Genomic DNA, 56,738 nt, shown 5'->3' with positions numbered 1-56,738 from the left:
GCGCGCGCCGGCGTGGGACTCCCCCTCGACCCAGACGAGATCGCAGTCGATGGTGCGCGGGCCGGTGCCCGGCTTCTTGGGGTCGCGCGTCGCGGCGTCCGCGCGGATGCGGCCCATCCGGTCCTCCACCTCGAGCAGCCGGTCCATCAGCACGAGCGGGTGCAGCTCGGTGCGGATCTCCGCCACGGCGTTGGCCACCGGCGTGGCGATGCCGTAGGCGGGCTCGGTCTCGTAGGCGTGGCTCACGCTGACCACGCAGGTGAGCGGGATCTCGTCGATGAGCTGGGCGGCGCGCGCGAGGTTGGCCACGCGGTTGCCCACGTTGGAGCCCAGGCTCACAAAGCCCTGGCGCGCGTCCTTGTGCGAGACGGCCCAGTAGGCGTTCACGGCGCGCGAGATCTCCGCGACGTCGTGGACGCGCAGGATGCGGGCGCCGTTCTCGATAGCGGAGATGCAGACGCCGGCCGTCGCCGCGTCGCGGGCGGCGGGCTCGTCCGTGCCGGAGAGCGCGCCCACGAAGCGCTTGCGCGAGACGGCGCACATGAGCGGATAGCCCATCGAGGACATGGAGCGCGTGGCGCGCTGGATGACCACGTCCTCGTCCGCGTACTTGTCGAAGCCGGCGCCCGGATCCATGCAGAGGCGGTCGCGCGAGACGCCGGCGCGCATCAGGGTGCGGGCCTGGTCGCCCAGAAAGCCCATGACCTGCCGCATGATCGGCGCCTGGTCGGGCAGGGTGAAGCGGTGCTGGGAGGTCACGGGGCGCGGCAGCGCGCTGCCTGCGGGGCGCGACTCGTCGAGCAGCACCTGGCGGCGCGCGACGCGGGTGCCGAGGCCGCCCTGGTTCCAGTGCACGACGACGCAGCCGCAGTCCGTGTCGGCGGCGACGGCCACCATCTCGGGGTCCGTGAAGCCGGAGACGTCGTTCACGATCGCGGCGCCCAGGCGCACGCACATGCGCGCCACGTCCGCGTGGCGGGTGTCGATGGAGACGACGGCGCCGGCCTCCACAAGCGCGCGCACCACCGGCACCACGCGCTCGGCCTCCTCCTTGGAGCTCACGGGCGTGTGGCCGGGGCGCGTGGACTCGCCGCCGACGTCGATGATGTCGGCGCCCTCGTCGAGCATGGCCAGGCCGCGCGCTATGGCAGTCTTGTGGTCGAGGTTCTCCCCGCCGTCGGAGAAGGAGTCGGGCGTCACGTTGAGGATGCCCATGATGCGCGGGCGCGCGAGCGAGATCTCGTGCGCGCCGCAGCGCCAGGTTGCGTAGTTCTCTCTGAGCATGCGGGTCCTCCTCGAGGGCGGGTTCTTCTCGCCCCATTGTACCCACGCGACGGCCGCCGGGCGAGAAGGACGTGCGCCCCCAGCCTAGCCGAGCGTGATGTAGCCCGTGCCCTCGTCCGGGTCCTCGGGGCGGGGGCCCGCGTCGGGGGCGCCGAACAGGAACTCGCGCACGCGCGGCATCTCGCGCAGGTACTGGGCGTGGCCGGCGTCGTAGGCGGCCGCGAGGCGGCGCGGGCTGACGGTGGCGTTCTCGACGGGCATCTCGTCCGGGTAGATGACGAGCGCGCGGCCCTTCTCGGCCAGCTCCTCCACGTGGTCGAGCGCGGCGTTGTAGCGCTCCCAGCGGGTGAGCAGGGCCTTGCGCAGGTAGGGGTAGTCGCGCGCGACGGCCTTGAACATCTGCGTGTCGCGCGCGCCGGGCTCCTTCTTGCGGTAGCCGCGCGGGCGCGTGGCGACGAAGACGAAGCGCTCGAAGCCGTCGTCCTCGGCCATGCACAGGGGGATGCCAGCGCCCGTGCCCAGGCCGCCGTCCATGAGGACGCGGCCGTCCACCTCGAGCGGCTTCATCATGCCGGGCAGCGTGGAGCTGGCGCGGACGAGGTCGATCATGCGCAGGGGGTCGGTCATGTCCTCGCGGCCAAAGCGCACCGTGCGGCCGGTGTCGCGCTCGAAGGCCTGGATGCGCAGGCGGGCGGGGTTGGCGGCGAACGTGTCCCAGTCAAAGCGGAGCGTGCCGTCGCGCAGCGCGCCCTCATAGAGCGCGTCCGCGTCAAAGTAGCCGCGCCCACGCAAAAACGAGCGCAGGCCCACGAGGCGGCGGGCCGGGCCGTCGGTCATGAAGGCCTCGCGCACGCGCTTGCGGTCGCGCGAGAGGTAGTTGACGGAGTTGCTGGCGCCGGCGGAGAGGCCGCAGACGTAGTCGAAGTAGATGCCCTGCTCGAGCAGGACGTTGGCGAACGCGCAGGTGTACGCCGCGCGGTAGCCGCCGCCCTCGAAGACGAGGGCGCAGTCAAGGACGTTGTTGCGCAGGGGCTCCATCGCGCCTCCTTTTTGGTCGATAGGTTTTCTTATTCCCCATACGAAGCTAGGATATTCCTTGTAAAGTTGCCTAAAAGGGGTCTGACCCCTTTTAGGCATGTTTGGGGGCGAGGACATGGGACGCACGGTCACGGATCCGGCGGAGGCGGCACGCGAGCTCAGAGGTCTCTTCTCGCGGGCGAGAAGGGCGGTCTTCTTTGGCGGCGCCGGGGTCTCGACGGCGAGCGGCATCCCCGACTTCCGCAGCGCCGACGGCCTCTACCACCAGCACTTTGCCTACCCGCCGGAGGAGATGCTCGGGCACGACTTCTTTGTGACGCACACGGCGGAGTTCTACGACTTCTACCGCGAGCGCATGATCTGCCTCACGGCGCGGCCCAACCGCGCGCACGTCAAGCTCGCCGAGCTCGAGGCCGAGGGGCACCTCGCCGCCGTGGTCACGCAGAACATCGACGGTCTGCACCAGGCGGCCGGCTCGCGCGTGGTCCACGAGCTGCACGGCTCCGTCCACCGCAACGTCTGCACGCGCTGCGGCGAGACCTACTCGGCCGAGTGGGTGCTCGCGACCGAGGGCGTGCCGCACTGCGAGAAGTGCGGCGGCCTCGTGAAGCCGGACGTGGTGCTCTACGGGGAGCAGCTCGACGAGCGCGTCCTTCTCGCCAGCGTGAACGCGATCGAGAGGGCCGACCTGCTCGTCATAGGCGGGACGTCGCTCGTGGTGTACCCGGCGGCCGGGCTCGTCAACTACTTCGGCGGCAACGACCTCGTGATCGTCAACCGCGAGCGCACGCCGCAGGACGGCGCCGCGGACCTCGTGTGCGCCTGCGACATCGCGGCGGCGTTCGACTTCTGAGCGGGCGCCGGGCCGTCGCCCTTCTCGCCGCCGCTAGAGCTCGATCGTGAGCTCGACGGGGCAGTGGTCGGAGCCGTAGACCTCGGAGAGGATCGAGGCGCCGGTCACGCGGTCCGCGATGTCGTTGCTCACGAGGAAGTAGTCGATGCGCCAGCCGGCGTTGTTCTTGCGTGCGTTGAAGCGGTAGCTCCACCAGCTGTAGGCGCCGGCCAGGTCCGGGTGGCGCGCGCGGAAGGTGTCGGTGAAGCCGGCGTCGAGCAGGCGGGTGAAGCTCTCGCGCTCCTCGTCGGAGAAGCCCGCGTTGCCGCGGTTGGGGCCGGGGTTCTTAAGGTCGATCTCGTTGTGGGCCACGTTGAAGTCGCCGCAGGTCACGACCGGCTTCTGGGCCGCCAAGCCGCAGAGGAACTCGCGGTAGGCCGCGTCCCAGGCCAGGCGCGTGTCGATGCGCGCCAGCTCGTTCTGGGCGTTGGGCGTGTAGACGTCCACGAACCAGTAGCTCGGGAACTCGAGCGCGCAGACGCGGCCCTCGTCGTCGGCGGCCGGCGCGCCGATGTGGTTGATCACCTGCAGCGGCTCCTCACGGGAGAAGACGGCCGTGCCGGAGTAGCCCTTGCGCTCGGCGTAGCTCCAGGTCTGGTGATAGCCGGGCAGGTCCAAGCTAATCTGGCCCTCCTGCAGCTTGGTCTCCTGGACGGCAAAGACGTCGGCGCCCGTTGCCTCCACCACGTCGGTGAAGCTGGGGTCCTTTTTCATGACGGCGCGCAGGCCGTTGACGTTCCAGGAGACGAGGCGCAGCTCGCGGGTGTCGGGCATGGGGCTCCTTTCGGCAGGGCCTTCGGGGTTCAGGGCGTCGGCGGTCTAGGCTCTTGGCACGTCGAGCCCGGCGGCGGCCATCGCGGCGAGAAACGCCTCGGCCGAGCGCGTGGCCACGAGCTCCTGCGGGAAGTGGATCTCCTCGAGCATCTCCAGCGCGGGCGCGACCGAGCCGACGTCGCAGCAGACGTGCGCGTCGCTGCTGACGGCGACCTGGCAGCCCAGCTCCGCGCAGGCCTCGGCGATGGCCCGGCAGGTCCGCCACGTGCGGCCCTCGCGGCGGCGCAGCTCGAGGCTGTGCGCGTTGATCTCCACGAGCTTGTGCTGGCGGGCCGCCTCCCCCACGAGCTCGGGCACGTCGAACGGCACGCCGGCGCGCCCGGTGTGCCCGAGCACGAGCACCTTGGGCTGCTCGAGCGCGCCGAGGTACATCTCGGTCCCCTGGGCGACGGTGGCGTCGCGGGCGAACTCGCGGTAGTGGACGCTCGCGATCACGTAGTCGCAGCTCGCGACCACGCGGTCGTAGAGCGTCTCCGTCCCGTCGAGCGGGATGCCGATGAGGTCGCGGTGGAGCGCGACGTCCTGCCCGAAGAGCCGTCCGTCCAGCGTGCGGACGTCCGCCTCGGCGCCGCGCAGCAGCCGGATGCCCTCCCAGGTCCGGGGCCACGCGACGGCGTTGACGAAGTGCTGGTAGTCACGGACGTCGGCGTGCGTGAGGTCCGCGCTCGGGTAGAGCATGTCGCTGAAGTGGTCCGCCACGCCCAGGAGCTCGAGCCCGGCGTCGCGGGCGGCGAGGACGTTCTCGCGCACCGTGGAGTAGGAGTGGCGCGAGAAGAGCGTGTGGGTGTGGACGTCGCAGCGGTTCTGCAGCATGGCTCCCCCTCGTGCGAGACGTGGAAAAGGGACTGTCCCTTTTCCACCTACCGGTAGCTGGCGGCGAGCTGCTCCCAGGCGGGCAGGGAGTTGACGATCGTCTCGTGGGAGACGCAGTAGCCCACGCGCACCCAGCCCGGGCAGCCGAAGGAGTCGGACGGGACGGGCAGCAGCTCGAGGGCCTTCGCGCGCTCGAAGAACTTCTCGGCGTCCGGCTCGAGCGCCTTGACCCACAGGTAGAACGCGCCCTCGGGCTCGATGAACTCGTAGCCCAGGCGGCCGAGGCCCTCGGTGAGGGCGCGGCGGTTCTCCGCGTAGGCCGCGACGTCGCTCGGGCAGTCCACGCAGTCGATGAGCACGCGCTGGAAGAGCGCCGGCGCGCAGACGAAGCCCAGCTTGCGGCCCGCACCGGCAACGGCGAGCAGCAGCTCGTCGTGCTCGGGGTTGGTCGGCGGCACTAGCACCCAGCCGATGCGCTCGCCCGGCAGCGAGAGGCTCTTGGAGTAGGAGTAGCACACGATCGTGCGGTCGTAGACGGCCGGCACCCACGGCACCTCCGCGCCGTAGGTGATCTCGCGGTAGGGCTCGTCGGCCACGAGGTAGATGGTGGTGCCCAGGCGCTCGCCGGCGTCGCGCAGCGCGGCGGCCAGCGCGCCGAGGTTCTCGCGCGAGTACACCGAGCCCACGGGGTTGTTGGGCGAGTTGATGACCACGGCCTTGGTGCGCGGCGTGATCGCGGCAGCCACGGCGGCCACGTCAACCTGGAACGTGGCGGGGTCCGCGAGCACCTCAACGCAGGCGGCGCCGGCAGTCTCGATCCAGACGCGGTACTCCGGGAAGTACGGCGCGATGACGATGACCTCGTCGCCGGGGTTCACGATCGCGTGGAACGTGATGGAGAGCGAGGCGGCCGCGCCGCAGGTGAGGTAGAGGTCGTCGGTACGCGCGGCGCCGTCGCCGAAGCGGCGCGTCAGGCTCGCGGCCACGGCCTCGCGCGCAGCGGGCAGGCCGTTTGCGGGCGTGTAGCCGTGGAGCTGCGTGGCCGGCAGCGCAAGCGCGCGCTCGATGGAGGCGCGCACGGCGTCCGGCGCGGGGATCGAGGGGTTGCCCAGCGAGAAGTCAAAGACGTTCTCGGCCCCAATCTCGGCCTTGCGGGCGCCGGCGTACGCGGAGATCTCGCGGATGGAGGACTTCTGCGCGCCGTACGCGCGGCTCTTCTCGTTGATGGACATGGCTACTCCTCTCCGGCGGCGTCCGCCGCCCCGTCGTTCTTCTCGCCCGCAGCGTAGGCGTCCCAGCGGTCGTCGAGCAGCGCGTCGACCGCCGCACCCTCCACGGTCTCGCGCTCCAGGAGCACGCGCGCCATGGTGTCCATCTGGCCACGTCGGGCGTCCAGGACCGCTCGGGCGCGCCCGTGGCCCTCGCGCATGATGCGCTCCACCTCGTCGTCGATGCGCTTGGCGGTCTCGGCGGAGTAGTCCTGGTGGTCGGCGTAGTCGCGGCCGAGAAAGACCTCGTGCTGCGCCTCACCGAAGACCTGCGCGCCCAGCTCCTCGCTCATGCCGTAGCGCGTGACCATCGTGCGCGCGAGCTTGGTGGCCCGCTCGAGGTCGTTGCTCGCGCCGGTGGTGACGTCGTCGCAGAAGAGCTCCTCGGCCGTGCGGCCGGCCAGCAGCACCGCGATCTGGTCGAGCATGCCGTCGCGCGTCTCCAGGAAGTGGTCCTCCTCGGGAATCTGCATGGTGTAGCCGAGGGCCTGGCCGCGGCTCACGATGCTGATCTTGTGGATGGGGTCGGAGTTCTCCAGCACGTGGCCCACCAGGGCGTGGCCGGACTCGTGGTAGGCGATCACGCGACGCTCGCCCTCGGTGATGACGCGGCTCTTGCGCTCGGGGCCGGCCATCACGCGCTCCATGGCCTCCTCGACCTCGGGGGGATCGATCGTCGACTTGTGGCGGCGCGCGGCGAGAAGGGCCGCCTCGTTCATGAGGTTGGCCAAATCGGCGCCCGTGAAGCCCGGCGTCACCTTGGCCAGCCGTGCGAAGTCCACGTCATCCGAGACGGGCTTGCCCTTGGCATGCACGCGCAGGATCTTCTCGCGGCCCGCCACGTCCGGACGGTCCACGGTCACGCGCCGGTCGAAGCGGCCGGGGCGCAACAGCGCCGGGTCGAGGATGTCGGGCCGGTTGGTGGCGGCGATGAGTATCACCGACGAGTTGTCCTCGAAGCCGTCCATCTCCACGAGCAGCTGGTTCAGGGTCTGCTCGCGCTCGTCGTGGCCGCCGCCGAGGCCGGCGCCGCGCTGACGGCCCACTGCGTCGATCTCGTCGATGAAGACGATGCAGGGGGCGGCCTCCTTGGCCTGCTTGAAGAGGTCGCGCACGCGCGAGGCGCCCACGCCCACGAACATCTCCACGAAGTCAGAGCCGCTGATCGAGAAGAACGGCACGCCCGCCTCGCCGGCCACCGCCTTCGCGAGCAGCGTCTTGCCGGTGCCCGGCGGGCCCACCAGCAGGAGGCCGCGCGGAATGCGTGCGCCCATCTGGTGGTAGCGCTCGGGGTCGGAGAGGAAGTCGCGGACCTCCTGCAGCTCCTCGACGGCCTCGTCGATGCCCGCGACGTCCGCGAAGGTCACCTTGGGGCGCTCGCTCTCCACCGTCCGGGCCTTGGTCTTGGCGAAGGACATCGTCTTGTCCTGCTGGTTGGACATGCGGCTCATGTAGTAGACGAAGACGCCCACGAGCAGCAGCGTGGGGACCACGGAGACGATGATGGTCTCGAGCAGGTCGCCGGAGCTCGTGTCGATCTCGTAGGTGACCGTGGGGTAGCGGGCCATGAGCTCGGCCAGGGAGTCCGAGCCCACGTAGACACTCTGGTAGGGGACGAGCTTCTCCTCGTCGCCCTTGTCGGCCGCGCTCGTCCAGAGCGAGCCGGTGACGCTGCCGTCGGAGGTCTTGTAGTTGACGTCGTGGACGCGGCCCTGCTCGACGGCGGACACGAACTCGTTGGTGGGCAGGACCTCGGTTGACTGGGTCTGCCCCCTGAACGAGGAGCCCATCGAGTAGACGAGGTAGACCACGATCGCCACGACGAGCATCGTCGTGATGGCGCTGGTGCGGGACGGGCCGCCGGGGAGGCCGGGCCCGCCCGGGCGCTGTGGTTCGGGCGTGTTGTCTGGGCTGGGCACGGGCCCTCCTTGTCAGCTTACTGGTAGACCTCGGGCTTGAGGACTCCGATGTAGGGCAGGTTGCGGTAGCGCTCCGCGAAGTCGAGGCCGTAGCCCACGATGAACTCGTCGGGCACGTGCGTGCCCACGTAGCGCGGCTCGATGGCGGGCGTCTTGCCGGCGACGTCCTTCACGAGGAACGCGGCCACCTCGACGGAGGCGGGGCCGCGGCCCTTGAGCAGGTCGATGAGGTAGGAGAGCGTCAGGCCGGAGTCGAGGATGTCCTCCACGATCAGCACGTTGCGCCCCTCGATCTTGGTGTCGAGGTCCTTGACGATGCGCACCACGCCCGAGCTCTTGGCCGCGTCGCCGTAGCTGGAGACCGCCATGAAGTCCACCGACATCGGGCAGTCGATGGCGCGCATGAGGTCGGCGGTGAAGACCACGGCGCCGCGCAGGACGGCCACGACCAGCGGGTTCTTCTCTGCGTAGTCGCGCGAGATCTGCTCGCCCATGCGGCTGACGATCTGGCGGATGTCCTCCTCGCTGAGCAGGATCTCCTTGACGTCGGGGTGCAGTGCCTCCATCGCTCGCTCCTTCCGTCGGCGGAAGCTCTTTGGCCTGATACCCAAGGATAGCGCACTAGGTGGTCATGGGGCCCGGACTCGGCGCGTCGGAATCGGGTTTGGGTTTGGCCGTGGCGGCGAGAAGGACCCGTTCCGGGGGTGAAACCATGAACCCAGCCTCGCGGTGAGGGGTCAGACGGCGTCCAGGAGCGTCAGCTCAAGCAGCCATCTCGTGGTCGCGGTGCAGCGGGCGCGCTCGTCGGGGCGAACGGGGGCGACCCAGACGGGCGCGCCGGTGGGCGAAGTGCGCACCACCGGCACGGCGGCGCGGTCGTCGAGCGGAACGCCCGCCTCGCCGAGCAGGTCGGACACCTTCTTGGACTGGCCGTGCATGCCGAGCGGACAGAGCACGTCGCCGGGGCGGGGCGCGTCCACCCAGAGGCGGCCGCCGCGCACGGGGTCGACTCCTGCGGCCTCGGCGTCGAGCAGGACGGACGCGCCGTCCCACTCGAGCGCGTGCGCCCGGGCGCGGGCGGCGAGGTCGGCGCCCGCAGGGGCCTCGATGACGCGGGCCGTGAGCGTGCGGCCGTCGGCGAGCTCGAGCCGGCCGGGGACCTCGAGCCAGGCGGCCGAGGGGGCCGGCACGCCGGAGCGGGCGCGCAGCACAAGCAGCCCGTGCTCCACGCGCGCCGAGACGCCCATCGGGATGGTGAGCGAGCCCTCCCCCGCCGCGACCGCACGCAGGACGCCGGCCACGTGCCGGGCCTCGAGGCGGGCGCCGGGGCAGGCGACGAGCAGGGCCGTGCGCACGACGCGCCGCGCGATCGCGACCTCGAGCGCGGCGAGGCGGGCGGCGTCCAGCACCATGAGCCCCTCGGCGGTGCGCCGCGTGAGGTCGCGCAGCGCGCGGCCGGCGACCGAGGTGAGGTAGGCGTCCTCGTCGGAGAGGATGTCGCAGGTCGTGGCCAGGCTCGCGGTCACGCGCGGGTTTCTCGCCCGCACCACGGGCATGACCTCGTGGCGGACGTAGGCCCGCAGGTAGCGCGTGTCGGCGTTGGTGTCGTCCTCACGCCAGACGATGCCGCGCATGCGCAGCAGGTCGCAGAGCTCCTCGTGGGTGCGGTCCAGCAGCGGACGCACGATGCGGTTGCGCCGGCGCGGGATCGAGGAGAGGCCTGCGGCGCCGGTGCCGCGGATCGCGTTCATAAAGAAGGTCTCCGCGCGGTCGTCGGCGGTGTGGGCGGTGAGGATGCGCGCGGCGGAGCGCGGCGTGCCGAGCCGCTCGGAGAGCTCGTTGGCCAGGCGGGCCGCCTCGGCGTAGCGCAGCTCGCGGCCGGCGTTCTCCACGTTGTCGCCCGCGCTCGCGGCGAGCGCCGCCACGTCGGCGCGGCGGATCGTGCAGGGGATGCCGTAGCGCGCGGCGAGGTCGCGGACGAACTCCTCGTCCTCCTCGGCGTCCAGGCCGCGCAGGCCGTGGTTGACGTGCAGCACGTGCAGCCGCTCGCGGGCGATGCGCGCCTGGCCGCGGCCGTCGTCGATGTCGAGCGCGGAGGTGGCGGCCAGCACGAGCAGCGCCGTGGAGTCCGCGCCGCCGGAGACCATGAGGACCACGGGACCGGCGAGCTCGGCGTCCGGCCGCCCGCTCGGCCGCTCGAAGCGCCCTCCCGCGCCGGCGAACCTGCGAGAAACGCTCGGCATGCGCCACCTCCAACGAGTACCCTGTACCTTGGCGCGTCGCGCCCCGCCACCAAGTGTACGCCAGCGAAAGGACCCCCATGACGCCCGAGATTCACCTGCACGTGCTCGCCAGCGGCTCCAAGGGCAACGCCGCCCTCGTCGAGGGGCCCGAGGGGTCCGTCCTGGTGGACTGCGGCATCTCGCGCCGCACGCTGCTCGGGCGCGCCGAGGAGCTGGGCGCGGACATGGGCCGCGTGCGCGCCGTGATCCTCACGCACGAGCACTCCGACCACGTGGGCGGCCTCAGCGTGTTCTGCAACCGCTTCGACGGGCCGCTCTTTGCGACGGCGGGCACCGTGGCCGCGCGCCGCTACCTCACCGAGCTGCCGTTCACGCTCGTGGGTCACGCCGACGAGCTGGAGCTCGCGGGGATGCGGGTACGAACCTTCCCGACCTCGCATGACGTGGCCGACCCCGTGGGCCTGCGCTTCTCGACGGACGACGACGCGCTCGGGTTCTGCACGGACACCGGCGAGCTGGGCGCGGCGGCGCTCGGGGCGCTGGCGGGCGTCCGCATCCTGGCGCTGGAGTCCAACCACGACGAGCGCATGCTCGCCACCGGCGACTACCCCGCCCACCTCAAGGCGCGCGTGGCGGGGCCGTGCGGCCACCTCTCCAACGCGCAGGCCGCCGCTGCGCTCGCGCAGCTCGTGGGCCCGGACACCGAGACGGTGGTGGCGATGCACCTCTCGCAGGAGAACAACCGCCCGAGCGTCTGCGTCCGCACGCTCGCGGAGGCCGTGGGCGCCGAGGTCACGACCGGCGAGGACGGCCGCCCCGAGGCCCGCACGCCCGACGGTCGCCTCACGATCTGCTGCGCCGCCCAGGACTGGCCGCTCACCGTCTGGTAAAACTTGCCTAAAAGGGGTCTGACCCCTTTTAGGCAAGAAAACGGGCCGGAACCCGTGGGTCCCGACCCGTCGGCTCGCCCTTGCGGCAAGCGCTAGTCGATGGCAATCTTCGTGACGTTGGCCTTCTCGTCCTGCTTGGGGACGTTCACCGTGAGGATGCCGCCCTCGAGCTTGGCGGTGAGGCCGGTCGTGGCCGCGTCCTTGAGGAAGACGCCGCGCGTGGCGCTCCACTCGCCGGACTCCTTGTAGAGGTAGTTCTTGCCCTTCTCCTCGTCGGACTCCTTCTTCTCAACGGAGACGGAGAGACGGCCCTCGTTGAGCTCGACGTCAATGTCCTCGCGCTTGACGCCCGGCAGCTCCGCGGTGACCACATAGGCGGTGCCCGCGTCCTCGACGTTCATCTTGAAGCCCGCGTTGCCCGTGGAGAGCGCGGCGAACGGCGCGTCGAAGAAGCGGTCGAACTCGTCGAACGGCCAGCTGCGGAGAGCCCTCGAGTAACGATCGTACGGAATCATGCCTGCCATGATGCTCACTCCTTCTGTCTGTGGTGGGCGCCTCCCGGGGCGCCCTGTCGCTCGTTGGTAGTTATTCCCCGCCCCGCTCGATTTATGCGCGCGGAGCGAAGTTTTCTTAGCGTCACATACTCATCATATCTAAGCATAGTTGACTTAGATTTTGCGAACGCACGGGGCTGTAGCATAATGGCGGCGACTGTCGAGAGAGCTGGAGACCCCATGAGCAGCAGCGAGCCCACGAAGGCTACGAAAGACGAGGTCACCGGACGGCATGCGGCCCCGTACGTGCGCCAGCGCCCGGCCCACCGCAGCGTGGAGCCGATCGACGACCTCGCCCAGGACCCGGACGAGGACGGGCTCGTGACCCACGACTCAGACTTCACCGTGCGCGGCGGGGCGCTCTCCGGCCGCGCCTACCGACGCTCCCGCGCCGAGGGGGAGCAGCTCCGACGCGACCTCCACTACGGCCAGTACCTGGAGATCCCCAAGGGCCGGCGCGACATCTTCGCGTCGCGCGAGCGGCGCACGCGCATCAAGACGGCCGTCGCGCTGTTCGTGGTGCTCGCCGTGCTCGCCGTCGTGGTCTACTTCGTCTGGGGGTACATGCAGACCAACTGGGGCTCCACCGCCCGCTAGACCTGCCAAAGGGGTCTGACCCCTTTGGCAGGTTAGGACCAGGGGTCGGGCTCGAAGAGGGGCTCGGGGTCCGGGCGACGGTCCGAGTAGGGGTCGTAGCCGTCGTCGTCCTCGTTCTCCGCGCGGCGGAACTCGTCCTTCTCGTCCCTGTCGTCCATCGTGCCCCCCGTCTCGCCCGGCGTTGACGCCATGATAGCGCGTTACTCCAGCGCGTCCGGCTCGAGGGGCTCGTCCTCGGAGCCGCCGGCCGCACCGGCGCCGGCGCGCCGCCGCTCGGAGGCGGCGTCGTCGCGCGCGGCGAAGAGCCGGTCGTCGTCACCCACGTCCACGCGGACCACGTCCCCCTCGCCGACACTGCCGTCGATGATGAGGTTGGCCACGCTGTCCACGACCTGGCGCTGGATGAGACGCTTGAGCGGGCGCGCGCCGTAGACCGGGTCGAGCCCGTCAAAGGCGAGCGACTGCTTGGCCGCCGGCGTGAGCTCGAGCTGGATGCGGTCGCGGTCCAGGCGCTCGCGCACGTCGCGCAGCTGGATGTCCACGATCTTCTCGATGTCCTCGAGGCCGAGGGCGTGGAAGACCACCACGTCGTCGATGCGGTTCAGGAACTCAGGCTTGAAGGTCTGACGCAGGGCGTCGTTGACCTCGCGCTGGACCTCGTCCGGGTCGCTCGAGGCGTTAGCCCCGGCGATGAACTGGCTGCCCACGTTGGACGTCATGATGATGATCGTGTTCTTGAAGCTCACGACGCGGCCTTGGCCGTCCGTGAGGCGGCCGTCGTCCAGGACCTGCAGCAGGATGTTGAAGACGTCGGGATGCGCCTTCTCCATCTCGTCCAGCAGGATCACGGAGTACGGGCGCCGCCGCACGGCCTCGGTGAGCTGGCCGCCCTCGTCGTAGCCCACGTATCCCGGGGGCGCGCCGATGAGGCGCTGGACGCTGAACTTCTCCATGTACTCGGACATGTCGATGCGCACGAGCGCGCGCTCGTCGTCGAAGAGGCAGTCCGCGAGCGCCTTGGCGAGCTCGGTCTTGCCCACGCCGGTGGGGCCGAGAAAGAAGAAGCTGCCGATCGGGCGGTTGGGGTCGGAGAGGCCCGCGCGGCTGCGGCGCACGGCGGCGGCCACGGCGGACACGGCCTCGTCCTGGCCGATCACCCGCTTGTGGAGCTCCTTCTCGAGGTTCTTGAGCTTGTCCAGCTCGCCCTGCATCATCTTGGACACCGGCACGCCGGTCCACGCGGAGACCACCTCGGCGATCTCCTCGGACGTGACCTCCTCCTTGAGCAGCCCGCCCGCCTCCTGCTTGGCGGTGAGCGCGGCCTCGGCCTCCTCGTACTCGCGCTGGAGCCCGGGGATCGTGGAGTAGCGCAGCTCGGAGGCACGCGCGAGGTCGCCCTCGCGGGTCACGCGCTCCATCTCGGTCTTGGCGTCCTCGATCCTGGACTTGAGGTCCTGCACGCGGTCGATCGCGCCCTTCTCGTTCTCCCAGTCGGCCTTCATGCCGTCGAGCTTCTCGCGCGTCGTGGCGATCTCGCCGCGCAGGGTCTCCAGGCGCTCCTTGCTGGCCGCGTCCTCCTCCTTCATGAGGGCCTGCTCCTCGATCTGCATCTGCGTGAGCTGGCGGTCCACGGCGTCGATGTCGGCCGGCATGGAGTCGAGCTCCATGCGCAGGCGGCTCGCGGCCTCGTCCACCAGGTCGATGGCCTTGTCCGGCAGGAACCGGTCGGAGATGTAGCGGTTGGAGAGGTCGGCGGCGCTGACCAGCGCGGAGTCCGTGATGCGGACGCGGTGGTGCTGCTCGTAGCGCTCCTTGAGGCCACGCAGGATGGAGATCGTGTCCTCCACGGTGGGCTCGGAGACCATGACGGTCTGGAAGCGGCGGGCGAGCGCCGCGTCCTTCTCGATGTACTTGCGATACTCGTCCAGCGTGGTGGCGCCGATGGCGTGCAGGTCGCCGCGCGCGAGGGCCGGCTTCAGGATGTTGCCGGCGTCCATGGAGCCCTCCGTGGCGCCCGCGCCCACGATGGTGTGCAGCTCGTCGATGAACAGGATGATCCGGCCGTCCGAGTTCTGGACCTCCTTGAGCACGGACTTGAGGCGGTCCTCGAACTCGCCGCGGTACTTGGCGCCGGCCACGAGCGCGGACATGTCAAGCTCGACGATGTCCTTGTCGCGAATGGTGGACGGGACGTCTCCGTTGACGATGCGCTGGGCCAGGCCCTCCACGATGGCGGTCTTGCCCACGCCCGGCTCGCCGATGAGCACGGGGTTGTTCTTGGTGCGGCGGGAGAGGACCTGGATCGTGCGGCGGATCTCCTCCACGCGGCCGATCACCGGGTCGAGCTTGCCCTGGCGCGCGAGGTCCGTGACGTTGCGGCCGTACTGCTCGAGCGCCTTGAGCTGGGGCTTGGCGTCCTGGCTGGTGACGTGCTCGTCGCCGCGCAGGTCCGTGTAGGCCTGGCTCACGCGCTTGCCGGTGACGCCGGCGGCCTTGAGGATGGAGCCGGCCTCGTCCTTGCTGTCCGCGAGCGCGCAGAGCAGGTGCTCGGAGGTGACGTAGGAGTCGCCCATCTTGGACGCGAGCTTCTCCGCCGCATCCCCAACGCGCACGAGGTCCTGGCCGACGCCCATCTGGGACGCATCGCCGGTCACGCGCGGCTGGCGGGCGATGGCCTGGTCGACCTGCGCCTCGATGGACGCCGGGTCCGCGCCTACGCGCTCGATGATCGCGCGCAGGTTGCGCTCCCCGGAGCCGAGAAGTGCCTTGAGCAGGTGCACGGGCTGCACCTGGCCGGCGCTGGCGTCCGTGGCAACGCCCACGGCGGCCTGCAGCGCCTCCTGGGCCGTGACGGCCCACTTGTCGAGTCTCATGGTTTGCCCCCTTCTGGGTTGTGGTTAGTCAAGGACTATTGTTCCCGCCTGAGCTGGGGCGTATACGCAAATCTAAGTGTCTATGTGATAGATTTTGAGCAGACGGGCGCCGGCCACGCGAATATAAAAACTCAGATGGAGCGGACGGGCGTTCTGCGGTCGCCATGGCGACAAAAACGTCCGTCCGCTCCACCTGAGCCCGGCGAGAAGAACATGCGGCCGCTACCCCTCGTTCTTATCGTCCGCAGCGGTGGTGCCGTTCAGCAGCAGCCGGCGCATGACCTGCTCGGGGCTCGCCTGCGCGTCGTAGCGGGCGAGCGCGGTGATCTTCTCCTGCATCCTGTACTCGTGGACCTCGTCCTCGAGCTCGCGGACGCGGGCGCGCAGGTCGTCGAGCTCGGCCTCGCGCTCGAGCATCCGCTCGCGCATGTCGAGGATGCGCACCACGCCGGCGAGGTTGATGCCCTCGTCGGTAAGCTTGGAGATGAGGTTCAGCCGCTCGATGTCCGCCTGGCTGTAGAGGCGCGTGTTGCCGCGCGAGCGCCCGGGCGTGACCAGGCCCTTCTGCTCGTAGACGCGCAGGGTCTGCGGGTGCATGCCCGTGAGCTCGGCGGCGACGCTGATCATGTAGAGCGGCTTGTCGCGGTCGCGACCGCGCTCCCGGGCGTCCTTATCGCTTGGCGCCATAGCGCATGACCTCCTCGCGGTAGTCTCGCGTGTCCGCGTCGCGCAGGGCGGCGAGGGCCTCGCGCTCCTTCTTGGAGAGCATCGTGGGGACCTTCACGCGCACGGTCACGAAGAGCGCGCCGCGCGAGCCCTTGCGCTTGACGTTGGGCGCGCCCAGGTCGCGGAAGCGGAACGTCTTGCCGTCCTGCGTGCCGGCGGGCACCTTGAGGCGGACCTCGGTGCCATCCGGCGTGGGCACGTCCACCGTGGCGCCGAGAGCGGCCTCGTAGACGGAGAGCGGCAGCTCCATACGCACGTCCGCGCCGTCGCGCTTGAAGACGGGGTGCTCGGCCACGTGCGTGGTGATCACGAGGTCACCGCGGTCGCCGCCGTTGGTGCCGTACTCGCCGCGCCCGCGGTAGCGGAGCTTGCCGCCGTCCACGGCGCCGGCCGGGATCTTGATCGTGAGGGTCTGCTCCTCGCCCGTGGAGGGCACGCGGTAGGTGGCCTTACGCGTGGCGCCGCGGAAGGCCTCCTCGGCGGTGACGTCCACGGACATCGTGAGGTCGGAGCCCTTGGTCGGGCGGTTGGCCGCGCGGGCGCCGCCGGCCCCGCCGAAGATCGACGAGAAGTCGAAGCCGCCAAAACCCCCGTCCCCGCCGCGCATGTTGTTGAAGATGTCGGACCAGTCGCCCCCCACGTTGGTGGTGTAGGTGTAGCGGCCGCGCCCGCCGGAGCCGCCGAAGTCGGCCCCCGGGATGCCGCCGAACATCAGCATCTGGTCGTACTCGCGGCGCTTCTTGGGGTCGGAGAGCGTGGTGTACGCCTCGCTGACCTCCTTGAACTTCTGCTCGTCGCCGCCCGCGTCGGGGTGGTACTTGGCCGCGAGCTTGCGGAACGCGCGCTTGATCTCGTCGTCGGAAGCGTCGCGCTTCACGCCCAGGATGTCGTAGTAGCTCTTGTTGGTTGCCATGTCACACGCGCCTCCCTTCGCGCCTCAGGTTCTGGCGAGAAGAACGTCGGGCCGCTAGGCCTCGTCCTTCTCGGCGTCGTTGCTCTTCTCGGCCTCCGCAGCGTCTACGGCCCCGGCGTCGTCCGCCTGCTCGGCGGGGCGCTTGGGCCCGCCGTAGGTCACCGTCACCATGGCGGCGCGGATGACCTTCTCGCCCATGCGGTAGCCCTTCTGGTAGACCTGGGCGACCGTCTCGTCGTAGGCCTCCGCGTCCTCCACGCGCCCGACGGCCTGGTGGGCCAGCGGGTCGAAGGGCTCCCCCGCCGGGTCGACGGGCTCGACGCCCTCCTTCGCGAGGACCGCGAGCATCTTGTCGTGCACGGCGGACACGCCGTCGACGAACTGCTTGAGCTGGGAGTCGTCCTCGGTCGAGCCGGCGTGCTCGATGGCGCGCTCGATGTCGTCGATCACGGGCAGCAGGCTCGTGACCAGGCCCTCGGCCGCGCGCTCCTTCTCGGCGAGGCGCTCGGCGGCGGTGCGGCGGCGATAGTTCTCCCAGTCCGCCTGGAGGCGCAGCATGCGCTCCGTGGCGTCGGCGGCCTCCTTCTTGGCGGCCTCGATCTGGTCCTCCACGTCGGAGAGCTTCTTCTGCAGCTCGTCGCGCTCGGAGCGAATCTTGTCGGCGTCCGCCGCGAGCTCGCGCTCGGCGGCCTCCTCCCCGGCGCGGATGGCGGCCTCCACACGGGCGCGCTCCTCGGCGTCCTCGTCCGCAGCGACGGGCTCGGTGGCCTCGGTGGCCTCGGGCTCGGCGGCCTCGTTCTTCTCGTCCTCTACCTCGATGGGCACCTTCACGTCACCCTCCTCAACGTGGAAAAGGGACAGTCCCTTTTCCACACTCTTCCGCAAATCCGACGGGGGCGGCCGCGAAGCCGTGGCCGCCCCCAGTCAATCCGTTATACGGCCAGCTCGGAACTAGTTGTTCTTGTCGTCGTCCACGACCTCGTAGTCGGCGTCAACGACGTCGTCGGAGCCGCCCTGGGTGCCCGTCGCGCCCGCAGCCGCGTTGCCGGCGTCGCCCGCGTCCGTGGTGGAGTAGACGATCTGCGCGAGCTTCTGCGAGGCCTCGGTCAGCTTGTCGCCGGCGGCGCGGATGGCATCCACGTCGGTGCCCTCGAGCGCCTTCTTGGCGTCGGCGATGGCGGCCTCGACCTCAGACTTCTGGTCGGCCGGGACCTTGTCGCCGAGGTCCTTCAGCGTCTGCTCGGCACCGTAGCACAGCGAGTCGACCTGGTTGCGGACCTCGATCTCGTCCTTGTGCTTCTTGTCCTCCTCGGCGTGGGCCTCGGCGTCCTTGACCATGCGGTCGACCTCGTCGTCGGAGAGGGCGGTGGAACCGGAGATGGTGATCTCCTGGCTCTTGCCGGTGGCCTTGTCCTTGGCCGAGACCTTCACGATGCCGTTGGTGTCGATGTCGAAGGTGACCTCGATCTGCGGCACGCCGCGGCGCGCGGCCGGGATGCCGGTGAGCTGGAACTTGCCGAGGGACTTGTTGTCCGCGGCCATCTCGCGCTCGCCCTGCAGGACGTTGATCTCGACGGACGTCTGGTTGTCGGCGGCCGTGGAGTAGATCTCGGTCTTGGACGTGGGGATCGTGGTGTTGCGCTCGATCATCTTGGTCATGACGCCGCCCATGGTCTCCACGCCGAGGGACAGCGGCGTGACGTCGAGCAGCAGGATGCCCGAGACGTCGCCGGAGAGGACGCCGGCCTGGACGGCCGCGCCGTCGGCCACGACCTCGTCCGGGTTCACGGACATGTTGGGCTGCTTGCCGGTCATCTGCTTGACGAGCTCCTGGACGGCGGGCATGCGGCTGGAGCCGCCGACGAGGATGACCTCGTTGACCTGGGAGATCTGGAGGTTGGCGTCATGCAGCGCCTTGGTGACGGGGCCCTTGCAGCGGTCGAGCAGGTCGCGCGTGATGCGCTCGAACTCGGCGCGGGTCAGCGTGTAGTTGAGGTGCAGCGGGCCGTTCGCGTTCATCGTGATGAACGGGAGGTTGATGGTGGACTGCTGCGCGGAGGAGAGCTCCTTCTTGGCGTTCTCCGCCGCCTCCTTGAGGCGCTGCAGGGCCATCGGGTCCTGACGCAGGTCGATGCCGTTGTCCGCCTGGAACTTGTCGGCCATCCAGTCGATGACCTTCTGGTCCCAATCGTCGCCGCCGAGGTGGTTGTCGCCGTTGGTGGCGAGGACCTCCACGACGCCGTCCGCGAGGTCCAGCAGCGACACGTCGAAGGTGCCGCCGCCGAGGTCGAAGACCAGGACCTTCTGGTCGATGCCCTTCTTGTCGAGGCCGTACGCGAGCGCGGCGGCCGTGGGCTCGTTGACGATGCGCTGGACGTTGAGGCCGGCAATCTTGCCCGCGTCCTTGGTGGCCTGGCGCTGGGCGTCGTTGAAGTAGGCCGGGACGGTGATGACGGCGTCGGTGACGGGCTCGCCGAGGTACTTCTCGGCGTCGGCCTTCATCTTGGAGAGGATCATGGCGCTGACCTGCTCCGGGGTGAAGTCCTCGCCCTCGATCTCCACGACGGCGCGGTTGCCGGTGCCGGCCTTGACCTTGTACGGGACGGTCTTGAGCTCGGAGGTGACCTCGTCGTAGCGACGGCCCATGAAGCGCTTGATCGAGAAGACCGTGTTGGTGGGGTTGGTGACGGCCTGGTTCTTGGCCGCCTTGCCGACGATGCGATCGCCGTCGGAGCGGAAGCCCACGACGGACGGGGTGGTGCGGTCGCCCTCGGCGTTGACGATGATCGTGGGCTCGCCGCCCTCGAGGACCGCCATCGCGGAGTTGGTGGTACCCAGGTCGATACCGAGAATCTTGCCCATGGTTGCTCTCCCTTTCCTGCGTGGGGCCCGTCGCGCGGGCCCGCTCGCCTGTATCCGTGTGTACGGTTGAGTTTATCCCCTGTGCGTGACGATTCTATACATAATCTAAGTCTCTACACATGAGATTTTTTGACGCACACATTTTAGGGAGAGCACACGGCTACAGCAGGCGATGCTCGAAGCGTCCGTCCTCGTAGACGCCGTAGCTGGCCGAGCCATCCTTGGGGATGCCCACCGAGCCGGGGTTGAATACCCACGCGTCGTGCGCCTCGTCCTTCTCGCTCACCTTGATGTGGGTGTGGCCGTAGACGAGCGCGGAGCGCGGCGGCAGCGCGGGCCAGGCGTCCACACTGTTGTGGCGGCCGGGGCCCCAGACGTGACCGTGCGTGAGGAAGAGCGTCGTGTCTGTGGCGGGGTCGAGCAGGACGTTGTGGTCCGCCATGCAGGGGAAGCCGAGGACCATCTGGTCGACCTCGGCCTCGCAGTTGCCGCGCACGGCGATCACGCGGTCGGCCACCGAGTTGAGCATCTCGATGACGCGCTTGGGTGCGTAGTCGGCGGGGAGGTCGTTGCGCGGGCCGTGGTAGAGCAGGTCGCCGAGCAGGACGATGCGGTCCGGGGACTCGGCGGCGACGGCGGCCATGAGGCGCGCGCAGGCGTCGGCGGCGCCATGGATGTCGGAGGCGATGACGAGCTTCATGGGAGTTCCTTTCTGTTAATTGGGGACAGTCCCCAATTAACAGACCCAATGTAGCGCATGGTCGACCACGAGGGCACGGACGGCAGGCAGCTCGGCGAGGGAGTGCGGCCAGGTCCGGGCAGAAAGGGTCCGAGCGAGGTCGCCCAGTACGTCGTGGCGGGCATGGTGGCCGAGCGACATGAGGAGCGGGCCGAGAAGCACGTCGCGCTCGCCGCTCCCCGCCAGCCGCGCGCGAAGGCGCTCCGGAGTGCCAACGAGCACGTCGTCCCGGCCGCGCTCGGCCAGCGCGCGCTCGAGGGCGGCCTGCGCTGCTTCGCACTCCGCGCCGCGATGACCGGCGAGCGCCACCACGCATCCGTCACGCCAGGGCAGCGCCTCGTCGAGCGCGGCGGCCACGGCACGCACGTCCTTCTCGCTGGCAAGCAGGGGCGGAGCGAGCCGCAGCTCGTCAAAGTCGGGGGCGGCAGCCCGGACCGCCGCCTCAGCCCCGCGCTGGAGCCTGCCGTCGACGACGTGCGTAGTCGCCACGAGCGCCCGCCGGACGCCGCGTTCCCGCAGGTCGTCCAGCGTCTCCGGCAGCGTCGGCCCCACGGGCCGGCCGCCCGTGCGCGCCCGCGCCACCACGTCCGCGCCCACGGCATCCGCGAGCTCGCGCACGAGCGCGGCGATGCCCGCGTCGCCCTTCTCGCCGGACAGGCAGCCGGCTATGACCAGCGCGCGTGACAAAGGGGCTGTCCCTTTTCCACGTTAGTGGTGACAGGCGTGCTCCTCGCCCATGACGGGGAGCGTGCCGGCGGCGGCCATCTGCGCGACGTCGCCCACGCCGGGCGTCTGGTTTTCAAAGTAGACAGTGATGCCCGCCTGCGCGAAGCCCATCATCGGGCGCATGCCCATACCGGCGGCCACGATCGCGTCGATGCCGTTCTGGGCGAGCAGCGCCACCGGACGCATGCAGCCACCCTCCTCGTGGGGCGGGTTGTCGATGACGGTCACGGCGCCGACCTTGCCGTCCTCGATGTCGACCACGGTGAAGCAGTCGCAGTGGCCAAAGTGACCGGAGCGCTCGCAGTCCAGACCACCCTTGCCGAGGGTTGGAATGGCAACCTTCATGGGACTCTCCTCTCGTTGGGCGCCGGCGCGCCCGCGTTGCTTGACGCGGCCATTCTCGCACAAGAGCGGCGGTGGGCGGGACTTGGAGCCTCTGTCGAGGGCGCCGCGCCTGCAAAACGGACGCACGTGTGATGATCCTTGCCGGCCAACTGCAAAACGGGCGCTCGTGTGATGCGTTTTGGGCCCTGAGGGCGACTCCGGATAAGGTGCAACTGGGCGTTTGTCCTTGCGAGCGCACCGCAAGCCCGCGCGACGCCCGAATCTCTATCACACAAGCGGCCGTTTTGCAGGCGCGCGGGGCCAATCATCACACGAGCGGCCGTTTTGCAGGTGCCACCGCGCCTCCAGTAAGGAAACACCGTCCGAACTGATTTATATTCTGATTCAAGAGCACCCAGTCAGCAGCTGGTCCTCGATTATGCGCGCCACACCGTCGTCATCGTTGCTCGGGGCGACGAGCGACGCGCGCTCAAGCAGCTCAGCCGGGGCGTTGCCCATGAGGTAGCCACGGCCCACCGCCTCGAGCATGGGCAGGTCGTTGTAGTTGTCCCCAAAGGCAAAGGCGTCGGCGGGGTTGATGCCCCAGAGGTCGCAGAGGGTGCGGACCGCCCCGGCCTTGCTCGATCCGGCGGGCATGACCTCGATGAGCGTCTCCGAGGAGATCGCGATCGCAAGCCCAGGAAAGCGCTGCTTAAGGCGCCGTTCCACCTCGATGGTGCGGCCCGGCGTGCAGAGGCAGAGGATCTTCTGCACCTCGTCGCGCTCGATGGAGGAGATGGTGCCCTCGCGCGCCCGCGCCATGACGATGCGCTCCTCCTGGAGCAGACGTGGGTCGCTCGCGTCCGGCGCCACCCAGTCCTCGAAGGAGTACGCGCTCCAGGTCATGGGCAGCCCCTCGGCCTCAGCAAAGTCGACGACCTCCTGCGCCTGCGCCCGCGTGAGCCCGTGGTGGTGAATGACGTTGCGCGCCTCGTCCAAGATCACGCCGCCGCTGTAGGTGACCACCGTGCAGGAGATCTCCTGCTGCTCGAGCAGCGGATACGTCCCGGAGATCCCGCGCGCCGTCACGATGACGAACGGTATCCCGGCGGCCTGGACCGCCGCGATCGCCCGTCGCGTGCGCGGGGTGACCTGGCTCGCCGAGTTGAGCAGCGTGCCGTCGATGTCGCTGAAAACCGCCGTTGCGGGCATGAGGCCTCCGTTCGTCTTACCTGCGCACCATGATAGGGCACGGTAAGGAATACCATAGGCACAACGGGCGTCGCAGGGGCGGCGCGGAAGGAGGGCCCATGAGGTATCTGATCGTCGGCGGCGTGGCCGCTGGAACCAAGGTCGCGGCCAAGCTCAAGCGCTGCGACCGCTCGGCCGAGGTCGTGGTTGTCACTAAGAGCGAGGACATCAGCTACGCCGGCTGCGGCCTGCCGTACTACATCGGCGGGGATATCCAGACGCGCGGCGAGCTCATCGTGAACACGCCGGCCGCCTATGCGGGGCTCACTGGCGTGGAGGTGCGCACGGGCGTGGAGGCCACCGCGCTCGACGCGGCGGCGCACGAGGTCACGGTACGCGAGAAGGACGGCACGAGCCACGCCGAGAAGTACGACAAGCTGGTCATCGCCACCGGTGCCTCGCCGTTTGTGCCTGCGGGCCTTCCCGGCGCGGACCTGCCGGGCGTCTTCACCGTGCGCACGCCAGACGACGCCGAGGCCATCCGCGCCTACGCCGACGCGGGGGCGCGCCGCGCCGTGGTGGTGGGCGCCGGCTTCATCGGCCTGGAGGTCGCCGAGAACCTGCTCGCGCGCGGCCTCTCCGTCACCGTGATCGACGCGATGCCGCAGATTCTGCCCAACGTCTTTGACCCCGAGATGGCCGGCTTCGCGCAGCGCCAGCTCAAGGTCGCCGGCGTGCGCGTGATGACGTCGTGCGCGCTCGTGGGCATCACGGGCGAGGGCAAGGCCGAGGCCGTGGAGACCGCGTCCGGCACGCTGCCGGCGGACCTCGTGATCCTCTCCATCGGCATCCGGCCCAACACCGCGTGGCTGGAGGGCTCGGGCGTGGAGACCCTCAAGGGCTGCGTGCTCGTGGACGAGTTCGGCGCCACCAACCTGCCGGACGTCTACGCCGCCGGCGACTGCGCCGAGGTCACGAACTTCATCACCGGCGAGCCGTTCTGGAGCGCCATGGGCTCCACGGCCAACATCGCCGGTCGCGCGATCGCCCGCACGCTCACCGGCACGCCGACCCCCTACCCCGGCGCGCTCGGCACCAGCGTCGTGCGGATCCTGCCCACGCTGAACGGCGGCCGCACCGGCCTCACCGAGGCCGCGGCGCGCGAGGCGGGCTTTGACCCCGTGAGCGTGGTCTCCGTGGTGGACGACAAGGCCCACTACTACCCCGGCTCCTCGAGCTTCTTCATCAAGCTCATCGCCGACCGCGGCACGCACCGACTGCTCGGCGTGCAGGTACTGGGCGCGGGCGCGGTGGACAAGGTCGTGGACGTGATGGTGACGGCGCTCTACCAGAAGCTCACCGTTGAGGACCTGGGCCTCATGGACCTGGCCTATGCGCCGCCCTTCTCGACCGCCATCCACCCGCTGGTCACGACCGGCTACATCCTGGAGAACAAGCTCGCGGGCGCGCTGGAGAGCTTCACGCCGGCCGAGTACGCCGCCGGCGCCGCCAAGGACTACCACGTCATCGACGTGCTGCCCGCGCCCACGATCCCCGGCGCGGAGTGGGTGGACCTCACCAAGATCGGCCCGGACGGCCTGTCCGGGCACGAGAAGGACGAGAAGCTCCTGCTGGTGTGCGCCAAGGGCAAGCGCGGCTACTTCACGCAGAACCGCCTCAAGGCTGCCGGCTACACCAACACGCGCGTGCTCGAGGGCGGCGCCACGTTCAACGAGGTGCGCGTGCCGCGCCCAGCCGGCGCCAAGCTTCCCGCCGCAGAGATCAAGCGTCTCAAGGGCCTGGGATGCCTCCAGGACAAGCGCTTTGACGATGTCTTCAACATCCGCGTGATCACGCGCAACGGCAAGATCACGGTGGACGAGCAGCGCGCCGTGGCCGAGGCCGCCGAGCGCTTTGGCTCCGGCGAGGTCACCATGACCACGCGCCTCACGCTGGAGATCCAGGGCGTGAGGTACGAGAAGATCGACGCGTGCATCGCGTTCCTGCAGGACGCGGGGCTGGACGCCGGCGGCACCGGCTCCAAGGTGCGCCCGGTGGTGAGCTGCAAGGGCACCACCTGCCAGTACGGTCTGATCGACACCTTCGACCTCTCCGAGAAGCTGCACGAGCGCTTCTACGTGGGCTACCACGGCGTGGAGCTGCCGCACAAGTTCAAGATCGCCGTGGGCGGCTGCCCCAACATGTGCGTCAAGCCCGACCTCAACGACCTGGGCATCGTTGGCCAGCGCGTGCCGCAGATCGATCTCACGAAGTGCCGCGCGTGCAAGGTCTGCCAGGTCGTGAAGGCATGCCCGATGGGCGACGCTCAGATTGGCCCGGACGGCAAGATCACGATCGACGGCTCCGCGTGCAACCACTGCGGCCGCTGCGTGGGCGCGTGCCCGTTTGGCGCCGTGACCGAGGGGCTGGCCGGCTACAAGGTCTACATCGGCGGGCGCTGGGGCAAGAAGACGGCGCACGGCCGCGCGCTGGACAAGATCTTCACCAGCGAGGACGAGGTCATGGACGTGGTGGAGCGCGCGATCCTCTTCTTCCGCGACGAGGGCCAGAGCGGCGAGCGCTTCGCGGACACCGTGGCGCGCCTTGGCTTTGACTACGTGCAGGAGAAGCTGCTGAGCGCGCCCATCGACAAGGACGCGATTCTCAACAAGACCGTCGTGGGCGGGGCGACCTGCTAGAACGGCGGACGAGAAGAACGCACGGCAATCGGGCGGGCTCGGACGCGAATGTCCGGGCCCGCCCGTTCTTCTCGACATGCTCTGTCGATAGCATACACTGGATCAGCGAACCTGAAAGTTCTTCTCGGCTTTTGGCGATAATTACCGCGCCAGTGTATGTTGTTTCCACCGGCGATGCGGTGTTTCCGCCAGCGTGCCCCGCGCTACACCTCGCCGCTGCCCGCGTTAGGATTGGGCGTGAGCGACGCCACCGGCGAGAGCAGCACGCGGCCGTAGCCGCGATACACGTTGACGAGGCCCTCGCCCGAGACGGCGGACCCGATGAGCGACTTGCCGCTGCGCTCCACGGTGAAGTCGAGCGACTCGGTCCAGGCGATCGCAAAGTTGCCGTCCACCTTGAGCTCCTCGCCCTCGAGGTCGACGACCGCAAGCTCGCTCGCCGGGACGGGCGACTCGAGCGCCACCGTCCCCGCGCCGGAAAGTCCGAGGTTGAACAGGCCCTCGTTGCCCGCCACCGCCGCGCTCGGCCGCTTGACCATGATCGCACGGTGCTTGATGTCCGAGGTGCAGGCCATGAACAGGCCGTCGTTGATGACCATCGTGCCGCCCATCTCCGCCTGCGGGCTCATGAGCAGGATGTGGCGGTAGGTGGGCTCGCAGACGATGGTGCCCGCGCCCACGTACTCGGGCTTGATGGCAGACTCGCCGGTCACGGAGCCGCGGATGGCCTTGCCAAAGAAGTCGCCCACACCCTTGACGCCGGTCGTGGCCTGGATGTTGCCGACCGTCCACTGCATGGCGCCTGCCTGCAGCGTCACGCCGGTGCGCCCGTCAAGCTCGCAGACGAGCTGGCGCCGGCGCACGCCCATCTCGGCGGCGTAGTAGGCCGTGATGGCACCGCCGTAGGGAACGGAGAGGTCGCGCTGCCACTCCGCGACCTTGAAGGGGCCCTTGCCGGAGATGATCTTGACGTCGTCGTTGTCCAGGAAGTTGTAGATGTGCATGGGCGTCCCTTCGCTCGCGCTTACGGTGCGACGAGCGTAGCACGGCGGACGGACGCAATCGCCGCCGCTCCGGGCAGCGCGCAGGGCGCCTCGGCGAGAAGGACGCCCCTGAGGATGAGCTAACGGACGCGTGCGTCGCTCACGCCCGGCATTTTGGCGGCATCATAGGCAGTGACCAGGCGATTCTCAGAATCAACGTCCACCGAGACAAGCAGCCCTCGGGCGCCCTCCGGCACCGGTGCATCGAGCGTGGGCTCCGGAAGCTCGCGACCATTTTCGATATAGGACTCAAGTACGAGCTCGAGCGCCTCAGCGGCCATGTTCACCGCGTCGTCAAGATCATCGCCGTCCGTATGACACTCCGGGAGGTCGGGGAACCACACGCTGTAGCCCCCGAGCTCGTTGGGCTCTAAGTAGCCGGGATAGTTGAACCTCATGGCGCTTACGCCTGCACTCATTCCTCCAGCACCTCGTCCGCATCCTGCCCACGATCCTCAAAGCTAATCCTGAGCACCTTCCCCATACCCTTCGCAAGCTTGGACAGCGTCCGGACGGTCGTGTTGGTGTCCGCAGTCTCTATGAGGCTGATGGTCTTCTGGGGCACACCCGCCCTGTCGGAGGGCTCCCTCTGCGAGAGGCCAGCCTCCGCGCGCGCCAGAACGAGCGCCCGCATGGCTTGATACTCGCCTTCGCCCTCGCGCCATGCGGCGGCAAATTCGGGGTTCTCGAGCTGTTGCTCAACGTACTCGTTAAGCGTCTTCACGATGGGCCTCCTCCCAGGCTCTCTTATACCGAAGCGCCCGCTCTATCTCGCGCTGCGGCGGTTTTGGGCTCTTCTTCACAAAGCCGCTCGTCACAACAACCCTCTGTCCGACGAAGAAGAAATAGAAGGCTCGGGTGATGTCGCTCCCGAACTTCGTCCTGAGCTCGAACAGGCCGTCTCGAACATATGCCTTTTCCTCTCCACGGAGCTTGGAATCGAGCTCCTGAAGCAGTATCCGGCTTCTCAAGGCCTTCTCCCTCAGCTTGATTGGCAAGCCGCCCAAGAACTCTTGGACCGGGGCTTCACCGTTTTCCCTTTCGAAGAAGATCGCTTCATACATCGCATCTTCTTTCAAAGGAGAACATATATGCAGTCACTCGTCGGACGAGAAGAACTATCTCGAAGCGATTTGTTGAGAGAGGCGTCCGGCGCCCCTTCTGCACAAATCGCGCTTCTTGAGCGAACTAATGTTCTATTATATGATAGAACATTAGTTTGTATTTCAAGATACCGGAGCCAATTAATTGGAGAGTCCTTGCGGCGGAGCTTCACCGCAGGCCCAGCGTCCCTCCGCGCCACTCACTTCCCTTGAGATTGACCTTCTGTTGACAGCATTTGCGAATGACGAGGCCCTATTGCAAGCGAGAAGAACGCCGGAGCGGCCAGCAACGACTGCTTAACTATCAAGGCTGTTCGGATCCGGCCGAAAGTCGAACAGTCCCATCGTGAGGATGCCGTCGTCGTCCATAAGAGAGCCTTGACGTCGCGAAAGCCAGCGTTGGTCTCGCCCGTCATCGAGGGTATCTTCGATCACGGGGTCGTCAGGAACGCTCGACTTCCGCAAAAGCTCTCGGAAGAACGTAAATGCCAGGCGGGTCTTTCCGCAACGTCGGATGCCCGCAATCACCTTGATTGCATCGCTGCCCATACAAACGAGGGCATGATGGTCGGAAAAGCCGACAGTAATGTCAATTTTCCCGACCATCATGCCCCGGCAACACGATATGGACCCTCACGAAAAGAATGAGAACTCCGCCTGTTATTCGTAATACCCCTTCACGCCAAAGAGGATGCTTTCCATCGTCCCCCCCGGGGCATTAATCCCGATGGACTCCTCGACAGAGACGAGACCGTCGCCATCTGGGACGAGCGAGGGAATGACGCGACGGACTTCCTCCGATGACGTCGGGAAGACCAACTTTCCGTCCACCTCAACCTCAACGTCGTCGAAGAACTCGACGGCCTCGCAGCAGTCGTCATCGTCGTAGTACACGTGGAACGCGCCGAAGTCATCCGTGGTGTTAGTGCTCAGAGGCGTCTTCTTGAACTCCTTGTAGGGAAGGTTAGCGACTTCACGAACGGCAGGGCGAGAAGCCCCGAGATCAATCTCCCCAACTCGCTTCAGTGGCTCGGCAGTTACCCTAGTCATTCAGAAGTCCTTTCTGGTCGGAGATGTAGCCCTTGCTTTCAGCGTAATCGAGCATCTGTTGTATGGCACCGTCGTATTTGTCGCCACACTTGCCATGAATATCATCTATGTCCATCTTCAGAGCGCCCTTGAAGTCACCAGACTCGATTAACTTTAGCTGCTCTGCACGATACTCTCGGGCCTCCTTTGAAGCGCCCGTGCTCGACATCATCCTATGGTCAGCTTTGTCCATTGCAATGGACGGGCCATCATTACGTTCAAGACCATTAACTTCGTCTGCCGGCATATGATGCACCTCGATGCGGTCACCCCTACCCCCGACAAAAACGTCTCTGTAGCTTCCGCCGCGATATTCTCCCGAGGCCTCCGCCCTCGGCCTCTCAACCCGCGCGTCAGGATCGAACGAGCTGCTCGGAGACTTTACGTCACTAATCTCGCTCTTCCCCCGAACTTCCGAATGTCCCATTGGGCTCACCAGAGACCTCCTTCCGTTGTCCAACGCTCCAGCTTCTGAATATCTCCCTGCTCGATGAGCAGACACTCGACAAAGATGCCTTGAACGATATCGCGCTCCAGCTGATCCCGTTCCATCCTTCCGGTCAGCTCATAAAGCGCTCGCCGAACGCGCTCTGTCCACTCAATCATCTCATTGCCAGACGCTATCGCCTCCACCGCCACAGCATGCACCTCTGGAAAAAGAGCGCTCATAATCGGTGCGAGTCTGGTCATTCTCGGCTTCTTGGGCGGCTCGGCCAAGAGCTTGAGAATAGCCACCTTTGTCGTAGCATCAATCCCAAGACGGTCCATCTTCTCTCGAATATCGCTTAGCCTAGCCTCGTCGCTTATACGCTCGCATCGACTTAGAAGGCCGGCGATTTCCAGCGCCGCGTCAACATCGCGAGCCTCGTCTTGGCGAATCTGCCCCTCCCGCACATACTCATACCGACCTCCACCATGCTCAGCCTTGTCGATCTTGCACAGCACGGCCTCGATCCAGTCGTTCTGGTACACCGCCGCAACGCCGCGCGGCAACCTCGCAAGCTCAGTCGTCTGCGTCTCGGTCAGAGCCTCCGCCCCACCAACGAGCTGGCGGTCGCTGCCATCTGGAAGGCGCATGACAATCTTGGTATTTGTGTTCCTGATCACCGACGCATCAAGCAGGCCTGGAGCCTGATCGGCAATGATGAAGCCCTCCCCGTACGTGCGCATCTCGGCGATGGCATTCGAGAGCATCTCCACGCTTTTACCTAGCAGGTTGCCACCCTCAACGGGCTGCTCCGTCGACGTCTTTCTGAGAAGGTTGTGCGCCTCTTCAAGAACGGTCACGTGGCGCAGCCCCGCATTGTGCGAAATCCCCTGGGTCATGCGCCTCTCTTGCAGCTTGAGAACGAGAATGCCCATGAGCAGGGACTTCGTCTCACTCGAGCCGACCCGGCTCAGATCAACGATTGCCCGTCCGTCAAAGAGGTCGGCCTGATCGGTCTCGTCCGAGGAGAACACCATCCCGTTGATGCCGGAGGATAGCGAGCTCAGGCGCGTGAGCAACGACCCCTTGTAGGCACCCTTGTTCTCGGCGTCATACTCGCTTGAGTCGATGATCTCGCGCACGTTGCGAGCCACATCGGCAAAACAGGGATAGAGGCCGTCCCCATACGGATTCCGCGACTCCACTAGATTCCAACCGCAGTCCTCGTAGGACTTCTCGATAGCGCTCTTGAGAACCGCTGGCATTGCCGCATACATTGGCCAACAAACGTTGAAGATTTCCACGAGCCGGTCAAGGTGCTCGAGCACGTGCATGCCCGCAGGGAAGCTGAAGGGGTTAAGCCTGAGCAGAGGCGCGTACTCGGGATTGGTCCCGTACACGCTCACCCCTGCGTCAGTGCCAAAGACGTCCTTGTACTCCCCCTTTGCCGGCTCCACAACAAGGAAGCCAGCGCCCTCTTGGGCAACGCCCTCGAGCAGTCGGTACACGGCGTTGCTCTTGCCCGCACCGGTGCTGCCCGTCACAAAGACGTGCGACGCCAGCGAATCCATGTCGAGAAGTACGGGGGTAGGCTCCTCGCGATGCATGTGGAAGATGGAGCCGAGGCGAACGCTCTTGCCACACGCTCGCCCGTCGAAGGTAGAGACGTTCCTGCCAAAACTGGCACACTCAAAGACTGGGAGGCCCGCCACGGACTTGCGCGGGAAGTTGAGCGACCGAGCAAGCTCCTTGCCGGTCAGAGTCGTCGTTGCCGTCACGGCTGCGGGATACGGGAGTACGTTGGGCTGACTCTCCACGATATCGAGGTTGAGGCCAAAAACGGGGTGGCGCAGGTCCCTTAGGTAGCTGCAGATTGTAGCCGCGGCATGGTTGTCTGGAACATCGCCACGCCAGACATTCACCGACGCCTGCGACATAAAGGATTCCTCGCCCTGGGTCAGCGCCAGATAGGAGTGGGCGACGTTGTTGGCGGTCACCACATCTTCGCTCAAGACATAGGCGGCAAAATCCCAGAGGCCGAGCGCCGCACCCTGCTCCAAGCGCGCCATCTGCTTCTCGAGAAGTTCGAGGGCATGCTTGATGGCGTAGTTGGTATGAGTCTGGGTGATGCCCTCGTTTTTTCCGATCGTTGCCGTAACGGTAGAAGAGCGTGCAAAGTTGACGCCGAAATTGCCGCCAAGGTTGGTACTGGCGAAGCTGCCGACGGTATTGGTAAGAGAACGGGTGACAGATCTGCCAAGGGTGTTGGAGAGGGCGCGGCTGGTGGTGCGTCCCACGGTCTCGCTGATGCCTTTGGTTAGTCCCTTTGAATATGAAGCAGAAACGCTGCCTTGAACAGAAACCGGAGAAAGGACCGGGGTTCGAACGGAAACATTCGATGATCCTCCCGCAGTATCAGTCTCAGACTCCGACTCCGTCACCTGCCTCGAATCGCCCTCGGTATCCGTGGTCCCACGACTCTCGGACTCCGCCAGGGCCTCACCGTCGCTCAGCGACTGGTTATTCCCCTGCTGGCTGCCAATGCTCAGACCCGCGTTCACACCAACGGTCGCCGAGGAGCCCTGAGCACTGGACTCTTGATACGTATATTGCGTCTGCCACGAGGAATACGGTGCCAGGCCAGTGTAGAGCTGCTCAAGGCGTAGCTTGCGCTCCTCAACATCAAGCGTTGGCGTCGCTAGCAGAATGAGCGTGTATTCCTCTCGATGACTGCGCGGAACAATCCCGTCGAGCAGTTTCTCGATGGTCTGGCTCACGAACTTCTCGGACTTCTCGGTAGGCACGTTTGAGACCGTGGCAACTGAGACTTCGCCCAATCCCCGAAGGCAGGGCAGGGTGCCGGAGCCGACTCCCCCAGAGCACTCCGACCCCGGGAAGTTGCCGCGCAACGCTTCCTCAAGCCGACGCACAAACGAGTCGGCGTCCACGTTGTTGTCGGCATTCTCCGTATTGACAACGGCAAGGTAGACTTCTGTCGTCAGCTTGGTCCGGTGGAACACCAACGCGATATTGCATCGCTCGTTGGACAGCACGTCATAAACGTTGACGAGCTTCTCCAAGCTGTTCTCTTCCGGATCGCTCACCCATTTGGTAATGTTAAGAAACCTGATGTTGCGTGCGGCATCGAACGGCCCATCATATTCCGCGCTGGCGGTGAGGGGCAGGTAGATGCTGCCTATCTGAGGGAGATAGGCAGCATAGATTTCCACGCCTGCGGCGGCAATAAGCCGGCTTGTCTGCTCGACCGCCGTGGCGTCATCGGAAGAGGGCATCTCCTCCAGATAGCGAGCGCGTCGCTCCTCGACCTCCTCGAGCTGACTCGGACTGAGGGCGGACAACTTTGAAACCGCGTTTCCCGCCTTGCCCGCAGCCTTGCCCACTGCCCCTTTGATGATGTTCTTGATGCCCATTCCTAGTCCTCACCACGCCAGCTCATAAGCGACGAGACGCGCTCTTCCGCACGCTGCAGTCTGTCTCGCTTGAGCCTGAGCTCAGCAATTTCTCGCTCGTTCTTGCGAATGAACTCGAGCTTTGACCTAAGCTCGGGATTGAGGCCAACGATGTTCTCGCCCAGCTCATCGGTAAGCTCCTCCAGCCACCCGAGGAAGCTTTCCTCGTGTGCGGGCTCGACAACAGAGCGCCACCTTGAGACGCGCCGCGAGAGCTCGAGGTTGTGCTGCAGGGCAAGGGGCGCCTTCCAGAGCTTGTTGGGGTCGAACGGAAGCCGGATGTCCTTAATCTCCGGAACTGAGCCGGCCAGGCTCAAGGGACGGAAGCTCAGAATGATGCTGCGAAGGGCCTCTCTCTGGGTCTCATCTACCCCCTCGCCATTAGAAACCAGCTCTAGTAGGCTATCCTTTGCCTCTTGGGCGCACAGTTCCCAATAATGCTTTGAACGCGCCTCGACCGTGCTGATTGCCCGGCTCAGCTCAATATCAAAGTGCTTGCGAACGTGACCGAGGAGGTCTTCTGAGGCGCTTCTGTCAGCAGCGTGTCGCGCGTCCATCTCCTCGGAATGACTCTCCACCGCCTTTGAGATGTCGCCAACCAAGCTTGTGGCGAGATTGCCCAAGCCCAGAAAATCCCGTGAGTCAACCAGGTTGGAGAAGCGCTCCCTGAACTTTCTCGAGACCGCATGGCGCGTTTCGTCAGCAGCGCGGTCCTTCTCATCGACCCCCTCTTCCTGCTGACGGACCTTCGAATACTCCCCTTCCCACTTGCGGAGCAGATCCGTGTCAAGCATCGCACCGGCCGTGAAGTCTCGCTCGTTCATGAAGGGCAGGTAGCCGGCCGTTGACCGCTCACGTAGGGCATCCGACGTTGCATTAAGGCGATCGAGATGTGCGGCGCGGCTCTCATCCAGATCATCCTCACCTAGGCGCTTGCTTTCCTGAAGCCTTGTGGAGGCGTCCTCGAGCACGTCGTCTGTCTTCTCGATAAGCTTGCGAAGCAGAACGTCGGAGCGATAGCACTTGTTGTACACGGAATACTTGGTGGCAAAATCCTCGATGCCGCACTCGACGCTGTAGAGACCGCTATTTGCAAGAACCGTATCCGCACAGCCCTCCGCGTCGGCAAGCATCTCTGTCCTGAGCTGAGTGGGCATAAGATCGTAGTCATAGAGCCTCGTGTAGTATCGATCCTCGGGGTCCTGGTAGCTCGCAAGCAGTTGACGATAGCAGCGGTCATAGTGACGATCAGAGAGATGCCCACCGGTCTTAGCCCCGAGCCCCATGACCGATGAGACAAAATAGATGCCCTGCGCGTACATGTTGCGCGCCACGGCAGTCCCCATCACATAGTCAACGTCATCAGGCGTAAGCCCACCCTCGGAAAGGTCGGCCGCATCTGCCTTGTTCACAACGATCATCGAGAAGCGCTCGTCAAGAGCTTCGATCTTCTTGATTTCGTCATAGAGCTCCGCATTGTCGTTGCTGTCTATTGCGCTGTACTCCGTCACGTAAATCGGGAGTCCGTCAGACATGCCCCTCATGGCCTCTTGGAGAACACGAAGGTGGTCGATGTTCGAATTTGAGTTTGATCCCGGAGTGTCAAAGATGACGAAGCGCTTTTCATCCATCCAGGCGCCCCTCTTGTAGGGGACCTTCACCTTTACGAGATTGCCGATGAGCTCCGCATCTTCGGCCCTATGTTCATTAATCGCCGTGAGGACCTTACGGGCTCGGTCCACAATGGGGGACGCGTCTTCTGGGGATACCGCAGCTACAATCTTCTGTGCAAGAGCACCGTTTTGGTCGGGGCCAGAAAGCGTCATCCCGCCATCGGAGAGACTGACAGCAAGCTCGCCATTCATATAATCAATCGAAACGCTTGCTCTATCCGGCTGGTCGGAGCGCTCGATTTGGTAGACGCGAGCGGTGAGCGGCTTGTCCCCACTGGGAAGCAGTTCGGCCCCAATAAGCGCATTGATGAAGGTCGACTTTCCGGAGCTGTAGTTGCCAACAACACAGACGGGAACAACATCACCCGAGGCGTCCTTGAACATCTTCAGAAGGCCTTCGGCATCCGCATCACCTTCAAGGGAGCCCGAGATGATCGAAGATACGCTCTCGAACTCCGTCCTCACAAAGGGCAGGATGTCGCGCGCGTTTGCAAGAAAACGGTTTCCTCGAACAAGCCTGACTCTTTCTCGCAGAGGCGACTTTGCGCAAACGCCGATAAGCTCCGCCCATTCATCGTCCGGGCCCTCAAACACAATCTCTGTCGGCTCGTCCAAGCTGCCGTACTCAGATACGATGCTTTCCACAATCTGATGTGCCTTGAAGGGGAGAAAGCCCTGAACAAACTGTTTGCTCAGCAGCGCGCTGTTTGGATTGCTCCCATAATCGAGGGGTGCCCAAGCACCGCTCCAGCTCATAAATTGCACCGAACGATGATATGGGTCGCTGACGACTTTCACCTTGGACACGATGATTCCCCTTCGACAAACAGCGGAATTACCAGTCAGAGCGGTCGAGACTTACGGGCTGACTCCCTGCATTCTAGTTTGAGTCATGAGCACGGTCGTCAGGCTTGCGGTCAGCGAGCGTATTTTGAGCCAGCTGGAAGCCATCCCGCTTCGCGCGAATTTATCCTCGGCGCTACAACAAAACCTCGGCGCATGGCCGAAGCCGACAGGACGATTTGCAGCCACAGCGCACATTGCCCATTCCTCATAACCTCAATGGCACTCTACAGAGAGCATGAGCCGATGGTACCGCTTCTATCCTTTCCCGCATGGACAACGCGGAGGAGAAACGGGCCATCGGCTCTCGAATACGCGCCGAGCGCACCAGATGCGGCATCTCACAGCGCCAGCTCGCGCTCATGACGGGCACGAGCCGCTCCTATCTCTGGAAAATCGAGACAGGAGCGGCTGACGTGGGGATTGACGTGCTCATCCGCATCGCGAAGGCGCTCGACATGCCCGTACGAGACCTCATTGATTTTTAGCGTCTCCTACAGCCCGAATGACCTCACTCGCTGTCGACAAGAACCCTGTCGACTCAGGCTCCGCTCGCCTACCTAGCTGCACCCCTATCGTCCACAAAGGATGCGGCCTCCCGCACTTTAGAGCGCCCATGCCATCTGAACTGGAACCAACACGCCCGAGCCACCGGAAATCATAAGCACATCGTCCTTATCCAGGTTCAGGTAGCAGGCGCCGTCCTCGTTGAGGTAGAAATCGCTCCACGCGTTCTTCTCGACCGCTGCGCCCCACTCACCATTGGTGAAGTGATCGGCGTTCTCGAACGCCTCGTAAGCGGCATCATTTGGAAATACCACGGCATTCCACCCAGAATCATCCGTGTTCACGAGGATATATGCCCCGCTCTGAATGCTTCCTCCCTCATATACTCCATCGACAACCATTAGTGGGTCACCAGTCACCTCGCCCCCCTTGTCTGACGTTGTGCCCTCCGAAGCAACAATGTGACCGACTCCGTCCTCAACCATCAGAACGTTGCCCTCCTTCAGGTTGAGTGCAGCCGATTCACCTGCGCTCAGGTACTCGTCTAGGGAGGAGTGAGCGGCGATGGCCTCGTTTTCCTCTCCAACAGTAAATCGACTCATCTGATGGTAGGCGGAGTAAGAATCCTTCGTCTCGAACACCGTGACGTTGGCCCGCGCGTCGTCCTCATCGGGACAACTGAATATGTAATTGCCGGACGCAATGTCTACACCAACCACGTACACGCCCGGGCACATAGCCGCTCCGTCCTCGGTAAGCCATGAAGCATCGACTTCTGGTACAGAGGCTTCTTCCGTCGCCGCGCTTGCCTCGCTCCCTTCCCCCGAAGCTGCAGGAGTTGTCCCCTCAGACGGAGCGGCCGAACATGCGGTCGTCGTAAGGCACAAAACAAGCGCCAACACAACGGGCTGCCACTTCATAACAATCTCCTTCCAGACGTTCCCGACGGCCCACATTCCGAGAGGGGCGCAGGACCAATTCCCCAGCTGTCAGCCCAACCGATTCGAACGGCTCCCGCGCGACACTAAGCGTCACGCTATCCCGAACCGCGCCCTTATCGCCTACTCAGCCTCCGCGTCATCCCCAACCGGATAACCCGAGTCCGGTGCCTTGGTCACATTTAGCGTGATCGACTGGAGAGTTTGGCTGTCAATGAGGTTGCTGTACTCATTCCCATTGCTGTCGGTCGTATACGTCATCTCGATCGCGGTGTTTGGAGCCACGCTCTGGCTCGTAACCATATAGCCCGCCAATGACGCCTTGTCCTCGGGGTCGATGAACGACCCGTCATCGGCAACAAGATCAAAGGTGATATAGCCGTGGCCATACGCATCGGTGAGATTCCCCGATATGGAGTAGTAGCCACACTCGGCAAGGTTCCGACCAACGTAATCGCGCACGTAATGTGTGTACTTATCAGGAGAGGGATCAATCGTCGTAAGCTCAGGAGCGTCCTCAGATACTCCGACCTTGCTTACGGAGAGAACGATCTCGTCGATGGTCTGGAAGTTCACGAGATTGCTGTATTCCTCGCCTTCGCTGTCAACCTCATACGTATACTTCATCTCTGTATTGGGTTCCAGGTTCTGCCCTGCGACAACATACCCCTTGAGCTGCTCCTCGTTGCCCGGGTCAACATAGGTCCCATCGTCGGCAACATAAATCACTTTAATGTTGCCGTCCCCATAAGCATCATGCCTGAATCCATCTATGGCCTCATAGCCTACGGAGGCGGCGTTCATCCCAACGTAGTCCTTTATGTACCACGTGTACTTGTCCGGGGAAGGGATTATTTCGGTTGCGGGTTCGCCTTCATTCTCCGCCCTCTCGCCCGAAGCCTCCTCCTGGACCGACCCTTCCGGAGATGATTCACTTGTCTTTGCACCAGAGCACGCCCCTAATGACAGGACAACGGCCGCAGCAACCACGTACACAAGACTTTTCCTCATGACCTGCCCCCTATTCAGCAGCAAGCTCCCTACGCCCGCTTTGCTTTTCTCCGCAGCACAATCTGCCAGACGGCGCACGCAATCACGGCGACGCCCGCAACCAAGTACACCCACTTCGCGATACCCCAGTCGTACGAATCGCTGGGGATGACGCCGCGGTCCTCGAAGTCCCAATTCAGCAGGAACGTCACGGCAACCGTGAGCACGGAGAACGCGATCGATGGAATCGGCTTGCGTAGCGCGGCAAAGAACACTGTCAGCACGCCGAGAACCGCGGGCGCCACCGTCAGCGGAACATAGACGGCAGCGAACGTCTCCGACGCGGCGTTCAGGTAGATGCGCACGTACTCAAAGAGCGAGACATCCGCCAGCTCCCCGTTCTCCAGCCCAAAGGGATTCTGCGAGAGCATCCCCAACGCCGCGCGATACTCCTCCGTCGCCGACGCATACGGCAGGAAGAAGGCCGCTACCAGCAGAATCGCCGCGACCACCCCCGCCACGACGGCAACCGTCTTCGGCTGAACGTTCTTCTCGGCCATTCATGGCTCCTTTCAGAAGGGTGAGACCCATTCTGAGAAGGGAGCCGGGGCAATTCCTCAGTTGGCAACTGAATTATGCGAGCGGTCGCCGCGCGCGTCCGAGCGCTACCACTCCAGCGGGTACACGTCGTACGACGCGTAGTCGGGCGCGTCGTATATGTGGACCTCGAACGACATGGACTCGCCCTCAGCGGGCGCGCTCACAAAGTCCGTATCCCCGCCCACAATGGCGCCCGTCTCGTCGCGCAGCACCACCACGATGGCCACCTGCCCGCTCTTAAGCACCTGGTCGCCCATGGATTCGGTCATGACGTCACCCGTGAAGTTCGTACCACCGAGGCCGTCGGGTACGACGTTCGTGCCCGACACAGAGAAGCGCGACGCCTCGGCCCCCGCCTCCAGCTGGTAGCTCTGGGGCTCGATCGGGGCAAAGTCCACCGTCGCGGGCGCGGTCCCGTTGCCCGTTTGAAAGCCCCAGTACGCGGTCGCGCCGGGCTCGAGAATCGACAGGACCTGCTCGTCTGAGAACACCACACGTCCCGAGGCATCGCGCCCCGTTATTGTGAAGCCCGGCGTGACCACGGTGACGTCCCCGTTGTTGCGCAGCCCGACCGCGTAGTGAACGTACCCCTGCGAGTCCGCCGACCACCCGGACTCAACGATCTCGAGGTCGGACGTCGCGTCGGAGGGGGCCGGAGCCGCCGTGGCGTCGTCGTCCGGCTCGGGCTCGTCGTCGGCCGCAGGCGCGCTCGCGGCGGGCTCGTCCGCAGGCGGCGTGGCGACCGGGGCGTTCTTCTCGCCCGCGCCCTGCCCGAGCGCCTGTACAAGAATGATCGCGACCGCCGCCACAAACGCCACGGCCGCCATCACGGCGAGAAGGACCTTGACCCAGCCGTTCCGCTTCACCCCGGAGGCGGGACCGGACGTCGGCGACGCGGCGGTCGGGGCTGCGGGCGCCACGTCCCTCTCGCCTCCCAGCGCCGCCGCGAGGTCCGCCGCGCTCTGGTAGCGCGCGCTCGGCTCCAAGGCGCTCGCCCGGGACACGATTGCCCGCGCGCCCGGGCTCACCACGGAGTCGTCAGCGAGCACGCGCTCGTACTCGGCGGTGTCGGGCGTCTCCGGGCGCACGCCCGTGAGCAGGTAGCCCAGCACGCGGCCGAGCGAGTAGACGTCGGAGCGGGCGTCGGTCTGCGCGTAGCCGCACTGCTCCGGCGAGGCAAAGCCGCGCGTGCCGAGCTGCGTGGTGTCGTGCGTGACGTCCTCGTTGCGGAAGCGCGCGATCCCGAGGTCGATGAGGTGCACGCCGTCCGCCGCCACGATGACGTTGGTCGGCGAGATGTCGCGGTGGACGATTCCGTGCTCGTGCAAGGCCTGCGCCGCCTCGCAGAGCTGAGAGACCAGCTGGAAGGCGTCCTTCTCGGGCAGGCGGCCGCGCTCCGCCACGAGCTGCTCGAGGTTCTCGCCGGGGACGAAGTCGCAGACCACCACGAACTCGTCAGGCATCTCGTAGGTGGCCGCGACGTGCGGCAGGCGCGCGCAGCCGCACTCGGAGAGCATGGCCCACACGCCCCGGCGCGCGAGCTTGGAGGGGATGCGCTTGCGGATGAAGGGCACGGAGCCGTCGAGCGACACGAGCTCGGTCACGCCGCCCGGCCCGCTCGCGAGCACGCGGTCGACCTTGTAGGCGTCATCGATGCCCAATGCGTGCATGACCTGCTGGTCGTTCACTTCCGTCGCCCCGATCGTCCGGCTGCCCTCCTGTCAATGGTACAGGTTATATTCAGTTGGTGACTGATTCCTCAGTTGGGAACTGAATCGCGCCCGCGCGCCGACGGGCGCCCGGTCCCGTCACGCGAGCGGGCTCGTGCCGAAGAGGGTCTTCTCGCCCAGGCGATAGAGCTCCTCGTCGGTCTGCAGGCGGGTGTAGCCGTGGTTGACGCACCAGATGATGATGGCGTCGCGACGCACCTTGGGCCAGAGCTCCGCCACGCCGTCCAGCCGCAGCAGGCGCTGGGCCTCCTCGAGGGTGCAGCCCATCCCGAGGGCCAGCATGATGGCGTTGTCGCGCCCGAGGCGGCTCTTGCCCTTGAAGACGTCGTAGACAAAGGTGGCGTTGACGTCGGAGGCGCGGATGATCTCCGAGCGCTTGAGGCCCTTCGCGGCGCGCAGCTGCTCGAGGTACTCCGGCAGCGTGCGGTCGATCGTGAGGCCCTCGTCAAGGTAGGACTCCGGCGTGGGCGCGTTGAGCAGCTGGTCGAGCAGCTCGCTGGTCAGACGCTCGCGCGGCATCTCGCTCTTCTCGGCCATGGCACGCTCCTCTGAGACGTGTACGGGACGCTCACATCTTAGCGCCCGGCGACGCGCGCAATCGAGGATTACCGGCAATCCGTGGTTACGCGCGCTGCGCGCAGCCGAGAAGATCGCGCAACCGGAGAAACGTGTCCGCTCTGCCAAGAATCCCCGCTTACGCGCGCTTCTCGGCGTACGTAAGCGGGGATTGCTGGTAACGCGAGGTTACGCGCGCCGCATCAGGCGGTGCGTCCTTCTCGCAAGCCTTAGAACTTGTCCACGTGGCCAGTCGCCGCCGTGCTCCGCGCGCGCAGCTCCGCGATCGCGGCCGGGATCTCGTCCAGGTTGTACGGCGTCATCTGGTAGACCCAGTTGAGCCAGTTGCGGTAGAGCAGGTTGGCGTGCGCGCGCCAGGTGAAGAGCGGCTGGCGCTCGGGGTCGTCGTCGGGGAAGTAGTTCTCCGGCACGCGGATGGGCAGGCCCTTGTGGAAGTCGCGCCAGAACTCGTCGGCCAGGGTGTCGCGGCCGTACTCAAAGTGACCGGTCACGTAGACCTCGTGGAAGTCACGCGTGGCGAGCAGCGACGGGCCGCTCGTGAAGCCCTCGGAGAGCGTGCAGAGCTCGGGGTGCTTGGCCAGCTCGCCGGTGTCGATGGCGGCGTGACGGCTGTGCGGCATGTAGTGCACCTCGTCGAAGCCGTTGGTGAGGAAGCTGTACTCGTCGCAGAGGCGCTGCTTGAACACGCCGAAGAGCTTGGCGCCGAGCTGGCGCTTGGGAATCTGGTAGAGGTGCCAGAGGGCGCCGAGCGCGCCCCAGCAGAGGAACATCGTGGAGAACACGTGCTCCTGGCTCCAGTCCACGATCTCGCAGAACTCGTCCCAGTAGTCGACCTCCTCGTACTCCAGGTGCTCCACGGGCGCGCCGGTGATGATGAGGCCGTCGTAGTTCTTGTCGCGGAAGGCGTCGAAGGTGTCGTAGAACTTGACGAGGTGGTCCTGCGAGACGTGCGTGGACTCGTGGGTTGAGACGCGCATGAAGTCGCAGCTCACCTGCAGCGGGGACTTGGAGATGAGGCGCAGGATCTGGGTCTCGGTCTCGATCTTGGTGGGCATGAGGTTGAGAATCGCCACGCGCAGGGGGCGAATCTCCTGGTGGCTGGCCACCTCCTCCTCAAGGGCGAAGATGCGCTCCTGCTGGAGGATGGTCTTGGCGGGCAGGCCGTCGGGGATGTTGATGGGCATGGGGGCTCCGTTTCTGCGCGTGAACCTGTCCAGTATACCCACGCCACGCCGCCCATGCTCTATACTTAGCCGCATGACTACTACATTTGCCGAGCTCGGGCTTAACGAGCAGATCCTCGCCGGGGTGGACGCCCTCGGCTTCACCACCCCGACCCCCGTCCAGGAACAGGCCATTCCCGTGGTGCTCACCGGGCGGGACATCGTGGCCTCCGCGCAGACGGGCACGGGCAAGACCGCCGCGTTCGCGCTGCCCGCGCTGCAGCTCGTGGCCGGCGCCAAGGGCAAGGGACCGCACGCGCTCGTGGTCACGCCCACGCGCGAGCTCGCGGCGCAGATCGAGAACGTCGTGAGCGTGGTCTGCGAGCAGACCGGCCAGCGCGCGGTCATCGTCATGGGCGGCGCCAAGTTCGACCGCCAGATTCGCGAGCTGGAGCGGGGCTGCGACCTGCTCGTGGCCACCCCGGGCCGCCTGATCGACCTCATGGAGCACAACCACGTGAGCCTGGCACAGGTCAAGGTGCTGGTCCTGGACGAGGCGGACCGCATGCTGGACATGGGCTTCTGGCCGAGCGTCCGCCGCATCATGCACGCCCTGCCGGCCAAGCACCAGACGCTGCTCTTCTCGGCCACCATCCCACCGTCGATCAAGTCCACGATCGACGCGCTGCTCACCGACCCCGCGACCGTGGAGATCGCCCGCGTGGGCGAGACGGCGGACACCGTGGAGGAGCACCTCTGCCCCGTCACACAGGGCCAGAAGACCGAGCTCCTGCGCGCCCTCCTGGACACCGGCGGAGCGGCAGGCGAGAAGCCCGAGCGCGTGCTGGTCTTCTGCCGCACCAAGCACCGCGTAGACGACGTCTCCAAGACCCTCAAGACCGCCGGCGTGCGCGTGGACGTCATGCACGCCGACCGCCCGCAGAAGGCCCGCGAGCGCGCGCTCGAGAAGTTCCGCGAGGGCAAGGTCCAGGTCCTCGTGGCGACCGACGTCATGAGCCGCGGCATCGACGTCTCCGGCATCGACGCCGTGGTGAACTTCGACGTTCCCATGGACCCGGAGGACTACGTGCACCGCATCGGCCGCACGGGCCGCGCGGGCGCCACGGGCCACGCCTACACCTTCGTGGCGCCGGACGAGATCAGCCCCCTGCGCGAGATCGAGTACTTCACCAAGAAGCTCGTGCCGGTGTGGGACCTCGACGGCTTTGCCTACGACGCCGGGCGCATCGTTCCGCAGGCCGACCGCCCGACCAAGCGCTCCACGCGCACGATGTTCGCCGGCTCGCGCTCGCGCGGGCGCGGCATCGCCGGCGGTCGCTACGGTCGCCACTACTAGTCTGTTAATTGGGGACAGTCCCCGATTTACACAAATCATTTATGTGAATTGGGGACTGTCCCCAATTCACATACAGGAGGACGCATGAAGCAGACCCGCCCCTACCCTCGCGTCACGGTCACGCGCAAGGCGGCGCGCTCGCTCGCCGGCGGGCACCCGTGGGTCTTTGAGGGCGAGGTCATCTCCGCCGAGCCCGCCGAGAACGGCGTCATCGTGGACGTCTTTGAGGAGAACGGCACGTGGCAGGGCGCGGGCCTGCTCTCGCAGGAGTCCAAGATCCGCGTGCGCCTGGTGAGCCGCAACGCAAACGACCGCTTTGACGACGCCTTCTGGGCCCGGCGCGTCACGTGGGCGTGGCAGCACCGCCGCACCACGATGGGCGGGCGCGGCCTGCCGGGCGCCGAGCCGGACACCACCTGCTGCCGCGTGGTCTTCTCGGAGGCGGACGGCCTGCCCGGGCTCGTGGCCGACCGCTACGAGAACGTGCTGGTCACGCAGGTGGGCACCGTGGGCATGGAGCGGCTGCGCCCCGTGGTGTACCGCGCGCTCGTGGACGCGCTTGCCGCAGACGGCGAGAAGATCGACGCCATCTACGAGCGCAACGACGGCGCGGCGCGCGCCAAGGAGGGGCTGCCCCGCTACAAGGGCTGGTGGGAGGGCCCGGGCGTCTCCGTGCCCGAGACCGCGCGCCTCGTCGTGCGCGAAAACGGCCTGCGCTTTGACCTTGACCTGGAGAACAGCCAGAAGACCGGCTTCTTCCTCGACCAGAAGTACAACCGGCGCGCCGTGCGCGAGATCGCAGCCGGACGGCGCGCGCTGGACTGCTTCTGCCACGTGGGGCCCTTCGGCCTCAACGCGGCGGCGGGCGGGGCAGAGCTCGTGCGCTGCGTGGACGTGAGCCAGACGGCCATCGACCTCGCGCGCGAGAACGCCCGCCTCAACGGCCTGGACGACCGCATGGGCTTCACCTGCGCGAACGTCCTCGACTACCTGCCCGAGCTCGCCCGCGACCGCGCCCGGCTGCGTGAGGAGGGCGGCCCGTTCGACCTCATCGTGCTGGATCCGCCCGCCTTCACCAAGAGCCGCGGCACCGTCTCCCACGCCGCGCGCGGCTACCGGGAGATAAACTACCAGGCACTGCGCCTGCTGCCGCGCGGCGGGTACCTCGCCACCTGCAGCTGCTCCCACTTCATGACGCGCGATCTTCTCGCCAAGGCGATCGCCGAGGCCGCGCACCAGGCAAACGTGCAGCTCAGACAGGTCGAGGAGCGCCAGCAGGCACCCGACCACCCCATCCTCTGGGGCTTCCCCGAGAGCCACTACCTCGACTTCTTCGTTTTCCAACTTGCCTGAAAGGGGTCTGACCCCTTTCAGGCAAGTTTTGGTAGATTAAGGGGTTGATTGCACGCGCGACCCTAGGAGTCACCCTATGCTTGAGCTCTTTGGAATGTTCGTCCTCGCCCTCGCCCCCATCATCTGGCTCGTCATCGCCCTGTGCGGCCTGCACATGGAGGCCTACCTCGCCAGCGTCGGCGCGCTCGTCGTGGCCGCCGTCTGCGCCACCCTCGGCTGGGGCATGACGCCTGTCAACATGGCCACGGCCGCGCTCGAGGGCTTCGCGATGGCGCTCTGGCCCATCGTGATCGTGATCATCGCGGCGGTCTTCACCTACAACCTCACGGTCCACACCGGCGCCATGGAGACGATCAAGCGGATGCTCTGCTCGGTCTCCGCCGACCGGCGTGTGCTCACGCTGCTCATCGGCTGGTGCTTCGGCGGCTTCCTCGAGGGCATGGCCGGTTTCGGCACCGCCGTCGCCATCCCCGCGAGCATGCTCATGGCGCTCGGCATCTCCCCCGTGACCGCCATCCTGGCGTGCCTCATCGCTAACGGAGTTCCCACGATGTTCGGCTCCATTGGCATCCCCACCACCACGCTCGCTTCCATCACCGGCATCGACGTCGTGGAGCTCTCCACCGTCCAGGCCATCCAGGTCTTCCCGTTCGTCGTGGCCTGCCCGATCCTCATGGTCGCGCTCGTGGGCCACGGCCCCAAGGCCCTCAAGGGGATGCTGCCCATCTCGCTCGTCTCGGGCGTCTCCTTCGCCGCGTGCCTCGTGGTGGCCGGCCACTTCATCGGCGGCGAGCTGCCCGACGTGGTGGCCTCCGTGGTCTCGCTCGTCCTCACCTTCGCCTACGCGCTGCACATGCACAAGAGCGGCGCCGAGGTGCCCGAGAAGTTCCGTCTGGTCGCGGCCGCAGACGACGACGCGCCGGAGGAGTCCGTCGCCGACAAGCTGCGTGCCTGGGCGCCGTTCGCGCTGATCTTTGTGGTCCTTCTCGCCACGAGCAAGCTCGTGCCGTTCGTGAACGGGCCGCTCTCCGCGATCAAGAGCACGGTCAACATCTACGCCGGCGACCCCACGGCCACGCTCACGTTCTCGTGGGTGAACACGCCCGGCGTGCTGATCTTCATCTGCGGCATCGTGGGCGGCCTCATCCAGCGCTGCTCCGTGCGCGACATGCTGGGCGTGCTGGTCGCCACCGTGAAGCAGATGGCCAAGACCATCGTGACCATGCTCGGCGTGCTGGCCTGCGCCAAGATCATGGGCTACTCCGGCATGATCGCGAGCATCTCCGCGTTCTTCGTGGCCGCGCTCGGCAGCTTCTACCCGCTGGTGGCGCCGCTGCTGGGCGCGCTCGGCACGTTCGTCACCGGCTCCGGCACCTCGAGCGAGGTGCTCTTTGGCAACGTGCAGCTCCACGCCGCGCAGTCCATCGGCGCCAACGAGACCTGGCTCGTGGCGTCCAACTCGCTCGGCGTCTCCGCCGGCAAGATGCTCAGCCCGCAGAACATCGCGATCGGCTGCGCGGCCTGCGGCCTCGTGGGCAAGGACGGCGAGATCCTCGGCAAGATCGCCAAGTACGCCTTTGCCTACGCCGTCGTGATGGCGGTCATCGTGTACGTGGGCTCGCTCGTGCTGTAGCGGCGACGCGTTTTTGTCGCCCTCCAAAATAACGCGCACAGATTGCCGTGCGCGTTATTTTTAACTGCGGTTATGTAACGTTGAAGCAAACCGTGCGCGTTGTCACCGACGGGAAGGGCACGCAGGCGAGAAGAACGCCCGCGCCCTAGCGTCGGCGGCGCGCGCGGAAGAACGAGCGCAGGAGCCCCGCTGCCTCGTCGGCGAGCACGCCGGGTGTGACCTCGAACTCGTGGTTGAGCCGAGAGTCGTGGCTCACGTCGAAGAGCGTGCCCACCGCGCCGCCCTTGGGATCGGCCGCCCCGTAGACGCAGCGGTCAACACGCGCGTTCACCATGAGGCCCGCGCACATGAGGCAGGGCTCCAGCGTCACGTAGACCGTGCAGCCCGTGAGCCGCCAGCGCCCCAGCTCGCGCGACGCCTCCACCATGGCGAGAAACTCCGCGTGGGCCGAGGGGTCGGCGTCGGTCTCGCGCCGGTTGTGCGCGCGGGCCACGACGCGCCCGTCGCACACGACCACTGCGCCGATGGGCACCTCGCCCTCGGCGGCGGCCGCCTCGGCCTCCTCGAGCGCCAGGCGCATGTACTTCTCGTCCGCCGCCGTCGAGCCGTCGTCCTTCTCGCCCATGCGCACCTCCCGCGCCTCGCACCGTGCCACATGGGGTAGGATACTAGTGCTCGCGCGCTCGGAGGAGTGGCAGAGTGGTTGATTGCAGCGGTCTTGAAAACCGTCGAGCGGGCAACCCCCGTTCCGAGGGTTCGAATCCCTCCTCCTCCGCCATCGCGCCCTTCGGCCCCAAGGAGCGCCCGTGGACCCCATCGTCGTCATCCTCCTGCTTGGCCTGGCGCTCATCGCGCTGGTCATGGTGTACACCCGCACCTACCTCAACATCATGGGCGCGGACGAGAAATGCCGCGCCACGTGGAAGGTCCTCGACGCGGCGCTCGCGCGGCGCGGGGAGCTCGTGGCCTCGCTCGAGGCGGCAATGGCGGGGCGCGACGGGCACAGCCGCGAGATGCTCGACGCCGTCAGCCAGGCGCGCGCCACCGTTGACGCGGCGGAGCGGCCGGCCGACAAGATCGTGGCCTCGCAGGCCCTCACGCAGACGCTTCGCGAGCTCTTTGCCGTGGCGGAGCGCTCGACGGCGCTCATGACCAATCCGGACCTCGTGGCCCTCATGGGCCAGATCGCCCAGGCCGAGAAGGACCTCGAGCAGGCGCGCCGCGCCTACGACGAGGAGGTCCGCAGCTACAACGCCCTGGTCACGAGCTTCCCCGGCAACAGGATCGGCGGGATGCGCTACCGCCCACGCATGAGCGTCGGCCCCCGGCGCGGCGCCGGCGGAGACGGCGAGCGCGAGCTGCCCTGGACGCGGTTCTAGCGCGCCGTTCTTCTCGCCCGCCGACGCGCGCTTGGGCTACAATACAGCCGGCGAATCCACCTAGGAGAAAGGTCCGCATGAAACCTCGACCTCACAGTCGATGACCTGCGGCGTGCTCCCGCGAACCACGCGAGCGCGCCCACGCGACGCACGTAAGGAGCACGAATGATCTACCTGTCCCAACTCCTGGGCAACCCCGTTCTTGACGCCGACGGCGAGAAGGTCGGCACGGTCTCCGACCTGGGCATCGCCACGGGCGAGGTCTTCCCCCGCATCACGAGCCTGGCCTTCATGGGCCCCGGCCGCACACCCATCATGATCAGCTGGCGCAAGTTCGTGGACACCTACGACGAGCACGAGGTGCACCTCAAGGTCATCGCCACGGACCTGCGCTTCTCCTACCTGCAGCCGGACGAGGTGCTCCTTGCCCGCGACATCCTGAACAAGCAGATCGTGGACACGCACGGCATGCGCGTCGTGCGCGTGAACGACCTCAAGCTCTCGGACACGAGCTCAACCCAGCTGCGCCTGCTGGGCGCGGAGGTGGGCGCGCGCGGCCTGCTGCGGAGCCTCCACCCGGCGCTCGAGCGCGTGGCGCTGCGCCTGGCGCGCACCTTTGGCCACCCGCTGCCCGAGAAGATCATCGCGTGGAGCTACATGGACCTCGTGGAGCGCGACCTCTCCAACGTCAAGCTCTCCGTCTCCCACAAGACGCTCGACGATATGCACCCCGCCGACATCGCCGACATCATCGAGCGGCTGGACCCGCGCCTGCGCGGCCAGGTCTTCGCGCAGCTCGACGACGAGCAGCGCGCCGGCGCGATGGCCGAGTTCGACGACGACGCGATGGCTGCCGAGCTCATGGGCAACCTCACCGAGACCGACGCCTCGCGCATCCTCTCCGAGATGGACCCGGACGACGCGGCCGAGCTGGTCAGCGAGCTGGACTACGACAAGGCCGAGAAGCTCCTGCGCCTGATGGGCGTCCAGGAGCAGCGCGCGATCCGCCAGCTGCTGGGCTATCGCGAGAACACGGCCGGCCGCATCATGACCTCCGAGGTGGCGACCGTCGCCGAGGACGCCACCGTGGCCGACGCCGTGGAGATGCTGCGCGGGCTGGACGAGGACTTCGAGTCCGTGCGCTACGTCTACCTCGTGGACGAGGAGGGGCGCCTCGCCGGCGTCGTGACGCTCAACGCGCTCATCGTGGCCGCGCCGGAGACGCGCCTGGCGGAGCTCGCCACGGCCGACCTCGTGACCGCGAGCCCCGAGGACGATCAGGAGGACGTGGCCGAGGACATCGCCAAGTACAACCTGCTGGCCATGCCCGTCGTGAACGACGAGGGGCGCCTGCTGGGCATCGTCACCGTGGACGACGCGCTGGACGTCCTGGAGGAGGAGCACGCCGAGGACCTGCGCGTGGCCGGCGGCTCGGCGGACGGCGAGGACTCCGGGCACGCGAGCACGCTCATCTGGCTCGTGCGCCGCAACGTGTGGGTGGCCCTGTGGGCGCTCGGCGTGGCGGGGCTCGCGCTCGCCGTGGGCGGGCGCCTCACGCTGGCGGAGACCCTCACGATCGCGATCCCGCTCGCCGTGGCACTCGTGCTCGCGGACGACTCCATCTCCTACGTCACCAACTTCTTCCTGGAGAACGACCCCGACGACGAGGACACGCCCTCCATGCTGGGCTTCACCTGCAAGGGCGTGGGCATCGGCGCCGCGCTGGGGGTCCTGCTCGCTCTGATCGTGGTCGCCCTCATGAACGTGCTGGTCTCGCCGGCCGTCCCCACGGCGGGGGTCTTTGAGGGCAGCCTCGGCGACGCGCTCGTAACGGGCGGCCTCGCGGCGGCGGCGAGCACCTTCGTCTCGTTCGCGCTCACGCCCGTCTACCTGGGCGTCCTTCGCGCGCGCGACGCGGCAAACAAGGAGACCTCCGGGTTCACGCTCTCGCTCGTGGCCATGCTCGTGGCCGTGGCGGTCTTCACGGGCGCGGCGCTCGCGCTCGCCGGCCCCGGCGCCGTGGTGGGGGCGGGGTTCTAGATGCCGCAGGGCGAGAAGAGCGCGGAGTCCCGTCAAACGCGGCTGGAGCCGCGCCGCATCCTCGCGGCGATGGGACCCGGCATGGTGGCGGCGCTCGCGGGTGCGGACGCCGGCGGCGTGGCCACCTACTCCAACGCGGGCGCGCTCTTTGGCTTTGCGCAGCTCTGGACCGTGCCGCTGATGTGCTTCCTGCTCATCGTGGCGCAGGAGACCGCCGCACGCATGGGCTGCGTCACGGGCAAGGGCCTGGCCTCGCTCATCCGCGAGCAGTTTGGCGTGCGGCTCTCCGCGCTGGCCATGCTCGCGCTTCTCGTCTCCAACACCACGGTCACGCTCTCGGAGTTCGCGGGCATCGCGTCGGCCCTCGCGCTCTTCGGCGTGCCGGTCTACGTGAGCGTTCCGGCGGCGGCCCTGGCCATCTGGCTGCTCACGATGAGCGGGTCGTACCGCCGGATCGAGAAGGTCCTTCTCGCCATCGCGTGCGTCTTTGTGACCTACATCGTGGCCGGCGTCATGGTGGGACCCGACTGGGGCGACGCCCTCCTGCACACCGTGGTCCCGCACGTGGAGGCCACGCCGCGCTACCTGTCGCTGCTGGTGGCGAGCGTGGGCACGGCCATCGCGCCGTGGATGCTTTTTCTGGCCCAGTCCAACGTGGTCGAGAAGAACGCGCGCGCCGAGGACCTTCCCTACCAGCGGATCGACACCGTGACGGGCGCCGTGGCCGCGAGCGTCATTTCCTGGTTCATCATCCTCACGACGGGCGCCGTGCTGCACCCCGCCGGCATCGAGGTCAGCGGCGCCGAGGACGCGGCCGCCGCGCTCGCGCCGCTCGTGGGCGACTACGCCGAGCTGCTCTTTGGCGCGGGACTGGCCGGGGCGTCGCTGCTCGCGGCCTGCGTGCTGCCGGGCATCACGTCGAGCGCGATCTGCGAGGCGTTTGGCTGGGAGCGCGGCGCGGACCGCAGCTGGGCCGAGGCGCCCACCTACCGGGGCATCATCACCGCCGTCATCGCCGTGTCCGCGCTGGTGGTCATGCTGCCGAACGTCAACCTCTTTGGCATCATGATGGTCGCGCAGGTCATCAACGGCGTGCTGCTGCCCGTGCTTCTCGTCTTCATGGTGCTGATCGCGAGCGACCGGCACGTGATGGGCCGCTTTGCCAACAGCCGCCTCTGGAACGCGCTCACCTGGTTCACGATCGTGGCCGTGACCGTCCTCACCGTCATCATGTTCGCGATGCAGGCGATGGGGCTATAGTCGGTTCGGCGGCCTTGGCATGACTTTTGCCACGCCGCACGTCGAGTCTGTACTTTTCTCCAAAATCGCGAAATACAGACTCGATGCACGGCCCATTTACCTGCGATTCTTCTTCGGAATATTGAGTCTGTACTCCGCCCTTCCGCAAAAAAGTACAGACTCGACGTCCACAAGAGCCGCGCTCACGTGGCGGGCCGTTTTGCGGCCGCATGCAGGCCGATCTGATTTACGATGCGAATACAATAGGCCCATGACTAGCAAAGAGATCAGAGGCTGGCTCGAGGCGAGGCGCGCCCGGCTCGTGGGCACGCTGCCCGTCATCGCGTTCTTCATCGCGCTGTTCTGGATCGTGCAGCTCGGCTTTGGCGACCGCTACCTCCTCGCGGTCTCGCCGTTCACCACGCTCTTTGAGACGCGCTTGACCAAGTACAACCCGCCGGCTCAGTACGCCCGCTTCTTCCTGGTGAGCGCGCTCGCGCTCGTGGGGGCGCGCCTGGCGGTAACCAACCTCGCGCTCTGCGTGGCCGTGAACCTGGCGATGCCGTTCGTCCTCGTGTTCATGCGCTCGTCTCAGCTCAACCCGCGCCGCTACTTCCCGTACACGATGCTCTTTGCCTTCCTGCAGCTCCGGCCGGCCAACCTCGTGACGTCGTTCGCCACGCAGGCGGCGGTGCTCGTGGCCTGCTGCCTCACGCTGAGCGCGGGCCTGCTCGTGGCCGGTGCCGTCCGCCATCGCGCGCGGGAGGCCCGCAGCCGCCTGCACGACTGCGTCCGCCGCCTCGCCGACGGCCTCGCGCACGCGGCGGAGCGCGGCGTCGACGAGAACCTGCGCGCTGAGCTGCTTACCCTGCGCCGCGAGTTCGCCGCCCTCGCCTACTCCGCGCGCGAGGACTCCGCCGCCCCGCCGCGCACCGTGAACCTGCTGGACATGATGGCCACGTTGGCGCAGCGCACGGCGTACCTGACCGGCAGCCTCGACTGGGAAGATCGCCACCGCGCCGAGCACGCCGCGCTTCTCGCCCGGCTCGCCGAGCTCACGCGCGGCCTCGACGACGTGGTGGACGCGAACGCGCACGAGGCGCTGCGCGCGGTGCTCGCCAACCGGGTCCGCGCCCTTCTCGCCGACCTGCGCGTCGAGGAGCCGCGCTTCCGTATCTTCTGCCGCAGCTACCTCAACATGCTGCTGCTGATCCTGCGCACCGCCGACGACCCGCACCAGCGCGTCTGGCACATGTCCGCGCGGCACGCGGCCGGCACGGCGCTCTTTCGCAAGCGGCCCACGCTCGACTCCTTCGAGATGCGCTTCTCGGTGCGCTGCGGCATCGTGCTGGCCGTGAGCTGCAGCGTCAACCTGCTGCTGCCCGTGGACCACCTCTACTGGTACGTGCTGCACGCCTACCTGCTGCTGCAGCCCTTCCCCGACGAGAGCTCGCGCCGCATGCGCACCCGCATGGTGGGCACGGCGCTCGGGTGCGTCTTCGTGCACGCCGTGGCGCTGCTCAACCTGGGCTGGGTCGGCATCATGGTGCTGGGCATGGTGCTCGTGGCGCCGCTCTACGCCGCCCGTCCGGGCACCGTGACCTCGGCTTTCTTTGCGACGGCCTACGCGGTGACGATGGCCTCGGCCTCCATCGACGACGGCTACGCCACGATGATGCGCCTGGGCTCGCTCGCGCTGGCGGTGGTCACCGTGGCGCTGGTCAACCGGCTCGTGCTGCCCACCTCGGACCGGCGGCTCTTCGCGGCCGACGTCCGCCAGCTCTTTGCCATGGTGCGCCGCAGCTGGGGGCTCGTGCGCACGACGCTCGACGAGCGCGTGGACACGGTGGTCTCCTCCGAGCGGCTGCTGCACTTCCAGATGCTGCACACGCAGGCGAACGCGCTGCTCGACGCGATCTCCGCTTCGGGCGAGAAGAACGCGGAGATCGCCGAGGTCGCGCGCTACCGCGACGCGGCGGACCGGATGCTCTTCTGCCTCTGGGAGCTTGAGTGCGAGCTGGAGCAGTTGGAGCTGCTGGTGCGGCTGGGCGCCGTGGGTCCGACGGAGCGGGATGCGTTCCGCGCGGTCGTGGACCTGGCGGAGGCGCGCTGCGACCCCGAGCGCTTTGGCACGGGCGTCGGCGAGGCGGGGGCGCTGATCGGGCGGCTCGGCGACGAGGACGTGCGCTACGTGCTGCGGCAGTACGTCGAGCGCGCGGGCGAGCTGCGCCGGGCCGTCGACGACGCGCGCGGCACGCTCGTCCGGCGCCCGACCTACCTCGACGAGCTTCGCCACGGGTAACTTGCCTAAAAGGGGTCAGACCCCTTTTAGGCAACTCCGCGCGGCGCTCAGCAGTTGCCGACGTAGACGTGGGCAAGATGGCGACGGGCCACGTCGGCGAGACGGCGCACGGTGGCCACGGGCGTGGCGGGGGCGCCCGCCATGCGCCAACGCGGGAAGCAGCGCGTCACGTGGTAGGTGACGTCGCCGGGGAGGGCGGCCAGCCAGGCGGCAATGGCGTCCACCTCGGCCTCCGTGTCGTTCATGCCGGGGACCACGAGCGTCGTGACCTCCAGGTGGCAGCCCGGCTCGGCCGCCAGCCGCCCGATCGTAGCGCGCACGGCGTCGAGGCTGTCCGGCGCGCCGCCGCACGCGTCGTAGAACGCGGGCGAGAAGCCCTTGAGGTCGATGTTCGCCGCGTCGAGCAGCGGCGCCAGCTCGTCAATGACGCGCAGGTCGGCGCACCCGTTTGAGACGAGCGCGGTCACGAGGCCCCGCTCGCGAGCGAGAAGCGCCGCGTCGCGCACGTACTCCCACGCCACGAGCGGCTCGTTGTAGGTGTGCGCGACGCCGATCACGCGTGGGTCGCGACGACGCGCCTCGTCCGCGAGCGCCACGAGGTCCTCCGGAGGGAGCTCGCGCCACGTCACGTCCTTCTCGCCCGCCTGGGAGATCTGGTGGTTCTGGCAGAACGGACACGCGAGGTTGCAGCCGTAGCCGCCAACGGAGAGCAGGTAGGAGCCCGGATGGAAGCGCGCGAGGGGCTTCTTCTCCACCGGGTCGAGCGCGAGCGACGTCACGCGGCCGTAGGCCTCGGGCACGACCGCGCCGCCCGCGTTGCGCCGCGCGCGGCAGAACCCGAGCGCGCCCGGCGCCAGCCGGCAGTGCCGGGGGCAGACGTCGCAGATGGCCGCGCCGCTCATAGGTGGCGCACCACCTCGAAGCGCTCCAGGCGCACGTCCTTCTCGCCCAGCGCTATGCCGCCCTTGCGCGCCGCGATCCGGAGCTGCTCCTCCACCGTGTCCACGCCGTCGAGCGCGGGCAGCAGCAGGCCGCGCCGGCCGTCGGGCGTGCTCACGATTACGCCATAGCGCGCCGGGTCCAGCTCAGTGCGGTCGCGCACGGGCTCCGGCTCGCCGAGGACGTCCACGTCGTAGACCAGCTCCGGGAGCTCGTCTGCGGTTACGGGCGAGAAGCGCGGGTCATGGCAGCCGGCCGAGACCGCGTTCTCCACGATTTCCTCCGCGAGGCTCGCGCGCACGGGCGCGATGGTGCCGATGCAGCCGCGCAGCCGGCCGTCCTTCTTGAGGGAGACGAACGCCCCGGCGCGGCGCTCCGTGAGCTCGGGCGGAAGGTCGGCCGGCAGCGACAGCGTCTTCCCCGTGCGCACGCGGTGCTCCAGCGAGGCGCGGGCCAGGCGGACGTAGGGGTCCTCGGCAGCGCGCACCCGCGCGAGCGCGCGTTCGTGCCACGCGAGGTAGGCGCCCTCGAAGCGGCGCGCGGGGTCGGAGCCCTCCGTGCCGGTCGGCGTGAAGGCGGCGACGCCGTAGCCCACGCCGAAGGGGCCCTCGTGCGAGAGCAGCTCGGCACGGACGGGCGTGCCGTCGAGCGCGCCGGCCATGATCTGGAACGAGCGCAGGCCGCACTCCGCCGCGCGCTCGCAGAGGCCGGGGTCCATCGTAAGCAGGCGAAGGAAGTCGCCCGTGGCGAGGGCGTCGCAGACCGCCTCGTCAAAGACCGGACCGTCGGGCGAGAAGCCGTAGGGGCCGTCCGCAGCGAGCTTGTGCGAGAGGTCGCCGGAGGCCACGTAGACCACGCGCCGGCCCAGGCGAGCGGCGGCCTGCTGCACGAGGCGGCCGAGGCGGTAGTGCTCGAGCGGCGAGAAGCCCGCGAGCCCCATACGCACCACCTTGAAGCCCTGGCAGCGCGCCTGGATGAAGTGGAGCGGCACGAGCACGCCCCAGTCGAGCGCGGCCTCGCGCTCGCCGCGCGTGCCCGCCGGGATGCCGGCTGCCTCCGCCGCGCGCCCGAGCTCGCGCACGAGCTCCTGGTCGTAGGTCACCTCCGAGCCGTCCGCGCGGTCGCCGAAGTCACGGAAGTCCCCGCGCGCGTCGGCGCCCGGCGAGATGTGCAGGTAGTCGAGGTAGGAGGTGGTGTGCGGGCTGGAGATCACCAGCGTGTCCGGCGCGAGGTCGGCCACGCGGCGCGCGACCTCCTCGTAGGCGGCAACGGTCGCGGCGATCCCCGCCTCGCGGCCGTGGCCCACCCCCGGCACGATGAGCGGCGGATGCGGCACGGCGAACGCGGCGACGACGGACATGGCGACCTCCCTAACGAGAGCGCGGTTCTTCTCGCCATTGTCGCGCTGACTCCGGGGACGTGCCCGCCCAAACAGAGAAACGGCACGGAATCGGGCGCCAACAGACGCGATTCCGTGCCGTTTCTCTGTCTCGCCGCGCGGGGCGGCCGGGCCCCGCGCGGCGACCGCGCTACGCCTCGTACGCGGCGGGGCCCTCGGGCTTGAGCTCGCGACCCATGAGCAGGCCGGTCGCATCCTCGGGCGCGACCTCACCGGAGACCACGCGGCCCACCATCTCGCAGATCGGCATCTCGACGCCGCAGTGCTCGGAGAGCTCCAGCACCGCCGGCAGCGCGTTCAGGCCCTCCACGACGGCCCCGATCCGCGCAACCGCCTCGTCGACGGGCACGCCCGAGCCGATCAGCTTGCCGCAGCGCAGGTTGCGGCTGTGGAGGCTGCCGGCCGTGACCACCAGGTCGCCGGTGCAGGCCAGACCGAAGAAGGTCTCCTGGTCGCAACCAAGCGCGGTGCCCAGGCGGCGGATCTCGGCGAGGCCGCGCGTGATGAGGGCGGCCGAGGAGTTGTCGCCGAAGCCCAGACCGCGCGCGATGCCGCACGCGAGGGCGATGACGTTCTTGATGGCGCCACAGAGCTCGACGCCGTGCACGTCGGCGCTGGTGTAGACGCGCAGGGCGTCGTTGGAGAAGAGCTCCTGGACGAGCCGCGCGGCGCGCTCGTCGTGACTGGCCGCCACGATGGCGGTCGGCATCTCGAAGGCGACCTCCTCGGCGTGGCTGGGGCCGGAGAGGGCCACGGTCACGGGAGCGACGTCGGGCCGAGCCTTGGCGACCTCGCCGGCGATGACCTCGGTCATGGTGTCGAGCGTGCCCTCCTCGAGGCCCTTCGTCGCGCACACGAGCACGACGTCCGGACGCAGATGGGGAGCCGCCTGCGCGGCCATCCCGCGCACGAAGCGCGACGAGGTCACAAAGACGACCACGTCCTTCTCGGCCACCGCCTCCTCGACGCTGGCGGTGAGGGCGACCTCCTCGGGCAGGTCCGGGTCGCCGGGCAGCGGGATGGTGCGCGTGGCGCGCAGGCGCTCCACGGTCTGGGCGGACTCGGACCACACGGTCACGTCGTGCCCCTCGTGCGAGAAGAGCCGCGCCAGCGCGAGGCCCCACGCGCCGCTCCCCAGAACGCCCACGCGGGCGCGCCGAACCACCTCTGCCACGACTACCTCCTGCAATCGGGTTATTCCGTTTGTAAGATTATGACATGCGCGCGGGGGGCGAGAAGGCCGCGCTTTCAGGCGCCACCAAAAACGCGGTCAATCCAATCTGAAGGCCTCCGCGGTCGCTCTTATTTCTACTATTTACGGAATAGTAGAAATAAGAGCATCGGATTTGCGGTATAGTTCTACTCTCTCGACATCGGAGGTAACGGTATGCCTTATCAGTCCCTCGAGAAGCTCTTCCATATGGACGCCGGCAATGAGCGCTTTGAGAACAACGTCTCTCTTGCCGCATCTCGTCGTGAGGCGGAATCCACATTCAAGACGAGCTTTGAAATCGGTGGCGAGGAGCTCTTCCTGGCCACGCCTCGTGAGCTCTCCCTGCT

At 67.1% G+C, this 56,738-nt stretch carries 51 protein-coding genes and 1 tRNA gene (2 of these 52 cut by a window edge); 14 read left to right on the top strand and 38 right to left on the bottom strand.

Translation table 11 applies throughout. The annotated features are described in order from the left end of the window. Positions 1-1,284 carry the 5' portion of a dihydropteroate synthase gene (gene folP, locus H6A07_RS05330; RefSeq protein WP_204813891.1) on the bottom strand. The gene continues 171 nt to the left of window position 1, outside the view, so 1,284 of the gene's 1,455 nt are visible here — the first part of the coding sequence; its start codon is at positions 1,282-1,284; its stop codon lies off the left edge, out of view. A gap of 84 nt (positions 1,285-1,368) precedes the next feature. Continuing rightward, entirely contained in the window at positions 1,369-2,322 is a 954-nt protein-coding gene (locus H6A07_RS05325) for a patatin-like phospholipase family protein (RefSeq protein ID WP_204813890.1), read from the bottom strand. A 115-nt stretch (positions 2,323-2,437) separates the two neighbouring features. Between H6A07_RS05325 and H6A07_RS05320 the strand changes: the two genes are divergently transcribed. After that, positions 2,438-3,175 (top strand): NAD-dependent protein deacylase, encoded by a 738-nt coding sequence (locus tag H6A07_RS05320; RefSeq protein ID WP_204813889.1) that lies wholly within the window; start codon positions 2,438-2,440, stop codon positions 3,173-3,175. Between the two features lie 33 nt (positions 3,176-3,208). On the opposite strand, the gene H6A07_RS05315 is transcribed toward H6A07_RS05320, so the two are convergent. From H6A07_RS05315 to tilS, 6 genes are all read right to left on the bottom strand, one after another. Beyond that, complete coding sequence (locus H6A07_RS05315; RefSeq protein WP_204813888.1) at positions 3,209-3,988, bottom strand: exodeoxyribonuclease III; 780 nt, start codon at positions 3,986-3,988, stop codon at positions 3,209-3,211. 45 nt (positions 3,989-4,033) lie between these two features. Next, a complete protein-coding gene (locus H6A07_RS05310; RefSeq protein WP_204813887.1) occupies positions 4,034-4,861 on the bottom strand; it encodes a PHP domain-containing protein in 828 nt (275 codons plus the stop codon). Between the two features lie 47 nt (positions 4,862-4,908). Next, complete coding sequence (locus H6A07_RS05305) at positions 4,909-6,093, bottom strand: pyridoxal phosphate-dependent aminotransferase (protein ID WP_204813886.1); 1,185 nt, start codon at positions 6,091-6,093, stop codon at positions 4,909-4,911. A gap of 2 nt (positions 6,094-6,095) precedes the next feature. Further along, complete coding sequence (gene ftsH / locus H6A07_RS05300; RefSeq protein WP_342636564.1) at positions 6,096-8,048, bottom strand: ATP-dependent zinc metalloprotease FtsH; 1,953 nt, start codon at positions 8,046-8,048, stop codon at positions 6,096-6,098. A 17-nt stretch (positions 8,049-8,065) separates the two neighbouring features. After that, entirely contained in the window at positions 8,066-8,614 is a 549-nt protein-coding gene (gene hpt, locus H6A07_RS05295) for a hypoxanthine phosphoribosyltransferase (protein WP_204813885.1), read from the bottom strand. Between the two features lie 171 nt (positions 8,615-8,785). Further along, complete coding sequence (tilS, locus tag H6A07_RS05290) at positions 8,786-10,291, bottom strand: tRNA lysidine(34) synthetase TilS (RefSeq protein WP_204813884.1); 1,506 nt, start codon at positions 10,289-10,291, stop codon at positions 8,786-8,788. Positions 10,292-10,368: 77 nt separating this feature from the next. Here tilS and H6A07_RS05285 point away from each other — a divergent pair, with 77 nt between their 5' ends. Continuing rightward, positions 10,369-11,181 (top strand): MBL fold metallo-hydrolase, encoded by an 813-nt coding sequence (locus tag H6A07_RS05285; protein ID WP_204813883.1) that lies wholly within the window; start codon positions 10,369-10,371, stop codon positions 11,179-11,181. A gap of 92 nt (positions 11,182-11,273) precedes the next feature. Here H6A07_RS05285 and H6A07_RS05280 read toward each other — a convergent pair whose 3' ends face one another. Beyond that, complete coding sequence (locus tag H6A07_RS05280) at positions 11,274-11,705, bottom strand: Hsp20/alpha crystallin family protein (protein ID WP_204813882.1); 432 nt, start codon at positions 11,703-11,705, stop codon at positions 11,274-11,276. A gap of 210 nt (positions 11,706-11,915) precedes the next feature. Here H6A07_RS05280 and H6A07_RS05275 point away from each other — a divergent pair, with 210 nt between their 5' ends. After that, positions 11,916-12,332 (top strand): hypothetical protein, encoded by a 417-nt coding sequence (locus H6A07_RS05275; RefSeq protein ID WP_204813881.1) that lies wholly within the window; start codon positions 11,916-11,918, stop codon positions 12,330-12,332. 32 nt (positions 12,333-12,364) lie between these two features. On the opposite strand, the gene H6A07_RS10315 is transcribed toward H6A07_RS05275, so the two are convergent. From H6A07_RS10315 to H6A07_RS05230, 10 genes are all read right to left on the bottom strand, one after another. Next, complete coding sequence (locus tag H6A07_RS10315; RefSeq protein ID WP_275100603.1) at positions 12,365-12,490, bottom strand: hypothetical protein; 126 nt, start codon at positions 12,488-12,490, stop codon at positions 12,365-12,367. A 42-nt stretch (positions 12,491-12,532) separates the two neighbouring features. Next, positions 12,533-15,205, bottom strand: a complete 2,673-nt coding sequence (gene clpB / locus H6A07_RS05270; RefSeq protein ID WP_204813880.1) for an ATP-dependent chaperone ClpB — start codon at positions 15,203-15,205, stop codon at positions 12,533-12,535. A gap of 222 nt (positions 15,206-15,427) precedes the next feature. Further along, a complete protein-coding gene (locus tag H6A07_RS05265) occupies positions 15,428-15,892 on the bottom strand; it encodes a heat shock protein transcriptional repressor HspR (protein ID WP_204813879.1) in 465 nt (154 codons plus the stop codon). Further along, positions 15,876-16,844, bottom strand: a complete 969-nt coding sequence (locus tag H6A07_RS05260; protein ID WP_204813878.1) for a DnaJ C-terminal domain-containing protein — start codon at positions 16,842-16,844, stop codon at positions 15,876-15,878. Before H6A07_RS05260 ends, H6A07_RS05265 begins: the two co-directional genes overlap by 17 nt. A gap of 54 nt (positions 16,845-16,898) precedes the next feature. Further along, a complete protein-coding gene (locus H6A07_RS05255) occupies positions 16,899-17,675 on the bottom strand; it encodes a nucleotide exchange factor GrpE (RefSeq protein WP_204813877.1) in 777 nt (258 codons plus the stop codon). Between the two features lie 120 nt (positions 17,676-17,795). Then, positions 17,796-19,706, bottom strand: coding sequence for a molecular chaperone DnaK (gene dnaK / locus H6A07_RS05250; protein ID WP_204813876.1), 1,911 nt, complete (start codon positions 19,704-19,706; stop codon positions 17,796-17,798). 160 nt (positions 19,707-19,866) lie between these two features. After that, positions 19,867-20,406: a phosphodiesterase gene (yfcE, locus tag H6A07_RS05245; RefSeq protein ID WP_204813875.1), complete on the bottom strand. Its 540-nt coding sequence runs from the start codon at positions 20,404-20,406 to the stop codon at positions 19,867-19,869. Between the two features lie 36 nt (positions 20,407-20,442). Then, entirely contained in the window at positions 20,443-21,132 is a 690-nt protein-coding gene (locus H6A07_RS05240) for a sirohydrochlorin cobaltochelatase (protein WP_204813874.1), read from the bottom strand. 21 nt (positions 21,133-21,153) lie between these two features. After that, positions 21,154-21,516 carry a NifB/NifX family molybdenum-iron cluster-binding protein gene (locus tag H6A07_RS05235; protein ID WP_204813873.1) on the bottom strand — a complete coding sequence of 121 codons (363 nt, stop codon included), beginning with the start codon at positions 21,514-21,516 and terminating at the stop codon, positions 21,154-21,156. Positions 21,517-21,900: 384 nt separating this feature from the next. Then, positions 21,901-22,707 (bottom strand): Cof-type HAD-IIB family hydrolase, encoded by an 807-nt coding sequence (locus tag H6A07_RS05230; RefSeq protein ID WP_204813872.1) that lies wholly within the window; start codon positions 22,705-22,707, stop codon positions 21,901-21,903. 98 nt (positions 22,708-22,805) lie between these two features. Here H6A07_RS05230 and H6A07_RS05225 point away from each other — a divergent pair, with 98 nt between their 5' ends. Then, a complete protein-coding gene (locus H6A07_RS05225) occupies positions 22,806-25,385 on the top strand; it encodes an FAD-dependent oxidoreductase (protein WP_204813871.1) in 2,580 nt (859 codons plus the stop codon). Positions 25,386-25,588: 203 nt separating this feature from the next. Here the strand turns inward: H6A07_RS05225 and H6A07_RS05220 are convergent, their stop codons facing one another. From H6A07_RS05220 to H6A07_RS05180, 9 genes are all read right to left on the bottom strand, one after another. Continuing rightward, a complete protein-coding gene (locus tag H6A07_RS05220) occupies positions 25,589-26,389 on the bottom strand; it encodes an AIM24 family protein (protein WP_204813870.1) in 801 nt (266 codons plus the stop codon). A 119-nt stretch (positions 26,390-26,508) separates the two neighbouring features. Further along, on the bottom strand, positions 26,509-26,826 hold the full coding sequence (locus H6A07_RS05215) for a type II toxin-antitoxin system HicB family antitoxin (protein WP_204813869.1): 318 nt from the start codon (positions 26,824-26,826) through the stop codon (positions 26,509-26,511). Positions 26,827-26,843: 17 nt separating this feature from the next. Continuing rightward, the gene (locus H6A07_RS05210) at positions 26,844-27,152 is read right to left on the bottom strand and encodes a helix-turn-helix domain-containing protein (RefSeq protein ID WP_204813868.1); all 309 of its coding nucleotides are present in this window, start codon (positions 27,150-27,152) and stop codon (positions 26,844-26,846) included. Next, positions 27,139-27,492 carry a type II toxin-antitoxin system RelE/ParE family toxin gene (locus tag H6A07_RS05205; RefSeq protein ID WP_204813867.1) on the bottom strand — a complete coding sequence of 118 codons (354 nt, stop codon included), beginning with the start codon at positions 27,490-27,492 and terminating at the stop codon, positions 27,139-27,141. The genes H6A07_RS05210 and H6A07_RS05205 overlap by 14 nt, the downstream gene beginning before the upstream one ends. Positions 27,493-27,828: 336 nt before the next feature. After that, complete coding sequence (locus tag H6A07_RS05200; RefSeq protein WP_204813866.1) at positions 27,829-28,137, bottom strand: AAA family ATPase; 309 nt, start codon at positions 28,135-28,137, stop codon at positions 27,829-27,831. A 54-nt stretch (positions 28,138-28,191) separates the two neighbouring features. After that, a complete protein-coding gene (locus H6A07_RS05195; RefSeq protein WP_204813865.1) occupies positions 28,192-28,581 on the bottom strand; it encodes a hypothetical protein in 390 nt (129 codons plus the stop codon). Continuing rightward, positions 28,574-29,056, bottom strand: a complete 483-nt coding sequence (locus H6A07_RS05190; protein WP_204813864.1) for a hypothetical protein — start codon at positions 29,054-29,056, stop codon at positions 28,574-28,576. Before H6A07_RS05190 ends, H6A07_RS05195 begins: the two co-directional genes overlap by 8 nt. Further along, on the bottom strand, positions 29,053-32,478 hold the full coding sequence (locus H6A07_RS05185; protein WP_204813863.1) for an ATP-binding protein: 3,426 nt from the start codon (positions 32,476-32,478) through the stop codon (positions 29,053-29,055). The genes H6A07_RS05190 and H6A07_RS05185 overlap by 4 nt, the downstream gene beginning before the upstream one ends. A 2-nt stretch (positions 32,479-32,480) precedes the next feature. Then, positions 32,481-34,997 (bottom strand): dynamin family protein, encoded by a 2,517-nt coding sequence (locus H6A07_RS05180; protein ID WP_204813862.1) that lies wholly within the window; start codon positions 34,995-34,997, stop codon positions 32,481-32,483. A gap of 308 nt (positions 34,998-35,305) precedes the next feature. Between H6A07_RS05180 and H6A07_RS05175 the strand changes: the two genes are divergently transcribed. Beyond that, positions 35,306-35,521, top strand: a complete 216-nt coding sequence (locus tag H6A07_RS05175; protein ID WP_204813861.1) for a helix-turn-helix domain-containing protein — start codon at positions 35,306-35,308, stop codon at positions 35,519-35,521. 117 nt (positions 35,522-35,638) lie between these two features. On the opposite strand, the gene H6A07_RS05170 is transcribed toward H6A07_RS05175, so the two are convergent. From H6A07_RS05170 to H6A07_RS05145, 6 genes are all read right to left on the bottom strand, one after another. Further along, the gene (locus H6A07_RS05170; protein WP_204813860.1) at positions 35,639-36,460 is read right to left on the bottom strand and encodes a hypothetical protein; all 822 of its coding nucleotides are present in this window, start codon (positions 36,458-36,460) and stop codon (positions 35,639-35,641) included. Between the two features lie 141 nt (positions 36,461-36,601). Then, on the bottom strand, positions 36,602-37,489 hold the full coding sequence (locus H6A07_RS05165; RefSeq protein WP_204813859.1) for a hypothetical protein: 888 nt from the start codon (positions 37,487-37,489) through the stop codon (positions 36,602-36,604). A 29-nt stretch (positions 37,490-37,518) separates the two neighbouring features. Next, entirely contained in the window at positions 37,519-38,028 is a 510-nt protein-coding gene (locus tag H6A07_RS05160) for a hypothetical protein (protein WP_204813858.1), read from the bottom strand. Between the two features lie 105 nt (positions 38,029-38,133). Continuing rightward, a complete protein-coding gene (locus H6A07_RS05155) occupies positions 38,134-39,756 on the bottom strand; it encodes a protein kinase domain-containing protein (RefSeq protein WP_204813857.1) in 1,623 nt (540 codons plus the stop codon). 120 nt (positions 39,757-39,876) lie between these two features. Further along, positions 39,877-40,335 (bottom strand): helix-turn-helix domain-containing protein, encoded by a 459-nt coding sequence (locus H6A07_RS05150; RefSeq protein WP_239471078.1) that lies wholly within the window; start codon positions 40,333-40,335, stop codon positions 39,877-39,879. Between the two features lie 248 nt (positions 40,336-40,583). Continuing rightward, positions 40,584-41,558, bottom strand: a complete 975-nt coding sequence (locus H6A07_RS05145; protein ID WP_204813856.1) for a homoserine O-succinyltransferase — start codon at positions 41,556-41,558, stop codon at positions 40,584-40,586. A 73-nt stretch (positions 41,559-41,631) separates the two neighbouring features. Between H6A07_RS05145 and H6A07_RS05140 the strand changes: the two genes are divergently transcribed. The 3 genes from H6A07_RS05140 to H6A07_RS05130 all read left to right on the top strand — a co-directional run bounded on the left by H6A07_RS05140 (position 41,632) and on the right by H6A07_RS05130 (position 45,880). Continuing rightward, a complete protein-coding gene (locus H6A07_RS05140) occupies positions 41,632-42,894 on the top strand; it encodes a DEAD/DEAH box helicase (protein WP_204813855.1) in 1,263 nt (420 codons plus the stop codon). A gap of 84 nt (positions 42,895-42,978) precedes the next feature. Then, positions 42,979-44,247 carry a class I SAM-dependent rRNA methyltransferase gene (locus H6A07_RS05135; protein WP_204813854.1) on the top strand — a complete coding sequence of 423 codons (1,269 nt, stop codon included), beginning with the start codon at positions 42,979-42,981 and terminating at the stop codon, positions 44,245-44,247. A 76-nt stretch (positions 44,248-44,323) separates the two neighbouring features. Continuing rightward, a complete protein-coding gene (locus H6A07_RS05130; RefSeq protein WP_204813853.1) occupies positions 44,324-45,880 on the top strand; it encodes an L-lactate permease in 1,557 nt (518 codons plus the stop codon). A 145-nt stretch (positions 45,881-46,025) separates the two neighbouring features. On the opposite strand, the gene tadA is transcribed toward H6A07_RS05130, so the two are convergent. Further along, positions 46,026-46,505, bottom strand: a complete 480-nt coding sequence (gene tadA, locus H6A07_RS05125) for a tRNA adenosine(34) deaminase TadA (protein ID WP_204813852.1) — start codon at positions 46,503-46,505, stop codon at positions 46,026-46,028. A 60-nt stretch (positions 46,506-46,565) separates the two neighbouring features. Here tadA and H6A07_RS05120 point away from each other — a divergent pair. The 5 genes from H6A07_RS05120 to H6A07_RS05100 all read left to right on the top strand — a co-directional run bounded on the left by H6A07_RS05120 (position 46,566) and on the right by H6A07_RS05100 (position 52,840). Then, positions 46,566-46,658 (top strand) — tRNA-Ser (locus H6A07_RS05120). Positions 46,659-46,686: 28 nt separating this feature from the next. Beyond that, positions 46,687-47,259: a LemA family protein gene (locus H6A07_RS05115; RefSeq protein ID WP_204813851.1), complete on the top strand. Its 573-nt coding sequence runs from the start codon at positions 46,687-46,689 to the stop codon at positions 47,257-47,259. A 165-nt stretch (positions 47,260-47,424) separates the two neighbouring features. Then, positions 47,425-49,299 carry a magnesium transporter gene (locus H6A07_RS05110; protein WP_204813850.1) on the top strand — a complete coding sequence of 625 codons (1,875 nt, stop codon included), beginning with the start codon at positions 47,425-47,427 and terminating at the stop codon, positions 49,297-49,299. After that, positions 49,300-50,559: an Nramp family divalent metal transporter gene (locus tag H6A07_RS05105; protein ID WP_204813849.1), complete on the top strand. Its 1,260-nt coding sequence runs from the start codon at positions 49,300-49,302 to the stop codon at positions 50,557-50,559. A gap of 250 nt (positions 50,560-50,809) precedes the next feature. Next, entirely contained in the window at positions 50,810-52,840 is a 2,031-nt protein-coding gene (locus H6A07_RS05100) for an FUSC family protein (RefSeq protein WP_204813848.1), read from the top strand. A 47-nt stretch (positions 52,841-52,887) separates the two neighbouring features. Here the strand turns inward: H6A07_RS05100 and amrS are convergent, their stop codons facing one another. The 3 genes from amrS to H6A07_RS05085 form a co-directional block, all read right to left on the bottom strand. Next, on the bottom strand, positions 52,888-53,742 hold the full coding sequence (amrS, locus tag H6A07_RS05095; protein WP_204813847.1) for an AmmeMemoRadiSam system radical SAM enzyme: 855 nt from the start codon (positions 53,740-53,742) through the stop codon (positions 52,888-52,890). Next, complete coding sequence (gene amrA / locus H6A07_RS05090) at positions 53,739-55,139, bottom strand: AmmeMemoRadiSam system protein A (protein WP_204813846.1); 1,401 nt, start codon at positions 55,137-55,139, stop codon at positions 53,739-53,741. The genes amrS and amrA overlap by 4 nt, the downstream gene beginning before the upstream one ends. Before the next feature lie 169 nt (positions 55,140-55,308). Further along, complete coding sequence (locus tag H6A07_RS05085) at positions 55,309-56,352, bottom strand: NAD(P)H-dependent glycerol-3-phosphate dehydrogenase (RefSeq protein ID WP_204813845.1); 1,044 nt, start codon at positions 56,350-56,352, stop codon at positions 55,309-55,311. Between the two features lie 213 nt (positions 56,353-56,565). Here H6A07_RS05085 and H6A07_RS05080 point away from each other — a divergent pair, with 213 nt between their 5' ends. Next, positions 56,566-56,738 carry the beginning of a Fic family protein gene (locus H6A07_RS05080; protein ID WP_204813844.1) on the top strand. Its footprint extends 1,066 nt past the window's final position, so 173 of the gene's 1,239 nt are visible here — the first part of the coding sequence; the start codon lies at positions 56,566-56,568; its stop codon lies off the right edge, out of view.

Source organism: Olsenella uli, from assembly GCF_016899935.1.
In the GTDB taxonomy this organism is placed as follows: domain Bacteria; phylum Actinomycetota; class Coriobacteriia; order Coriobacteriales; family Atopobiaceae; genus Thermophilibacter; species Thermophilibacter uli_B.
The sequence above is the reverse complement of the archived record's forward strand: the minus strand, read 5'-3'. Positions and strand labels throughout refer to the sequence as shown.

Coding starts and splice junctions, on each gene's coding strand:
- H6A07_RS05325 (WP_204813890.1), bottom strand. CDS start 2,322: ATGGAGCCCCTGCGCAACAACGTCCTTGACTGCGCCCTCGTCTTCGAG.
- H6A07_RS05320 (WP_204813889.1), top strand. CDS start 2,438: ATGGGACGCACGGTCACGGATCCGGCGGAGGCGGCACGCGAGCTCAGA.
- H6A07_RS05315 (WP_204813888.1), bottom strand. CDS start 3,988: ATGCCCGACACCCGCGAGCTGCGCCTCGTCTCCTGGAACGTCAACGGC.
- H6A07_RS05310 (WP_204813887.1), bottom strand. CDS start 4,861: ATGCTGCAGAACCGCTGCGACGTCCACACCCACACGCTCTTCTCGCGC.
- H6A07_RS05305 (WP_204813886.1), bottom strand. CDS start 6,093: ATGTCCATCAACGAGAAGAGCCGCGCGTACGGCGCGCAGAAGTCCTCC.
- hpt (WP_204813885.1), bottom strand. CDS start 8,614: ATGGAGGCACTGCACCCCGACGTCAAGGAGATCCTGCTCAGCGAGGAG.
- tilS (WP_204813884.1), bottom strand. CDS start 10,291: ATGCCGAGCGTTTCTCGCAGGTTCGCCGGCGCGGGAGGGCGCTTCGAG.
- H6A07_RS05285 (WP_204813883.1), top strand. CDS start 10,369: ATGACGCCCGAGATTCACCTGCACGTGCTCGCCAGCGGCTCCAAGGGC.
- H6A07_RS05280 (WP_204813882.1), bottom strand. CDS start 11,705: ATGGCAGGCATGATTCCGTACGATCGTTACTCGAGGGCTCTCCGCAGC.
- H6A07_RS05275 (WP_204813881.1), top strand. CDS start 11,916: ATGAGCAGCAGCGAGCCCACGAAGGCTACGAAAGACGAGGTCACCGGA.
- H6A07_RS10315 (WP_275100603.1), bottom strand. CDS start 12,490: ATGGACGACAGGGACGAGAAGGACGAGTTCCGCCGCGCGGAGAACGAG.
- clpB (WP_204813880.1), bottom strand. CDS start 15,205: ATGAGACTCGACAAGTGGGCCGTCACGGCCCAGGAGGCGCTGCAGGCC.
- H6A07_RS05265 (WP_204813879.1), bottom strand. CDS start 15,892: ATGGCGCCAAGCGATAAGGACGCCCGGGAGCGCGGTCGCGACCGCGAC.
- H6A07_RS05260 (WP_204813878.1), bottom strand. CDS start 16,844: ATGGCAACCAACAAGAGCTACTACGACATCCTGGGCGTGAAGCGCGAC.
- dnaK (WP_204813876.1), bottom strand. CDS start 19,706: ATGGGCAAGATTCTCGGTATCGACCTGGGTACCACCAACTCCGCGATG.
- yfcE (WP_204813875.1), bottom strand. CDS start 20,406: ATGAAGCTCGTCATCGCCTCCGACATCCATGGCGCCGCCGACGCCTGC.
- H6A07_RS05235 (WP_204813873.1), bottom strand. CDS start 21,516: ATGAAGGTTGCCATTCCAACCCTCGGCAAGGGTGGTCTGGACTGCGAG.
- H6A07_RS05230 (WP_204813872.1), bottom strand. CDS start 22,707: ATGCCCGCAACGGCGGTTTTCAGCGACATCGACGGCACGCTGCTCAAC.
- H6A07_RS05225 (WP_204813871.1), top strand. CDS start 22,806: ATGAGGTATCTGATCGTCGGCGGCGTGGCCGCTGGAACCAAGGTCGCG.
- H6A07_RS05220 (WP_204813870.1), bottom strand. CDS start 26,389: ATGCACATCTACAACTTCCTGGACAACGACGACGTCAAGATCATCTCC.
- H6A07_RS05215 (WP_204813869.1), bottom strand. CDS start 26,826: ATGAGGTTCAACTATCCCGGCTACTTAGAGCCCAACGAGCTCGGGGGC.
- H6A07_RS05205 (WP_204813867.1), bottom strand. CDS start 27,492: ATGTATGAAGCGATCTTCTTCGAAAGGGAAAACGGTGAAGCCCCGGTC.
- H6A07_RS05200 (WP_204813866.1), bottom strand. CDS start 28,137: ATGGTCGGGAAAATTGACATTACTGTCGGCTTTTCCGACCATCATGCC.
- H6A07_RS05195 (WP_204813865.1), bottom strand. CDS start 28,581: ATGACTAGGGTAACTGCCGAGCCACTGAAGCGAGTTGGGGAGATTGAT.
- H6A07_RS05185 (WP_204813863.1), bottom strand. CDS start 32,478: ATGGGCATCAAGAACATCATCAAAGGGGCAGTGGGCAAGGCTGCGGGC.
- H6A07_RS05175 (WP_204813861.1), top strand. CDS start 35,306: ATGGACAACGCGGAGGAGAAACGGGCCATCGGCTCTCGAATACGCGCC.
- H6A07_RS05170 (WP_204813860.1), bottom strand. CDS start 36,460: ATGAAGTGGCAGCCCGTTGTGTTGGCGCTTGTTTTGTGCCTTACGACG.
- H6A07_RS05165 (WP_204813859.1), bottom strand. CDS start 37,489: ATGAGGAAAAGTCTTGTGTACGTGGTTGCTGCGGCCGTTGTCCTGTCA.
- H6A07_RS05160 (WP_204813858.1), bottom strand. CDS start 38,028: ATGGCCGAGAAGAACGTTCAGCCGAAGACGGTTGCCGTCGTGGCGGGG.
- H6A07_RS05150 (WP_239471078.1), bottom strand. CDS start 40,335: ATGGCCGAGAAGAGCGAGATGCCGCGCGAGCGTCTGACCAGCGAGCTG.
- H6A07_RS05145 (WP_204813856.1), bottom strand. CDS start 41,558: ATGCCCATCAACATCCCCGACGGCCTGCCCGCCAAGACCATCCTCCAG.
- H6A07_RS05140 (WP_204813855.1), top strand. CDS start 41,632: ATGACTACTACATTTGCCGAGCTCGGGCTTAACGAGCAGATCCTCGCC.
- H6A07_RS05135 (WP_204813854.1), top strand. CDS start 42,979: ATGAAGCAGACCCGCCCCTACCCTCGCGTCACGGTCACGCGCAAGGCG.
- H6A07_RS05130 (WP_204813853.1), top strand. CDS start 44,324: ATGCTTGAGCTCTTTGGAATGTTCGTCCTCGCCCTCGCCCCCATCATC.
- tadA (WP_204813852.1), bottom strand. CDS start 46,505: ATGGGCGAGAAGGACGACGGCTCGACGGCGGCGGACGAGAAGTACATG.
- H6A07_RS05110 (WP_204813850.1), top strand. CDS start 47,425: ATGATCTACCTGTCCCAACTCCTGGGCAACCCCGTTCTTGACGCCGAC.
- H6A07_RS05105 (WP_204813849.1), top strand. CDS start 49,300: ATGCCGCAGGGCGAGAAGAGCGCGGAGTCCCGTCAAACGCGGCTGGAG.
- H6A07_RS05100 (WP_204813848.1), top strand. CDS start 50,810: ATGACTAGCAAAGAGATCAGAGGCTGGCTCGAGGCGAGGCGCGCCCGG.
- amrS (WP_204813847.1), bottom strand. CDS start 53,742: ATGAGCGGCGCGGCCATCTGCGACGTCTGCCCCCGGCACTGCCGGCTG.
- amrA (WP_204813846.1), bottom strand. CDS start 55,139: ATGTCCGTCGTCGCCGCGTTCGCCGTGCCGCATCCGCCGCTCATCGTG.